This window comes from Prevotella aurantiaca, assembly GCF_015262605.1.
Taxonomy (GTDB): domain Bacteria; phylum Bacteroidota; class Bacteroidia; order Bacteroidales; family Bacteroidaceae; genus Prevotella; species Prevotella aurantiaca.
The window spans coordinates 173,015-219,312 of the sequence record NZ_JABZSJ010000001.1; the positions used below are offsets into that span (position 1 = coordinate 173,015).

The 46,298-nt window shown below is 43.7% G+C and carries 32 protein-coding genes; 20 read left to right on the plus strand and 12 right to left on the minus strand.

Annotation, left to right across the window (positions count from 1 at the left end; all coding sequences use genetic code 11):
* Window positions 1-1,907: 1,907 nt before the first annotated feature.
* A complete protein-coding gene (locus HXN26_RS00635; RefSeq protein WP_024999778.1) occupies window positions 1,908-2,282 on the minus strand; it encodes a RidA family protein in 375 nt (124 codons plus the stop codon).
* A gap of 610 nt (window positions 2,283-2,892) precedes the next feature.
* On the opposite strand from HXN26_RS00635, the gene HXN26_RS00640 reads away from it, so the two are divergent.
* Window positions 2,893-3,204, plus strand: a complete 312-nt coding sequence (locus tag HXN26_RS00640; RefSeq protein ID WP_273158154.1) for a hypothetical protein — start codon at window positions 2,893-2,895, stop codon at window positions 3,202-3,204.
* Between the two features lie 352 nt (window positions 3,205-3,556).
* On the opposite strand, the gene HXN26_RS00645 is transcribed toward HXN26_RS00640, so the two are convergent.
* Window positions 3,557-6,424, minus strand: a complete 2,868-nt coding sequence (locus tag HXN26_RS00645) for a choice-of-anchor J domain-containing protein (RefSeq protein ID WP_273158156.1) — start codon at window positions 6,422-6,424, stop codon at window positions 3,557-3,559.
* Window positions 6,425-8,323: 1,899 nt separating this feature from the next.
* Here HXN26_RS00645 and HXN26_RS00650 point away from each other — a divergent pair.
* The 11 genes from HXN26_RS00650 (at window position 8,324) to HXN26_RS00700 (ending at window position 25,430) form a co-directional block, all read left to right on the plus strand.
* Window positions 8,324-9,145, plus strand: coding sequence for a peptidase (locus tag HXN26_RS00650; protein ID WP_273158158.1), 822 nt, complete (start codon window positions 8,324-8,326; stop codon window positions 9,143-9,145).
* A gap of 279 nt (window positions 9,146-9,424) precedes the next feature.
* Window positions 9,425-9,772 carry a hypothetical protein gene (locus HXN26_RS00655; protein ID WP_273158159.1) on the plus strand — a complete coding sequence of 116 codons (348 nt, stop codon included), beginning with the start codon at window positions 9,425-9,427 and terminating at the stop codon, window positions 9,770-9,772.
* Window positions 9,773-9,837: 65 nt separating this feature from the next.
* Window positions 9,838-10,953, plus strand: a complete 1,116-nt coding sequence (locus HXN26_RS00660) for a leucine-rich repeat domain-containing protein (RefSeq protein WP_273158162.1) — start codon at window positions 9,838-9,840, stop codon at window positions 10,951-10,953.
* 218 nt (window positions 10,954-11,171) lie between these two features.
* On the plus strand, window positions 11,172-13,871 hold the full coding sequence (locus tag HXN26_RS00665; protein WP_273158187.1) for a TonB-dependent receptor: 2,700 nt from the start codon (window positions 11,172-11,174) through the stop codon (window positions 13,869-13,871).
* On the plus strand, window positions 13,868-14,248 hold the full coding sequence (locus HXN26_RS00670) for a hypothetical protein (RefSeq protein ID WP_273158164.1): 381 nt from the start codon (window positions 13,868-13,870) through the stop codon (window positions 14,246-14,248). The genes HXN26_RS00665 and HXN26_RS00670 overlap by 4 nt, the downstream gene beginning before the upstream one ends.
* Window positions 14,248-15,768 carry a DUF6850 family outer membrane beta-barrel protein gene (locus HXN26_RS00675; protein ID WP_273158166.1) on the plus strand — a complete coding sequence of 507 codons (1,521 nt, stop codon included), beginning with the start codon at window positions 14,248-14,250 and terminating at the stop codon, window positions 15,766-15,768. Before HXN26_RS00670 ends, HXN26_RS00675 begins: the two co-directional genes overlap by 1 nt.
* A 37-nt stretch (window positions 15,769-15,805) precedes the next feature.
* Window positions 15,806-17,041, plus strand: a complete 1,236-nt coding sequence (locus tag HXN26_RS00680) for a DUF4876 domain-containing protein (RefSeq protein ID WP_273158167.1) — start codon at window positions 15,806-15,808, stop codon at window positions 17,039-17,041.
* A 13-nt stretch (window positions 17,042-17,054) separates the two neighbouring features.
* Window positions 17,055-19,883, plus strand: a complete 2,829-nt coding sequence (locus HXN26_RS00685; protein ID WP_337954471.1) for a M16 family metallopeptidase — start codon at window positions 17,055-17,057, stop codon at window positions 19,881-19,883.
* A 563-nt stretch (window positions 19,884-20,446) separates the two neighbouring features.
* Window positions 20,447-21,454: a glycosyl transferase family 90 gene (locus HXN26_RS00690; RefSeq protein ID WP_273158189.1), complete on the plus strand. Its 1,008-nt coding sequence runs from the start codon at window positions 20,447-20,449 to the stop codon at window positions 21,452-21,454.
* Between the two features lie 318 nt (window positions 21,455-21,772).
* Window positions 21,773-23,839 carry a choice-of-anchor J domain-containing protein gene (locus tag HXN26_RS00695; RefSeq protein ID WP_273158169.1) on the plus strand — a complete coding sequence of 689 codons (2,067 nt, stop codon included), beginning with the start codon at window positions 21,773-21,775 and terminating at the stop codon, window positions 23,837-23,839.
* A gap of 235 nt (window positions 23,840-24,074) precedes the next feature.
* The gene (locus HXN26_RS00700) at window positions 24,075-25,430 is read left to right on the plus strand and encodes a TIGR00341 family protein (RefSeq protein ID WP_273158190.1); all 1,356 of its coding nucleotides are present in this window, start codon (window positions 24,075-24,077) and stop codon (window positions 25,428-25,430) included.
* Window positions 25,431-25,830: 400 nt separating this feature from the next.
* Here the strand turns inward: HXN26_RS00700 and HXN26_RS00705 are convergent, their stop codons facing one another.
* Window positions 25,831-26,004 (minus strand): hypothetical protein, encoded by a 174-nt coding sequence (locus tag HXN26_RS00705; protein ID WP_273158170.1) that lies wholly within the window; start codon window positions 26,002-26,004, stop codon window positions 25,831-25,833.
* Window positions 26,005-26,038: 34 nt separating this feature from the next.
* On the opposite strand from HXN26_RS00705, the gene HXN26_RS00710 reads away from it, so the two are divergent.
* The gene (locus HXN26_RS00710; protein WP_273158171.1) at window positions 26,039-30,505 is read left to right on the plus strand and encodes a choice-of-anchor J domain-containing protein; all 4,467 of its coding nucleotides are present in this window, start codon (window positions 26,039-26,041) and stop codon (window positions 30,503-30,505) included.
* Between the two features lie 224 nt (window positions 30,506-30,729).
* On the plus strand, window positions 30,730-33,273 hold the full coding sequence (locus HXN26_RS00715; RefSeq protein WP_273158172.1) for a C10 family peptidase: 2,544 nt from the start codon (window positions 30,730-30,732) through the stop codon (window positions 33,271-33,273).
* A 362-nt stretch (window positions 33,274-33,635) separates the two neighbouring features.
* On the opposite strand, the gene HXN26_RS00720 is transcribed toward HXN26_RS00715, so the two are convergent.
* Window positions 33,636-34,349, minus strand: coding sequence for a DUF3307 domain-containing protein (locus HXN26_RS00720; RefSeq protein WP_273158173.1), 714 nt, complete (start codon window positions 34,347-34,349; stop codon window positions 33,636-33,638).
* 3 nt (window positions 34,350-34,352) lie between these two features.
* A complete protein-coding gene (locus tag HXN26_RS00725; RefSeq protein WP_273158174.1) occupies window positions 34,353-34,991 on the minus strand; it encodes a SatD family protein in 639 nt (212 codons plus the stop codon).
* Between the two features lie 449 nt (window positions 34,992-35,440).
* Between HXN26_RS00725 and HXN26_RS00730 the strand changes: the two genes are divergently transcribed.
* From HXN26_RS00730 to HXN26_RS00750, 5 genes are all read left to right on the plus strand, one after another.
* Window positions 35,441-35,992, plus strand: coding sequence for an isochorismatase family protein (locus HXN26_RS00730; protein ID WP_273158175.1), 552 nt, complete (start codon window positions 35,441-35,443; stop codon window positions 35,990-35,992).
* A gap of 606 nt (window positions 35,993-36,598) precedes the next feature.
* Window positions 36,599-37,033: a D-Ala-D-Ala carboxypeptidase family metallohydrolase gene (locus HXN26_RS00735; protein ID WP_273158176.1), complete on the plus strand. Its 435-nt coding sequence runs from the start codon at window positions 36,599-36,601 to the stop codon at window positions 37,031-37,033.
* Window positions 37,034-37,210: 177 nt separating this feature from the next.
* Window positions 37,211-37,699 (plus strand): HU family DNA-binding protein, encoded by a 489-nt coding sequence (locus tag HXN26_RS00740; protein ID WP_024999797.1) that lies wholly within the window; start codon window positions 37,211-37,213, stop codon window positions 37,697-37,699.
* Window positions 37,700-37,809: 110 nt separating this feature from the next.
* Window positions 37,810-37,902, plus strand: coding sequence for a smalltalk protein (locus HXN26_RS00745; protein WP_273158177.1), 93 nt, complete (start codon window positions 37,810-37,812; stop codon window positions 37,900-37,902).
* A 166-nt stretch (window positions 37,903-38,068) separates the two neighbouring features.
* Window positions 38,069-38,236: a hypothetical protein gene (locus HXN26_RS00750; RefSeq protein ID WP_273158178.1), complete on the plus strand. Its 168-nt coding sequence runs from the start codon at window positions 38,069-38,071 to the stop codon at window positions 38,234-38,236.
* A gap of 649 nt (window positions 38,237-38,885) precedes the next feature.
* Here HXN26_RS00750 and HXN26_RS00755 read toward each other — a convergent pair.
* The 4 genes from HXN26_RS00755 to HXN26_RS00770 form a co-directional block, all read right to left on the minus strand.
* Window positions 38,886-39,317: a Fur family transcriptional regulator gene (locus tag HXN26_RS00755; RefSeq protein ID WP_036888741.1), complete on the minus strand. Its 432-nt coding sequence runs from the start codon at window positions 39,315-39,317 to the stop codon at window positions 38,886-38,888.
* A 235-nt stretch (window positions 39,318-39,552) separates the two neighbouring features.
* Entirely contained in the window at window positions 39,553-39,912 is a 360-nt protein-coding gene (locus tag HXN26_RS00760) for a MarR family winged helix-turn-helix transcriptional regulator (protein ID WP_273158179.1), read from the minus strand.
* A gap of 20 nt (window positions 39,913-39,932) precedes the next feature.
* Window positions 39,933-40,418: a thioredoxin gene (gene trxA / locus HXN26_RS00765; RefSeq protein ID WP_273158180.1), complete on the minus strand. Its 486-nt coding sequence runs from the start codon at window positions 40,416-40,418 to the stop codon at window positions 39,933-39,935.
* Window positions 40,419-41,242: 824 nt separating this feature from the next.
* A complete protein-coding gene (locus tag HXN26_RS00770; RefSeq protein WP_273158181.1) occupies window positions 41,243-42,133 on the minus strand; it encodes a hypothetical protein in 891 nt (296 codons plus the stop codon).
* A 227-nt stretch (window positions 42,134-42,360) separates the two neighbouring features.
* Between HXN26_RS00770 and HXN26_RS00775 the strand changes: the two genes are divergently transcribed.
* Window positions 42,361-42,588 (plus strand): hypothetical protein, encoded by a 228-nt coding sequence (locus HXN26_RS00775; protein WP_273158182.1) that lies wholly within the window; start codon window positions 42,361-42,363, stop codon window positions 42,586-42,588.
* Here HXN26_RS00775 and HXN26_RS00780 read toward each other — a convergent pair.
* From HXN26_RS00780 to HXN26_RS00790, 3 genes are all read right to left on the minus strand, one after another.
* Window positions 42,569-42,802 (minus strand): helix-turn-helix transcriptional regulator, encoded by a 234-nt coding sequence (locus HXN26_RS00780; protein WP_024999804.1) that lies wholly within the window; start codon window positions 42,800-42,802, stop codon window positions 42,569-42,571. The genes HXN26_RS00775 and HXN26_RS00780 overlap by 20 nt on opposite strands.
* 760 nt (window positions 42,803-43,562) lie before the next feature.
* Complete coding sequence (locus HXN26_RS00785; RefSeq protein WP_273158183.1) at window positions 43,563-45,530, minus strand: hypothetical protein; 1,968 nt, start codon at window positions 45,528-45,530, stop codon at window positions 43,563-43,565.
* 5 nt (window positions 45,531-45,535) lie between these two features.
* On the minus strand, window positions 45,536-45,718 hold the full coding sequence (locus tag HXN26_RS00790; RefSeq protein ID WP_024999807.1) for a hypothetical protein: 183 nt from the start codon (window positions 45,716-45,718) through the stop codon (window positions 45,536-45,538).
* Between the last annotated feature and the right edge of the window lie 580 nt (window positions 45,719-46,298).

Here is a 46,298-nt window from a genome sequence, read left to right on the forward strand (position 1 = left end):
TTCCTAATATGTCGCGCTTAAAAGCATGGTTTTAGAGCATTAGAAGGGTGGTTTTGGAAGACAAAAGTAGTTTTTTAGACGAGTGAGAGCATATAAGTGAGCGACAAATTAGTAAGATTGGAAGAAACGGTTGCGTTTGTATGGTGCGACAAAAAGGGAAGAATACCTTTTTAATATAAGTGCGACAAATGGGGAGAGAAAACTGAACGGTGTTGGAAAGGTATTTAAAAGGGTGGAGATGGGTGGGAGAAATGGGTGCAAAGATAGAAATTTTGAGCGTGAAAGGGAAATGAGTGTGTGCAGATAAATAGAGAAAATAGTCAATGTATCAGTGGGTTAAGAGAGGAAAAACAGGGCGTAAGAAGCGAATAAGAACGCAAGAGTGGGAATACCCCAACATTAGACTTAAAACGCTTTAAAAGGCAGAAAACGCAATAAATAGGCGCATTAAAAAAGATGAATTAGACCCGGAAATACTTGCAACCAATCTTAGTTGAAACTTCATTGTTGCTTGTATTCAGTGAATTTTGAACTGTTGGAGAACACGAAAGTAAGAGGTTTTAAGGGCAAAAAACTGCAAGATGGGCGTTAAGATTGAGGGTTTTAAACTTAAAACACCGACAAACAGGCTGTTTGCAGAGGGGAAGCAGCATGCAAATAAGAAGCTAACAGCTAAATAAACAGGCACGGAAAGAATAAGTGCAGAAACTGGGCAGTTTAATGTTTGTATATCCTTGAAAAGACGAAACAATTAGTATGAAGTCGTAGTTTGTTCCCATTCTGTCGCTAACAATAGTTTTTTAAGGTTCTAAAGTATATTCCCTTTGTGTCGCGTGATGGCTTTATAGTTTTATATCTTACATGTTTTCAAAGTGTTATAACATTATAAATGTAAAGGTGAAAAGGCAGTTTAGTGCATCATAATACATATCTGAAGGGGTGGGGGAGGGGCAATTTATAAACGAAAAGAGCGATTTAAGAGGGTAAAACTGTTCTTCTTTGGCGTCAAAAAAGTGAAAAATTCCCTTTATGTCGCACCAATTCTCCCTTTATGTCGTGCTATATTGCCTCACACTTACATATTTGTCGCAGGAAGATTACATATATGTCGCAGCGCATTTCCATATTTGTCGCAGCTAACTTACTAATGTGTCGTCGTGTGAAAGCGGGGGAAATTGAGTGTCAGATAGTTAGCGGTTCCTATATAATCTATATATAATGATAGAGAAAATGATACTCTAAGTGAAGCGATAAAGTTCTTGTTTTAATGTAAGAGATATTTCGTTATTGCGCAATGATGATTTTAACTAAGCGTCATTGCGACCCTCCCTTTTTGTCGCAGATAGGGTTTTGCAGTGTATTGGAGGTGGGGTCGGTTGGCGATGATTGTTGGGTGAATAGGGGGACTAGGGAGAATAGGGGTACTAGGTGGGCGGTGAGAAGTGGGAAGAGGGGGCTTTTGGCGTTTTCAGGTGTATGAAATGAGAAGATTATAAAACGGAGGAATTGACATAAATATCCATAGATTGAATGGAAAAGAAGGGGAGTTTGAGTTAATAAATATACAATAAAGTGAAGTGTTTTTTGTATTTTATAGTTGTTTGAGTGGCGGGAAAAATGTTGTGAATCGTTGCTATGTTTTGGTGTTTCTTGTGCTTTTCAGATGTTTCAGTGGCGAAAAAATGGAGCGAAAATGCTATTATGTTTTTATGCTTCCTGCGCTTTACTAACGTATAAAGGGCGAAAAAATGGGGCGAAAGTATTGTTATGTTTTGGTGTTTTCTGTGTTTATTCATCAAGAGAAGGCAGGTTCTAACCCCCGTTTTTGCAGAAAAGTCTGCTCAGACGTATGGTTTTTAGAACCTGCCTTCTTCGTTTTATAGTTTCTTTCTGTGCTGTTCGTCAGCTTATTTTGCTGCGATGCACTCCACTTCTACGAGCGCATTCTTTGGCAAAGTCTTTACAGCGATAGCCGAACGAGCTGGGAATGGTTCGTTGAAGAACTCAGCGTACACCTCGTTCATAGCTGCGAAGTCGTTCATATCCGATAGGAATACAGTAGTTTTCATTACGTTTCCAAGACCGATGCCTGCTTCTTCGAGAATAGCTTTGGCGTTTGTGAGCGACTGACGAGTTTGTTCTTTGATGCCACCAGGTGCGAATTCGCCTGTTGCAGGGTCGATAGGGAGCTGTCCAGATGTGATAACGAGACCGTTAGCTTCGATGGCTTGGCTGTAAGGACCAATAGCTTTAGGAGCTTTGCTTGTGTTTATTACTTTCATAATTTTAGTTTGATAAAATTGTTAAACTTACTATTCTGTTACTCAAAAAGTGCGTTTTCTGGCTACGGCAAATGCTCCAGTCAAGCTGATAGCTACCCTTTTAGCTTTCCGAAAACGTTGGTATCTGCAAATGTACGAACTTTTTTTGAAAACAGGAAATGTGCCGTTCGCTTTTCGTTTTTTTGTCTTCCGTGTCTTCGGTGGTAGGTTATGGGATAGCGATAGGGTTAGTTATATTTAACAAATGTTTTTCTCTGATTGCACATATATTGCATTATTGATCTCTATTTTTGCAGTTGAGACGAGTTAGAAGCGTGAGCACAGACTTGTTTTCGATGTTGTTTATTGTGGTCGCACAGCCGTTTTAGAACGACCTTAGCCAGGTGTGTGCCACCAGAGAATTATTAACCTTAATTACTTTTTCGGGCGAGCGGAGTGTGCGCCGCGTGTGTTTGCTCTGCTTCCCACAAAATTATTATTAAACAAAATGACGCTATTAACAAAAACTCAGGTAGGCGATCGTCGTTGGACGCGCGAAGATGTAGACAGGATTAGGGCTGTGATTGTAGCCGATTTTTCCGAGTTAATGAACCGAGAACCAGACGAAGGGTTGCGCTGGACCAGTACTAAAACCGACCTAATCGAGCTTTCTCACCTTGTGTGGGAATCGGGTTTGCTGCTCGACGAGCGCGGAATGCCGCTCAGTTTCCTTAGTATTGTGAAGAAGGTTTTCAAGGTATTGAATGTTGTTCCGCACCAAAATCCGTCAGGAATGTTCGAGAAGACACGCGAGAGAAAGAACATTCGGGTGCGTCCCGTAGCCGAGCGTTACTTGCTGTTGCACCATCAGCAGCACATCATGCACCCTATGCGATTGGACATAAAGCGCGCCCGTCTGCATCAAATCATGCCGAGCGAATAAGTCGGGGTGTATATCTAAAAAAGTAAAAGCGGTTGTTTTGCGTTGCAAAACAGCCGCTTTTGTCGTGCAATATAGGCTCTTTTACAACGCAAAACAGGCTCTTTTGCAAAGCCATTCGCTATGTATTGATAATCAATAGGTTAGAGAACTGAAAGCGAAAGGATATTTGTAAAGAAATCGCAGGACGGATTTCGCACGTTCCGCCATATATAGATGCAGCGTCCCCCTTATATATATAAGGTGTAAGGGTGTGGCTGGTGGAGGACGAAAAGAAGTGGAGGGGAACAAAAAATGGGTGCACCTAACAGTTGGTGCACCCACGTGAGTTCTATGAAAAAACTGGAATTTTTCGTTATTTTGCGATGTGTTTCTTACCCTTACTGATATAAATACCCTTGTAATCCTTAGAAACACGACGACCAGATACATCGTAACGTGGCGCGTTCTCGTCGTTAGTTTCGGCTGTTGCGTCTACTTCAACGATGCCAGCAGCAGCTGTTACTTCTGCAGAATTAGAGAAACGAGCTTCTCCCTTATCGTAAACGGCTGTTACGTTGTAGATGTGTGCGCCGCCCATTTCGTCGGTAAACGAAGTGCCTGCTACTGGTGCTGCGTTCACTTTCACGCCATCGCGATAGATGTTATAGCCGATGAGTGTAAGCTGTTGAGCTGCCTTTGATGCAGGAAGGAAGCTGATGTCGTCGATAAGTGTTGCGTATCCGTCGGTGCTTGATGCTACGATAGCGAAATACTTGGTGCCTTCTGGCAAGGTGTATTCAGCCTTTGTCCACGATGTTGGTACTACGTGCTTTGCCTTAAGAACTTGGAAATCTTCGCGGTTGAAGCCTGTTGTAGAGTAGCGAACATCGTAAGTTTCGTTGCCTGCGCCGTTGTATGCCTTCTCCCAGAGGCTGATTGACTGTGCAGTAGCAGGGAGTTCAGGCGATACAAGCCAGTTTTCGGTGATGGCATAAGGTGCTCCGAACGAGATAAGAACCTTATCGCCAGTGTGTCCCTTCCAGCCATTGCCGCTGGCAGGAGTAGTTGTTGAGTAGTTGAAAACGGTCCAAGCCTGACGTTCTCCCATGCCTGGGAAGGTGCTTTCGTTAAAGCCATAGGTGGTGTGATTGTCTACATCGTAGAGCAACCATTCGCCAATGTTCTTGTTAGCGAAGTCTGCATAGTCTTCAAAACTTTCTGTTACAACTTCGTTTGTAGCGCGTGGTGCATCTGGAACGGTCCATGTTAGGGTGTTCTTAGCACCTGCAGTAGCTTGCAAGTTTTTCGCTGTTGGATAAACAGGATAGTTCACTGGCAAGGTAATGGTTTCGGTTGTGTTGTTGGTTGCGTCCTCATCTGCAGCTACTTCGAGCTTCGCATAGAGTTTCACTTGGTCGCCAATGTTGCGCTCTGGTGTGAAGGTGATGGTGTTTTCTACTGTCTTTCCAGCTGGTACAGCAACACCATTAACGCTTGTGATAACCTTATTGTCGTTGTAAACCACTACTTTATAGTTGTTAGCATCGCTTGCACCGTTGTTGGTTACGGTAACAACTACCTTCGCAGGATTGTCTACTCGCAAGCGGCCAGGAGCCTCTTTCATCTTGATTGCAAGGTCGTTTGCCTTACGATCGAAGATGTTGATGTTATCGACATAGATGTTACTGTTGTGTGCTATGCCCTTGTAGTCGAAGCCAATCTGTATGAATTTAGAGCCAACAAACTTCTTTAAAGGAAGCTCTACCTTTATCCATTCGCGGATATTTACCTCTTCTAAGTTTACAGTAAGCAGTGTTTCAGGTGTTCCATATTCCTTAGAAACCCAGATTTTGAATATGTCTTCAGAGTTCTGGTGGGTCTTAATGTAGAATGTAAGCATTGGGTCTTTAGCGTTACCGAGGTCGATCAAACCTGTTTCAAGCAACGACCACTCGCCTTCCATCATAGGTGTGAAGCCAGCAAAACCATGGTCGCCGTCTTGAGCATAGCTTGACTCGTCGTGGAATGGAGACCAACGGCTGCGCTTGTCGTAGTCTACCAACCAGAAGTAAGAGAGCTTTCCGTTCGCAAACGATTCCTTAAGTGGAAGAGCGTAAGGCTTACCTGTTACTACAATATTAGAATAGGTGCGTGCGCCTTCGCCTGCTTCGTTGACTGGAGATACCACATAAGCCAATGCTTCTTGCTCGTCTTGAGCTGGTGGTGTATCTTCGTATGTGGTGGCTTTGAGGCCCTTTGCAATTTCAGTAACCTTACCGCGACGGAGTGTATAGGTAATATTGTCTGGGTTTACGTAGGCTCCGTTGGCACCTGTTGTTACCTTATCCCACTTCACATTTGCCTTTCCGTTGTTGTAAGTGAAGCTGATTTTGCCCACTGCAGCAGGAATATCGAAACCTACAAAGGCTTCTAATTCAACTGAAGAACCTTCGCCATCGGCACTGAATGGGGTAATCTTATATGTTGTTTTGCCGTTGGGCACGTTGGTATCGGTAAAGTTCAACGCTGCACCTGGTGTAGGATTGTTGAATGTCTTTACCAATTCTTCGCCACGATATACTTCTATCTTGGTGAGTGCCGACAATGCTGCGCCTGCCTGATTGGTAGCTGGTGCGTTGAACATAATGTCTGCTGAGTTGCCTCCGTTAGGTGCTGGTGTAACCTTAGCGTTGCCTACTGCGGCTGGCACAGCGGCTCCTAACTTCTCTTTTAGTTCTATATTATAGATGTTAAACGAACCTGGCTCGAGCTGCATCTCGGTGTTGAAATGCCAGCCAATATAGTATTCGCCGTCGGCATCTACACTGAATGTTACGGTAACGGCTTGCTTTTCGATAAAGTCGGCAGGTGCTGTTGTCTTGGCAGCGATGGTCTTTGTCATGGCTGCAACAGTCTTGTCCTTACCTATTTTCACCTCGTAGCTTTCGGTAGCGTTTGACGATTCGCCACTAATGGTATAGGTAATTTCGTAGGTTTTGCCTGCTTTTAATGCGATAACAGGACTTACCAACCAGTCGTCAGCGTCTTGCGTACGTACACAAGAGGCAGCCATGGTTGCTTCGTTAAACTTAAATGCCTGGTCGTCTACGTTGGCGTCAAGCACTGTAAAGCGCTCCATCGATTGCTCGTCCATGAAGCTTTGGCTCCAAGGCAGCTTTACATTTTGTGCCTGTAAAGTCAAAGGGCACAGCAATAATGCTAATAAAGTTTTCTTCTTCATAATTAGGTAAAACTTAAAAATAATAGATTTCTCGGCTGCAAAAATAGCTATTATTTTCTGATAAACGTATAAATACATAAGAAAAATTACAATATTGCTTTCTATTTATCGGCAAATTGTTATCGTTTATCGGTAAATTGCTGTAAAAAAGTGTATTTCTTGCAACATTTCGGTGGTCTTTTTATAAGGTAAAAGAGTATTGTTCTGTTAAGGCACACAGCAAAAAAACTTAAAAAAAATGGCAAAAATATTTGACATTATCAAATAAAATATCTATCTTTGCAGTACAAGTAAGAGGCAGCTAAAATATATTTGTTAAATCTATTGTAATTAAAGAAAAAGCCCAAACCTCCTATAAGGTTTATCTTTGACGGGAGTCTGAGATGGAGAGGACGCTATTAACAAAAACTCGAATACATTTAGGAGCTGGGCATTATAGCTGAGCTGCAACGGGGAGACGCTTTTTATGCGCCACCGCAACAACGTCTTACATTATATAATAAGACCTCTGCGTTGCTGACACATGAGTGCCGTTGCAGACTATAAAGCTTAACATTGAAGCCTCAGAGTAGATATTCGTAGGCTGATTTGCCTATGTTGCAGACAACAAAAGGAGAATTTGAAAGGGCTAAAACAGACAAAATGGCAAGCTGAGAAGCGAAAAATTGGAGTCTGAAAAAGCTTATGTTGCAAGACCACTGAGCCAAAAATTGTAGGTCGATTAGCAAATGTTGCAGACAACAAAGCGAAAAACTGAAAGACCAGTGTGCCAAAAACACAGGCTGAAAACTAAAAAAACGTAGGCCGTAAAAACCTGTGCTGCAGGCTGTAAAAGCCAACTTTATAGTTGGATACAGCTGAGGTTACAGACAATGACTGACCGCGTTGCAGCAATGAAATGGTTGCACTGCTGAATTAGAAAGGTTGCGTTGCAGCAATGAAACGATTGCATAGCAGACTAATAAAGACTGCATTGCAGAAGTTTTACAGCAACATTGAGAAATTCAAAGCGTTGCATGGCAGAAATGAAATGGTTGCATAGCAGACTTTCAACCGCAGCATTGAAGGAATGAAACCGCAGCATGGCAGGATTTTTAAGACTGCATGGCAAACTAAAAACGGCAGCAGCCCACTGCAACAATATCTCTGAGACAACTCTGTGCACCGCGTTAGGTGCGCTATTCCCCCCAAAAAGCAAAGCACTCTCTTGCATTGTAGTGGACCACCATCGACGGAAAGCAAAGCATAGATACACTGTGTAGTGTGATGATGCTGGGCAAGATGGCTCGTTCAATAGACAGAAACAAACAATAAACTATAACATAATGCTAAGCAAATAAAGCAAGGCATGGCGGTGAACTCTATCACACCGCGTTTTTTCATTACTAAAATTAATTAACACTGAAAAAACACCGTGGGGGCGCAACTTAGGTTGCGCTCCTTTTTTATGGGTATGCTTTCATAACGGTTTCGAATGTTTCCCACTGCCTTAATGACTTCGGAACACTGCCTTACTAATGCCTTTACACTTTCTTTCAAGTTGAGAAACGCTACATTACGAATGCCTTTACACTTTCTGCCAAGTTTAGAAACGCTACAAGCATACCTCCTACCCACTGCATTTCTTACTTTATCTGCCTTCCATCACTCCGACTTCGAACTTCAATTTTCGCTGTTCCAAGTCGGAACAACAACGCTCCTATTTTCTCCTTTCATCGACATAATTATTGAAAAACATGATAAAATATTTGATAATACAAAACAAATAAACTATTTTTGCATATATTCATAGTGGCAAATAACAACATATAAGCATAGATTGATTAACTTATCAAACGCCCACGCTTTCGATACGGCGTTGCTCTCGTAAGGAGTTTCAATAGGAAAGCAACTTAAACAATGGTTAAAAAAATACTTAAAAGCATGTATGTAGCCACAGCTGCAATGTTCGTTGCAATGTTTGCCATGCCACAAAACACTCTGGCACAAACCGAGTACGCACTGAAAATTGCGGGTACAAAGGTTACTTCTTTAAACTGCCAAGACCTCTCTACCATTGAAGGGGTAAGCGGAACGTTAAGCTACAACCCTGATTCCAAAACCCTAACAATGAAGAATGTTACAATTAAAGGGGCTACGAACGAGGCCATCTACTCGGAAATCGACGGATTGAAGATTAGGGTTCTCGAATCGAACTTCGTTACGGCAGAGTTCGCTGCCATCGCTTTTAGAAAGCCACTGACCATTACAGGCGGAGGAATACTGAATACTGAGAGCGAAAATATGTGCTGTATTTATGCCAACGAAGCTGATCTTACCATTGAAAACTGCACCGTAACGGCTAAGAGTATTATATATGGCATTGCTGGATTTAACGGCAGCAGCGAACATATTACCATCAAAAACGCTAACGTAACGGCCGAAGGAACTGAAAGAGGGTCTATCGTTGACATCGCATCGCTTACGTTGGAGGGTTGCAATATCACCCAACCTTCGGGCGCAACGTTCGATGCTGCAAAGCATTACGTGGCTCTTGATGGTAAAATGGTAACGAGTCCAGTGGTTATTACCAGCTCTACGGGCATCAACTCTACCTCTTCTGACGCTACCACAACTGCAAAAGCCACTTACACGCTCAGCGGTACACGCATGTCGGGCGAGCTGAAAGACCTTCCGAAAGGCATTTACATCGTAAACGGAAAGAAGGTTGTAAAGAAGTAAAACGAATTTGCAGGTGTGCCTAACAGCGCATTCCTGTCTCCTTTTTATATAATGTGGGAACGCTACTTTTGGCGTTCTCACTTTTTTGTCTCATCGGTTCTGCAACGCAGACAAACCTGATTCATCGTCGTTCAACACGCACAACAAAATACGTTCAAACATTATTCATCATCACTTAACACGCACAACAAAACACATTTAAACGTAGTTCATCATCACGAAATACCTACCATAAAACACATTCTGCTGCCATTTCCAAGCCTATAATATGCTGTAAAAATGGCAACAAATATCATCTTCGCACACCCTACGCAACTCTTTGATTATCAACACCTAAGCAATGGCGTTGCAAAAGCGCCTGTTTTGCACGGTAAAAGTGCCTGTTTTGCGCTGCAATATAGGCTCTTTTGCAACGCAAAACAGGCACTTTTGAAAAGCAATATAGAAAACGTAAAGATTATAGATAGTCGGAAGTGGTTTTCATTGCAACCGAAACCAACCATCGCCAGAGCGGAAAACACCCCTCGCCACAACCCTTTTCGCAAAGTTTCCTTGCCGTTAGTAATAGGTATTAGCCGCCTAAGGGCAACAACTTTTTACCTACATTTAAGTATTGTTTATTCATAAACGTGTGCTTACCTTTGCAGTCCAGTTATTAAAAATAAATATTAAAATAAGTTTAAAAACAAAACATGAGAAGATTATACTTAGCACTTACCCTGTGTGTTTTATTCTTTTCTACTTCAGAAATAAAGGCTGAAGTAGGTCAAGGCGTTATCAAATTCAAGACCAACAAGGCGGTTGGGTCTACCATTAGCATGGAAATCTTTGTCTACGATGGCTTAGACGACGACGGCGATGTAAAGGATGCTAACCCCGAAGAGGGCACTAACATCTCGTTCGAGGGTGCCACTAAGAAAGCAATAGTGCAGCAGAAAGTTTATCTAACCGTTACTTCGCCAGAGATAACCATACATGGTGATGTGAACTATTTGACCATTGTTGGGCAGGAAATCAAAGACATTGACGTTAGCGGAGCCAGCAAATTGACCACCTTAAGAGTGAACGAAAACCCTTTAACAACACTCGATTTGTCGAACAATGCAGCCCTTACCGAAGTGTGGGCAACCGCATGTTCCGACCTTACTTCCGTAAAGTTCGCACCTGCTTCTGCCCTCATGACACTCTCGTTGCAAGGCACACAGGTTGCAAACCTGAACCTTTCGCAGGCTCAATTCCTTAGAACCTTGCACGTAGGCGATAACCCTAATCTCACAACCATCGACCTTTCGCAGCTTACAGAGCTGGAAGAACTATGGATAAATGGCAACGGAATAGAAGCACTCGACCTCACAAATAACACCAATCTCACCACTCTCGAATGCAGCAGAAACCTGCTTACAACCCTCAACCTGTCTGGAAAGTCAGACCTTAACTATGTTTCTTGTTGGTGCAACAAGCTCAAAGGCGAAGGCTTAAACGCACTTATTCAGAGCCTAACAAAGGAAACAGAAGGCGAAGAACGCGAACTTTGCGTGTACAACGGTCTGTTTGAAAACGAGCAAAACGAACTTACCGACGAGCAAATTGCAGCCATCAAAGCACGTGGTTGGACCCCTAAGCAGGCAAAAGGCAATAAGGAAATGTTTGCATGGGTAGAGATTACGTCGGCTGTAACAGGCATCGACGCTGTTTCGGTGAAAGCCAACGACACAGACAAATGGTTCGACTTGATGGGTCGCCGCATTGCTAAACCAACAGCAAAGGGCATCTATATCCACAACGGAAAGAAGATACTCCTGAAGTAATCACCCTTATTTCAACTGCCGTTGCACAACGTTCCTGCCTCAAAGGCAGCGAACACAAGGGGCAACAATAGGCTGATGACGATATTACTAAGCCATCGTGGCACACTGAAAAGGTTTTAGTAATATCGTCATAAGCCTTTGCTTGCATCGGCACCAGCACGAAACAGTATGCAACACAGCAGCATATTACAATTGTGAAGAGAACATTATTTACCCTTATGGGGTGCTTATTTCTCCAAATAGCAGTAGCTCAAATACGATGTAAAGTATTGGAGAAAGGCACCAACGAACCTATAATAGGTGCCACCATCATGGCAGAAGGCACCAAAAACATTATTGCCGTAACCGACCAGGACGGCGTTTTCGTCTTGTCCAACGGCTTCAATAAGTCGGTTAGAATATTTTATATCGGCTACAAACCCCTTACGGTGCGTCCCCAAAAAGAGGGCGTTTACCACTTGCAAACCGATGTAAACGAACTGCAAGAGATTGTTGTTACCGCACAAGAAGGGCACGGACTGTCCAGCGCATCGACCATTAGCAAGCAAGCTATGCAGCATTTGCAACCCTCAAGCTTTGCCGATTTGGTGGAACTTCTGCCTGGTGGACGTGCCAACGACCCCCATCTGAACGTGCCTAACACCATCAACCTGCGCGAAACAGGCATCGGAAGCAGTCAGTACAACACCTCTTCGCTCGGCACACGCTTCGTTATTGACGGCGCACCCGTAAGCACTAACGGCAACATGCAATACCTTTCGGGCGCTCTCGACCGCACTTCTGGAAAGCGAAACTTTGCCAATGCGGGGGTTGATATGCGCACCTTGTCTACCGACGACATACAGGAAGTAACCATAATACGTGGTATTCCCTCCGTGCAATATGGCGATTTAACCAGCGGACTCGTAAAGGTGAAACGTCGCAAAGGTGGCAACGACCTTGCAGCACGCTTTAAAGCCGACATGGATACCAAGCTTTTCTATCTTTCGAAAGGCTTCGAATGGAAACCATCGAAGCTGTCGCTCAACCTCAGTGCCGACTATCTCGACAACAAAGCAGAGCCTCGCAACCTGCTCGAAACCTACAAACGTGTTACTCTTTCGGCTCGTCTGAACAAGCAATGGACCACCCAAAAGATGAACTACGGAGCCATGCTCAGCTTCGATTATGGCGGTTCTTTCGACAACGATAAGGTGGATTCGCAATTCAACCATGGCGGAGTAGACAAGTATCGCTCTGCCTATAACCGCTATGCAACGAGTCTTTCGCTCAACATGAACAGCAATATCGACCGCTCGCTCTTCCGCAGTTTAGAGCTGTCGGCATCATTTTCGTACGAGAAAAACATACTGGAACGCACCAAAATGGTACAGCTCAATGGCGACACACCAGCCGCAATGACCATGACAAACGGCGAAAGCGATGCCGTATTGATATCGCCTTACAACTACATAGCCACACATACAGTAGACGGCCGCCCCCTTAGTTTGTATCTAAAGGGCAACGCTTCGTTCAGCATACCCATTCCAGGCGTGTCCAATTCGCTGTTGGTGGGAGCCGATTATCAGATGGACCGCAACGTAGGCGAAGGTCAGATATACGACCGTTTGCACCCTGTTTATACAGGAACGTCGTACCGTCCGCGCAAATATTCAGCCATTCCAGCCTCGCAAATGCTGGCAGGCTACGTGGAAGAACGCATCAGTATGGGCGTCGGCAGCAGCAAACTCGACATCGAAGCAGGTCTTCGTGCCGAAACAATGTTAGGCATCAACAACCAATTTGCCACACATGGAAAGGTGAATATAGACCCCCGAGCCAATGTAGGGTGGACCTTTCCTTCTTTTGTCGTAGGCAAAGACCGAATGACAATCGGCCTTACTGGCGGTATAGGGTGGCACAGTATGTTCCCCACCATCGACCTCTTATACCCCGAACCCGCCTATATGGACATCGTAGAACTGAACTATTACCACCCCAAACCAGAGTTTCGGAGAATGTATTTGCAGACTTACGTCATCGATCCGACCAACTATGAGCTTACAGCAGCACGCAATTTGAAGTGGGAAATAAAGGGAGATGTAGACTGGGCAGGCAACCGTCTTACCATGACATACTTTGTAGAAGACATGAAATCGGGCTTCCGTTCGATGAGCGTTTATGCCCCTTATCAGTACAAAGAGTACGACGCTTCTGGTGTAAATGCCGATGCCTTGACCGCCAAACCCGATGTTTCCACCTTGCCCTATACCCTGCGTAACGTTCTGCGCTCGTATGAACACACGTCTAACGGCAGCCGAACTTATAAGCGAGGCATAGAGTGGATGCTCTCCACCATGCGCTTTCCAGTTGTCAATACACGCCTTACCATCAGTGGAGCATGGTTTAAAACGGAGTATCATAACTCCCTTCCTATCATGTATAAGCCCGTTAAAACGGTGGGCGGAAGGCCCCTCGAGCTGGTCGGAATCTATAAAGACGACGAGGGGTTTATACGCGAAATGGTGAACACAAACTTCACTTTCGACACCGCAATACCCAAGTTAAAGCTCGGCTTCTCGTTGTCTTTCCAATGTGTTTGGTACACCGCCGAACAGTCGATGCACAAGGATAACATGCCCATTCAGTATATGGACGACAGCGGAAACATACATACTTTCACCCCAGCCGATGCAAACGATGTCTATTTACAATACCTCGTGCGCAATTATACAGAGGGTATGTTCGACCGACAAACCGTACCTTTCTATATGGATGTGAACCTAAAGGCAACCAAAAAGCTATTCAAAGACAAACTCATGGTGGCGCTTTTCGTGAACAAACTATGGGACGTGCACCCCGATTATAAACGCAACGACTTCGTAATAAGGCGGTATGTAACACCTTATTTCGGTCTTGAAATGAACATAAAACTATGATGTCGAAACCCTATACACTTCTTCTCGCCCTCTTATTGGCTGTTTTTACCACTGGTTGCGAGCAGATAGAAGACGATTATTATACGCAAGCTGAGGTTACATTGCAGCTCCCCGACAGCATAACACCGCTGAAAGTGCAGGGCACCGTAACGCTGAAAAACCTGTCGAATAGCCGTGTTTATGCATCGTCCGACTTCGATAAAACCACCATTAGGCTCGATGTGATGCGCGGAACCTATATGCTTGATGCCGAAGGAACCATGTTGTGCCGCTATCCCGATGGCAGTGAGAGAGTGAAATACTACCGTTCTTCAAAGGACTACGTAGAGATAATAGACCACCCAACACGCTTTACAGCAACGGTTATATTTATGTAATGATGGGTAAAAGAAAAATAATTTGCACATTGTTGGCAGTCTGTCTGTTGTCAATAGCCACCCAAGCGCAAGACAAAGACACGTTAGCAGCAGCCGAACACCTACACCATTGGAACCAAGTAATGGCTCCGTCGCAACGAAATCCCGCCTTCTTGCAGTCTGCTTTCGCCTCTTCAATAACGCAAGCGGGCCTTAATGCAAGCTATAAGCATGCCAATCAGGCCTTCATAGCGCAGCGAGGAGACGGTCATACACTGTTTTCTGCTGGCGTAAAATCCTACCTTCGCCTCGACGAAAGCAATACAGTGTGGGGCGCAGCAGCCTATCAGACAGGGCGAAAGCGCAATGTCCGCTTCAACTCCACGTCCGATTACGACCTTCTTTATCCCTATGTGATGGCCGATACGTTGGGCGGTAACATGGAGAACGAACGCTACACGTTCAATGGCGGCTATGCTCTGAAACTGAAAAAATGGAGCTTCGGTGCCTTGATAGACTTTAGAGCGGAACACGAATACCGCACCATCGACCCCCGTCCACGCGGTATTGCCACCGATTTGACGCTCCGTTTGGGTGCAAACTATGCATGGAAGAACTATAAAATAGGTGCTGGCATCGGCACAAGAACCTATAAACAAACCAATAACGTAGACTTTTACAACCCTTTAGGCGTTATCCCAGAGTATCACATGACGGGTCTCGGAAGCGATTACGTGCGCTTTGCAGGTGCGGTAAGGTCGGCTTATTATAAAGGAACAGGTATCATTGCCGACTTACAGTGTGCGCCTGACGATGGTAAAACAGGGGCTTATGTTTCGTTAGAAGGGCGTTTCATGCCTTACGAAAACATACTTACCGAACTCAATGCACTGCCTATTACACGATTAGAAACCACTACTTTCAACGCAAGAGTAGGGTGGAAGCACGACAAAAATATAGGTTGGACCGCCTTTTTGGGGCTTGACGGAGAGCGAAGAAACGGCAAAGAACACATCGCAGGCAGCTCTTCCAGCACCGAATATCGCTCGCTTATCACCCTATCCATGTTCTCCGACAACCGCTACGACTACTATTTAGGAGGCATTCTCAACGTCGGAAGCAAGCGAAACCTAACCTTTTCGGCTCGATTCGGGTTCATTGACGACCTCGCAACCTACGTAGATTTAAGGCGAGAAATGGCATATACAAAGTCGTACGGCACACTATCATGGCAATGGATGTGGCATCATGCAAAGTCGTGGTTCGTAGAATGGAGCGGCAACGCAGCCTATTACCACAACCATTCCAAGCGAATTGTAATGCCATACGCACTGATGGACAGTAAGATAACTGAACTCGTGAACTCCACCTATGCGGCTTTAACAGCCCACCAATGGACCTTCGGCACCGCCATACACACCTATTATTATCCTAAAAAGTGGGAAGGCGTGGGCTTATATCTTAACGCTGGCATACAATTCGACCAAAGTTCGACCATTCGCCAAACCCTTCTTAATGCGTCGGTAGGTGTGTCTTTCTAAATAAGATAAAACAAAACGAAATACAATGATATATAAAATGAGAACAAACTACAAGCCAAACCTACTACTGTTGTTGCTGTTTGCCGTTCTGTTAGTATCGTGCAACGAGTATAAAGAGGTAGAAGAGAGAGGGCAATTTGTGGACCACGAGATAAACCTTCAGCTACCCATAGATATCCAAAACGCCCAAATAACAGAGGCAAGAGTAGTGATGACCAACGTAAGCAGCCGACAAGAGTATGCCGTTACCGCCTTCCGTTCCGAGCAAGACAAGTACGTTGCCAACATCACACTGCCTGAAGGAACCTACAACTTAACGGTGAACGGTGTTGTAAAATATCAGCTAAACAAGAAAGAAATAAAGGCAAAGGTGAAGGCAAAGCGCGATAATGTCGTTGTTCAAACCACATCGAAAGCCACCAATATAGGACTAAATGTGTTTGCAGCAGAGGAAGGTTTCGTTATCACAGAGCTATTCTTCACAGGCACAACAACCCCACAAGGCTTCATGTACACCGACGACCAATACATAAAAATAGGCAACAACAGCGACACTATCATGTATGCTGACGGGCTATGCTTCGTCGAAAGCTTCTTCACAAGCGATGATAAGCACGACTATCAGCCCGATATCATGAGCCAAGCCATAACCATTGATGCCATCTATATGGTGCCTGGTACAGGACGAGATCACCCTGTTAAGCCTGGCGAAGAGCTAACAATAGCCCTCACCGCCATCGATCATAGACCCATAAACCCCAACTCTTTCGACCTGAGCCGTGCCGATTTTGAAATCTTTGATAAGACTTCTAACCCAGAAGGCGACCAGGATAACCCGAAGGTAACGAACCTTTTGAACTGGTATGCCAACTTTGAAGGAACCTTTGTAATGCACACTCGTGGCGTAAAAAGCTATGCTTTGGTACGTCCAATGGTGGATATGGCAACCTTTATGAAGGACTATCGCTACAAGTTTGGCTATACTTTTAAGCAGGGAGATTACGTTATTCCGATGGACGAAAACGAGTATTTCATACCCAATTCGTGGGTCGTTGATGCTGTAAATCTGGCTGTTCCGACTGTCCATGAGTGGAATATTATATCGCCAATCCTCGATAAAGGGTTCACTTATTGTGGGCATGTTGATGCCGACGAGCAACGTTATAACAAAGCCGTTGTACGACTAAAGGAGGGCAAGAAGTGGATTGATACCAACAATTCGACCTACGATTTCCAGCCCAACGCAGTGCCTACCTACTTAAAAAATAAATAAAATAAGATATAACATGAACACAATCAGACAATTCCTATTATTGTTTTTTATGCTTGTTCCCACCTTGTTGCCATCTCAAAACAGGGTAATTGAACAAGACAAGACCTTCAGAAAGGGCAAACTTCCGAATGGATTAACCTACTATATACGCCATAACGATAAGACAAAGGGCGTGGCTGACTTCTACATAGCGCAACATGTAGGTTCTATTTTAGAGGAATCGAACCAGCGAGGGCTCGCTCATTTCCTCGAACACATGGCGTTTAACGGAACGAAAAACTTTCCGGGCGACGACCAAAAGCCGGGTATCGTGAAGTGGTGCGAGAGCGTTGGCATTCAGTTTGGCACCAATCTCAACGCTTATACCAGCGTAGACCAAACCGTTTACAACATCTCTGCTGCCCCCATAAAGCGCGAAGGAATTATCGATTCGTGCCTTCTTATCCTCCACGACTGGAGCCATAACCTCTTATTAGCCGATAAAGAGATTGACAAAGAAAGGGGAGTGATAGAAGAAGAGTGGCGCACACGTCGTATGGGACTGGCCATGCAACGCCTTGCCGAAGCCTCTATGCCCGTGATATATGCAGGGTCTAAGTATGCCGATTGTATGCCAATAGGCGATATGAACATTGTTAGAACCTTCCCATATCAGGCCCTTCGCGACTATTATCATAAGTGGTATCGCCCCGATTTGCAAGCCATTATCGTGGTAGGCGATATTGATGAGGACCAGATAGAACGCAAAATTAAAGCCCTTTTTGGTACGATAGAAATGCCGAACAATGCCGCCGAACGCATATTCTACCCAGTGCCCGACAACAAAAAGATGATTCTCTTCACGGCAACCGATAAGGAACAGCCTACAGTAAACTTTACTTTGTACATGAAGAGAGATGTTACACCACGCCAAGAACGAGGTTTCTGGCAGCCGTTTGCCGACAATTATATGACAAGCATCTTACGAATGGCTATCAACGACCGCCTGAACGAACTCTCACGCAAGGCAGATGCGCCCATTATATCGGCCTCTGTGCGTGATGGAAACTTCTTTATGGCTTCCACGAAAGAGTCTTTTGAAGTGTCGGGAGTGCTAAAAGAGAACTCGATAGCCAGCGGAATACAAACCATTATAGGCGAAGTTGAGCGTGCAAGGAGTCTCGGTATCACCGAACAAGAGTTGAAACGTGGCAAGGCAGAGCTGCTTTCGTATGCTGTAAGTGGCTATAACGACCGCTTCAAGCGTAGCAACAGAGAGCTTGTTGAGGCTTGCGTAGAGAATTTTCTGGAGGAAGAGCCGCTTATCGACCCTGCTGTTGAGTTGCAATTGGTGCAGGAACTCGACGCAAAAGTAACCCTTGAGGAAGTTAATAAGTACATGCGCGAAGTCATAACCAATAGCAATCAGGTGGTAACCCTATACGGACCAGAGAAAAAAGGCTTTGCGCTGCCATCTAAAAAAGACATAGAAAAGCTCGTACTTACGGCACAAAAGAAGCGTTATGCGCCTTATAAAGAGAAAGATATGGTTTCGGAACTAACACCAAACCTCCCTGCTGAGGGTCGCATTGTGGCTGAAAAGGAATACAAGTACGGCTATACCGAGTTGCAATTGTCTAACGGTATGCGTGTATATGTACGCCCAACGACCTTCGCCGACGATGAAGTGAGGTTGAAACTCTTCAGTATGGGCGGCAAAAACATGTACGCTGACGACGACATGCCGAACCTTTCGTACCTTATTTCGGGCGCTACGGTAGGCGGAGCAGGCCAGTTTGACGAGCTAAAATTAGAGAAAATGATTGCAGGAAAGCCTATTTCGATTGGTCCATACATCGATGATGAGACCGAAGGAATGGAAGGTAGCTCGAATGTAAAGGACCTTGAGACGCTATTTCAGCTGCTATACCTCTACTTTACACAGCCCAGAAAGGACGTAGAAGCCTTCGAAAACATGATGAGCCAGCAAAAAGAGTTCCTCAAGAATGCCCATGTGAACCCCCTGATTGCCTACAACGACAGCTTGCATAAGGTTGCTTACCAAAGCGATAGACTACATTCGATGAACAGCGAACTGCTAAAGAAGGTGAACTACGACCGCATATTGCAGATATATAAAGAGCGTTTTGCCAATGCAGCCGACTTTAAACTCATACTAACGGGCAACATCGACATGGCACGACTGCGCCCAATGCTCTGCAAATATGTGGCTGTGCTGCCATCGAACAACCACTTTGAAAAGGTGGGAACGCTTGGACCCAACCTCGTTGATGGGCAGGTGAAGAAGCTATTCACCAAAGAACAGAAAACACCATCGACCACAACAACCATCGTTATAAAGGGAAAGATGGACTATAACAATCGCAACGAACTGCTTTTAGATGCTGCCGTGCAACTGCTCCGCTTCGTTTATACCGACAAAGTGCGCGAGGAAAAGGGCGGAACATACGGCGTTTCGGTGTCTGCAACACTGCAAAAACACCCCTACAACGAGGCTGTTTTGCGCATCGCATTCCAAACAGACCCAAGCAAATACGGCTCTCTTATTCCGATAATATACGAACAATTGGAGAAGTTAGCGACTGATGGACCCGCTCAAACCGACCTCGATAAGGTGAAAGCCTACGAACTTAAGGTGTACAAACAGGTGCAGGAACTAAACAATTATTGGGAACTTGTGCTGTACAACGACCTGTACAACGGCACCGATATAGATACAAACTTCGTAGAAATAGTGAATAGAATGACCACAGAGGACGTCAAACTGATACTTAAACAGCTACTCGACCAGAAAAACCGCATAGAGGTTACGATGTCGAGCACCGACTTATCTAACCACTAATTTGTTGTTTCAAGGGGCATAACCCCCATAGCTTATAGGCTGTTTCAGTAAGCAGGCAACTTAAAAATTATGCCGTAGCTTGCTGCAAACAGCCATTTTTTTGTCCCTACTCATGCTTTTCTGCCTACCATTGCCACGCCCCTAAACCTTATATATATAATGTGTAGGCTACGAAAAACCTCCTGCGATTTCTTTACAAATATTCTTTCGCTCTTCGTTTCGTAACACATTGATACACAACACTTATACTCCTACTTTCTAAAAGAGCCTGTTTTGCGATGTAAAAGTGCCTATATTGCACGGCAAAAGCGGCTGTTTTGCAACGCAATATAGGCTGTTTTGCAATGCGAAAGCATATACCCCACTTTTTCTGTCAATATTTCGGAAACGAGAAAAACGCCTGAATGGTGTTCGCAAATAAGTTTTAAGACAATGTTGGTGCAGTTCGCAAATAAGTCATTACCTTTGCATTCAGATTACCAGTCCCAACGGAACAATGCGTTAGCAGAAGGTAACAACCCTACAAAAAGCATTTTACGATAGAATAAAAAGCAATGAACAATATGCTAAGTCGCAAACTCTACTATCTCTTTCATAGTGGAAAAAACTCGAAATTGAAATACTATGTAACGTCCTATCTGTGGATACTTACACCGCATTTCGTGCTTTCGTGGTTGCGAAAGTTCTTGCTATCGGGTGTCGAAAAGCGCAAAGACTGGTCGGAAATCGCCCAGCGCGTAGCGTATTACAACAAGTTGCGCCGTGCAGACATCGACCTTTCGCTGTTTCAGCAAAAGGCTATCAAACTATCGGAACAAAAGAAAACCAGTCAATCGGTCTACTATTTAGACTCTTTCCGCTACGCAAAAGCCTTTCCGCTCGACGCTAAATGGCGTTTAGATCCGGGCGATGTAACATGGGTTTCCGACATCCCTTCCATCGTAAAAAGTAGGCCCATACATGGCAACAATGCCAATTCGGTGTTGCTAAACCTCGACCGTGTGCGCCATTTCCTGTTTGTAAACGACCACACGAAGTATGCCGACAAGCAAGATAAGGTGGTGTTTAGAGGACTGATAGGGCAATACGACTGCAACAATCTAAAGCAAAACAGATACGATTTCGTAAAAAAATTCTTTGGAAATCCGCTGTTCAACATTGGCGTTATCGACAAGAGTTTCAAGGAATGGCATACCGAAAAGATGACCATCGGCGAACATTTGTCGTACAAATTCATCATGGCACTCGAAGGAAACGACGTAGCCAGCAACCTAAAATGGGTGATGTCGTCGAACTCAATCGCCGTTATGCCGCGCCCAACCTACGAAACATGGTTCATGGAAGGCACCCTCATACCCGATTATCACTACATTGAGGTAGCCCCCGACTACTCCGATTTGGAAGCCAAAATCAACCATTACATCAACCACCCCGACGAGGCGCAAGCCATAATCGACCACGCCCACGCCTACGTAGATAGGTTCCGAAATCCTCGCCGCGAGTATATCGTTGCGCAACTCGTGCTGGAAAAGTATTTCAGAGAAACCGCCAAGGAAGACGAAAGAAAGTAGGGGAGGGGTGTAAACAACGCATCTTACAATCCATAACAACTTTCCCGAAAGTTAGAAAACTACTCAATCGTCAGATTTCCAACCCCTTACCCAACAGCAAACCAATTGTAATTACGTTTTTTTCACTATTTGTTTGCATATTTAAAATAATGTTTATACTTTTGCATAGGCTGATGAACCAGTAGCCAGAAGAATCAAAATCGAAGCATATACAGCCTTACACCTTATATAATAGAGAGGCGAGAGGCAAAGAAAAACGGCAGAAACAACCTAAAGAATTAAAACAATCTGAACAACAAACAACTAATATATTGTACGATGAAAAGACTTATTACTACACTATTTGCAGCCATTGCCCTCTTTGTAGCAATGCCTGTAACTGCACAAACAACCGAAACTGAGTACAATTTGTACGGACATCTCGTTGGAACAAAGGAGAATAACGGCATCTATAAGTTTACAACGGCAGCTACTTCATACTTTACCGAAGTGCAAAAAATACCCTATGCACCCGACTACGGCATTGTAAAGGTGAAAGACCGCTACTATTTCTTTGTGAAAGACGATTCCGATTACGGCTCAGATATGTACATGTACATCTACAACGCCAGCGATTTCACCAACATAACACGCCACAAAGTGCCTGCCGACATGGTATCGATAGGTTGTCCGATAGCCTACGACGAAACCACCGACAAGGTATATTCAGTCTACAAAGATGGTTCAACCTATAAGCTCTGCACCCTCGAACTAACCAAACACGAACGCAAAGAGGTGGGCGTATTGGGCAACAACATTCTCGCAATAGCCTTTAACAAAGAAGGAAAACTATACGGAATCAACTCAGCAGGTAGGGTAGGAGAAATCTCAACAACCGATGCTACATTCACAGAGATACTCTCTACGGGCATGAATCCGCTTTATCAGCAGTCAGCAGCCTTCCCCGCAAACGACAATAACACCCTTTATTGGGCGGCAACGCTCGACGATTGGGGCGGAACACCGGGCATTTATAAAATAGACCTAAAGGCTAAAACCAGTACAATGCTACGCGAATTCAAGCACGAAGAGGAATTTGGGTGTCTCTGGGTGGGCGATAAGGTGGTGGCTCCGGGCGCTCCTGCAAAGGCAACCGACCTTGCTGCCCACTATACCAACGGCGAACTGAAGGGCAAAATAAGCTTTACAGCACCCACAAAGACTTACGACGGACAAGCACTTACGGGCGCTTTAACCTTCAAGGTGCTTGTTGATGGCGTGGAAAACACCAGCGGCAACACGCAGGTAGGACAGGCTACCACAGCAGAAGTAACCACAACGCAAGGCCTACACGACTTTGCCGTTATCGTAATCAATGCAGAAGGCAATGGCGACAAGGCCGAAATAAAGAACATTTACGTAGGACACGACACACCAAAGCAGGTGAAGAACGTGAAATTAGCGCAAGGAGAGACCATCGATAAGCTGATATTGACATGGGACGCAGCCACAGAAGGAATGTACAACGGCTACGTAGACCCAACAGAAGTGAAATACCAGGTGCGCAAAATGCCTTCAGGCGAAATCGTAGACAACACAGGCGCATCGCCATACACCTACAACGTTACGCAAGAAAAGGCTGAAAAGTGCTTCTTCGACGTTACTCCTTACATCGACGACGACCACAAAGGCATTCCAACAGCATCGAATAAGATAATGATAGGTAAGCCTTTCGAAGTGCCTTACACCGCCACCTTCGACACCAACGACGAAGTATTGCTCTTCACAACAGAGCATATCGGCGACGGAAATGCCTATTGGGACTGGGACAACGACTACAAATTCATGAAGATATACAGCTCTTCGGCACCTAAAAACGACTGGCTGTTTACACCATTCATAGCCGTAGAGAAAGACATGCGATACGAATTGTCGTTCGATATACGCACCATCGGCACCGAAAAGTACGAAGTGATGTACGGTTTGCAGCCCCAATCCACTGCAATGACCGAACGATTGGTGCCTGAAACACAGGAAGACACCGACAAATTCGCGCCCCGTATCGTAGAATTTACTGCCAAACAGACGGCAGCAATATATATTGGGTTCCATGCTAATACTACTGATGTTGAGAAAGGAATGAACCTTTACCTCGACAATATACGCTTAAAGAAGGTCGGAACAACCGCCATCAGTAGCATATCTGCCCTTGCAGCCGATGTAAGCCTACGCATTGCCGACGGAGGAATCTATATTCTTGGCGTTGATAACTATATCAGCGTAGCGCGCATCGACGGCACTCACCTCTTTAGTGGCGCTGTTAAAGCTGGTCAGCACATCGCCCTCGCAAAGGGAATCTACCTTGTGCGCACCGCTAAAGGCACACAAAAAGTGGTAGTAAAGTAAGGTTTAACCACACAGTAGCTGTATTCTTTTGATGCAGTAACCCAAGTTCGAAGGAGTCTTCACCCCATGGTGAGGCTCCTTTTTTTGCTTGATGACCTTCCTGTTGCCCATAGTTTTCCTATTATTTATGGTCCTTCTAATTTCCATCAATCCCATTGCTACACTGAAAAAAAATGTTATCCTCAATACCATCATATCACAAATAAACATTATCTTTGCACAAAAAACAAAGCGTATGGACCCAAACAACAACCAAACACTGTGGCAAGTAGTTAAGAAATACTTCAATGTCATGCCCGGTAAAGCCTCTGAAGACAACGTAATAGCACAGATAACCGAAGGTGTAAACTTCCAGGGAGCACCCTTATGGATACTTATTCTTGCTATCTTCGTCGCTTCCTTAGGACTCAATGTCAATTCAACGGCAGTCATTATCGGTGCCATGCTCATCTCGCCACTGATGGGACCAATCATCGGAATGGGATTAGCGGTAGGAATAGCCGACCTGAATTTGTTCAGGAAAGCTATCATCAACTACCTCATTACCACCATTCTCAGCGTTGTTACAGCTACCATTTACTTTTTACTTTCGCCTATCACAGAAGCACAATCAGAAATTCTTGCACGTACATCGCCCACACTTTACGATGTGTTGATAGCACTCTGTGGCGGTGCAGCCGGTATTTTGGCAGTAGCTACAAAAGGCAAAAACAACGTGATACCGGGTGTTGCGATTGCTACTGCCCTAATGCCACCACTCTGTACGGCGGGCTACGGACTTGCAATGGGCAACATATCTTACTTCTTGGGTGCCTTTTATCTTTACTTCATCAATACTGTTTTCATCGCTTTCACCACCTGCGTGGGCGTTCGTTTAATGCACTTCCATCGTAAAAAGATGGTCAATCAGGAGAAGTTGAAGCGTGTAAACTACTATATTGCAAGTATTGTTATCATCACAATGATACCTGCTGGCTACATGACATGGCGCATTATTAATCAGAGTGTCATCGAAAATAACGTCGAAAACTTCCTGCGCAACGAAATAAAAGACAATGGAACTTACATTCTTTCGCACACTTTCGACAAAGAAAACAAAACGTTGGATGTTGTAACAATAGGCAATTCTATTTCTAATAGCAACGTTAAGAAGGCACAGGAAGCCCTGTCCGACTATCAGTTAGCCGACTATCGACTTCGCATTATACAAGGTGCTAATGCTGATAGTCTTATGGCTATGCAGCAAAAGAAACGCGGTTTGGTTGCAATAGGAGAAGGAACGTCTTCCGATTGGAAGGAACAAGTGTACAAAAACGATGCCTTACAGAAGCAGTTAGCGGCTTATACACGTTATCCAGAGTTGGCTAAAGAGATGAAACAAGAGCTGAAAGCCATTTGTCCGGAAGCTAAAAGTATAGCCCTTTCGCACACTTCTGAAGCCTTTGTAGATACTGCTCTCACCCAAAAATACGTGCTTGCGGTGGTTAAAACCAGCAAAACACTTCCTGCAAACGACAAGCAACAGCTTTACAAATGGCTTAAGGTGCGCGTAAAAACCGATAGTCTTCAGTTGGTGGTATTGCCCCAATAGGTTGCCACAGAAGCATAACGAGAGCTTCGAAACAACTTTTTTTACCCCCTTACACCCCTTGCGTAAAGATGCAAGGGGTTGTTTTTGATTTGTTATCTCCTAAATATTGAAATCTTAGCGTTTCTATATTGTTAAATAAGTTTACCCCTTCGTCTTCCCCCTTATCGCTCTACCATAACGTCATATCATTGATTTCATTTACCGCTAATTTCCTTTTTTTGTCGCAACAACAGCTTACAAAATGTTGAAAAATATTGAGATTTTTCTTCTTTTTCGTTTGTGTAGTTGAAATAATATATTTATTTTTGCAAAACTTACATAACCTTTGAGAAGAAGAAAGAGAAGTTAAAATCATATTCTGCCGTCCACCTTATTATATATAAGGGCAGCAGAGAAGACGTTACAATCGGCAATCTAATAAACGAAGGGCAATCTTGGGGCAGGCAAGCACAGCCTTCACACACCAGAAAACTGATGCAGAAATAATGCCAATACCACACAGCAGGTGGCTGAAAAGCAAGGTTGTACAACCATATGCAGGCACGAAACGATAGAAAAAAGCTTTCCACAACATCGTGATAGCATATTGAACACTAAATTTATTGCTTATGAAAAAGAAGTCTTACCTTATGTTCGCTGGCATCATAGCCTTTTTGCTATGCTGGTCATCAGCCATGATGGCACAGAACAACAGCCAGCGTGAGAGTTCACTAAGAGACGCCTTGTCGGCAAGACAAGGTGGTATGGCGATGGGTTCAACCCTCAAAATGCCTGTCGCTCAGCGTCCAAGTACAGACAACATGCTATTGCAGACAGTGGCTTCACCCCTGCAAAAGCCACTTGCTGCGCCACTCTTGAAGACTCCTGGAGGCATTGTGCTGTGGGGAAACGTCATTCATCAAGAAGGATGGAAGGTGGGTAACGCTGCCTACGGCATGTATTCGGTAGGCACTACAGTCCCTATTGAAGTGAAACCATTAGGACTTATGAACTATATGGAGGTGAATGCAGGAAGCGGAATAGTCGGCGACGTGTTCCATGCGATGTATTTAGACCTCTTATCATACTCGGAAGGCAGGGTCAAAGTGCATCATTATACTTACGATATAGACACTTGGGAACAGCTTTCTGACGATAATCTCGGAGAAGATGGACTATCGCTGTGCGCCATGGAAACTGCACAAGACCGCAAAACAGGTAAGATTTACGGCGTATTCTGGGACGAAAGCGGTACGAACCTGCAATGGGGAGTGATCGATTATACCAAGATGAAACGCGATTTCATCGGTTGGGCAGAACATCAATACGTTGCTTTGGGTATCAGCAAGGAAGGAACGCTCTACGGAATATCCCTCGATGGCGACCTATATGCCATCAGTACCACCGACGGAAAGGAAACTTTGATCGGTGCAACAGGCGTTACTGTAAAAGATGAGTACGGCAAATACTTCCAACAAAGCGGCGAAATAGACCAGAATACCAATACTTTCTATTGGGCAAGCATAGACAAAGACGGCAAGTCGGTGCTATATAATGTAGACCTTACAACTGGAAAGGCGAACAAAATAGGCGATATGCCTATCGAATCTCAGGTATTGGCGCTTACAATACCTATATCTACGGCATCTGCCGAAGCCCCCGCACGTGTGGAAAACCTAAAGTTTGTATTTGAAAAAGGTAATACCACAGGACGCATTCAATTTACTGCTCCAAGCAAAAAGATAAACGGTGAACCGCTAACAGGCAACCTTACATATTATGTTGTGGCTAATAACGACACTGTAAAGAAGGGTGTTGCTACGGCAGGAGCTAAGGTTGATGACGAAATAACCGTACCTGGTGGCGATACAAAGTTCCTCGTTACCATTGCCAACGCTGCAGGCTCATCGCCTAAAGTAAGATATACTGCATGGGTAGGCTACGACATTCCTGCTGATATAGAGCGTGTTAAGTTCAGCTACGACGGCACAACAGCAGTCGTTACATGGCCTTCCGTAACGCAAGGAAAGCACGGCGGATATGTAGGAGAGGTGATTTACGACGTGAAAAGAATGCCAGATGGAGCTCAAGTGCAAACCAATGTAACAGGAAACAGTCTGTCTGTACCTTTCACAACCACCGAATTAAAGAAGTATAGTTTCGCTATTACACCGAAAGCGGGCAACCGTCAAGGTGAGGAAGTGGCTTCTAACGGAATCGTTATAGGCAAGGCCATCGTGCCACCATTTAAGGAAAGCTTCTATGATGAGGAATCTTTCAACAACTTTACAGCCATAGATGCAAACGACGACGGCCACACTTGGGAGTGGGGATTGGCTGATGACTGGAAAGGAAGGGCTCAATCGGGTTACAATCCTAAGGGAGTAGCTGACGATTGGCTACTATCTCCACCGTTTGAACTAAAGGCAGACCGACTCTATACAGTTTCTTTAGAAGCCTATAATACGCTTGCCGAACAGTTTAAAGAGGTGTTCCAACTTGCTTGTGGCGAAGGTTATAACCCTGAAAACTATGTGAAAGTGGGGCAGCCAGTACTTGTTCCGAAGGCACAAACAAAGTTTTCTTACGAACTGAAAGTACCTAAAGATGGCTCATACCACCTTGCCATTCACGACAAGAGCGGCTTTAACCAATGGCGTTTCTATGTTCGCAACTTCCAATTGGTACCTGGTGCGCTCTTCACAGCGCCTAATGCAGCGACCGATTTCCACGTTATTGTAGACCAAACAGGCGGAGAAAAGGCTACATTATACTTTAAAATGCCTGTGAAAGCAGTCAATGGAGACGCCCTTACTGCCCAGTTAGACTCGGCAGTGATATACCGCGACGATGTGAAACTCGGTGTTTTGAAGAACCTTATGAGCGGTCAGACCATGACATATCAGGACAATCATGTGGCAAAAGGCGCACATATATATAAGGTGGTGGCCTATAATGCATCAGGAGCAGGTCGTGAAGCAGTGGCAAAAGCCTTTGTCGGATTCGATATGCCAGCTACTCCTACAGGTTTGAAGGCGTTAGACAAGAATACAGTGGCAGCCCTTTCATGGGATAAAACGTCTACTGTCGGAGCCAATGGTGGCGTTGTTGTACCAGAAGATGTAACCTATTACGTCATGTCCATGAAGGATTCGAAGGAGCCTACCGACACTTTGGCTTCGTTTAAGAATAAGAACAACTTCGATGTAACGTCTATTGATCTTAGCGATGGCGAGCAACAACGCTTCGTTTATTGGGGTGTTGCAGCACAAAACCAGTTGGGAAGCAGTGGCATTGCTACCACCCGACTCATCGCTGGTAAGGCTTATAACGTGCCATTCAAGGAGAGTTTTGCCAACGCATCGCTTTCTTCGTTGGTTTGGTTGGCCGATACGAAAGGCACATCGTGGAAGATTAGACGTGGCGTAGCATACGATAATGACGGTGGTGCACTCTGTTTTGAACCTGCACACACAGGCGATGAAAGTACGTTAGGTACAGGAAAGATTTCGCTTATCGGCACAACCAATCCGAAATTGATATTCAACTACGGGCGAAAGAACTTCCCTGACACCAAACTTATAGTATTTGTGCAACGTCCAGACGGCACCCGCACCGAACTAAAAACGATAGATTACTCTCTAATAAATAACAATCAGGCATGGTTTAACGAGGTTATTCCATTGAGCGCGTTCGAAAATGAGCGCTTTGTATTTATTGGATTCAAAGCTGTTGGCGGCACTAACCACGAGCCAATCTTCGTCGATAACATTCGTATCATGGAGGTTCAGCGCAACAATTTGGCTGTTACCGTATCTGGAACAGGCAAGATTATCAAGGGACGCAAGGCCAAACTCAACGTAAAAGTGGAGAATATAGGCGAGCGCGAGGCCGAAAACTTCACCATTCGCGTTAAGACTGGCGGCAAAGAAGTAAACTCTTACGTATGGAAAGATGCACTCTCACCATTCAGCAACTGCACGCTTGATTTCGAAGTTCCATCATCTGCCATCATCAAAGACGCAAAAGAGATGAAGGTTATCACAGAAGTTGAATACGATAAGGACTTAGATATCACCGATAACAAAGCAGAACTGACCGTCAGACTCGAAGATTCTGAAAAGCCAAAGGTACAGAATTTGAGCGCAAAAAGGGAACAATCGAATGTATCACTCGTATGGGAAGCGCCCAATACAGCCCCTGAAACCATAACAGAAGACTTCGAACGCTACGACGCATGGTCTACAGAGTTTGGCGATTGGACCCTCATTGATGCCAACAAGGGCTACTCTGGTGGTTTCTTCGACGACCTTTGGTATCCTAATCAGTTCACTCAGTTCGCCTATATCATATTCAATCCGTTTGTATTAGGGGAGAATGTGGCACGCCTTAACCCTTGGTTGAAACCGTTCTCGGGCCAACAATACGCTTCAGTTCCATACGAACTCGATGCCACAGGGCAGGTTTACGTGAACAGCAACAACTGGATTATTAGTCCAAAACTATCAGGACAGGCGCAAACAATATCGTTCTATGTGCATAATATGACGGTAAATGATGTTGCATATATTGAAAATTACGACGTACTTTGTTCTTCATCGGGTAAGGAAATAACCGATTTCACCACAGTTCTTGCCGAAAATCGTCAGGCAGTATCGGGCGAATGGGAGAAGGTAAGCATCAATGTGCCAGCTGGAACAACCTATTTTGCAATCCATCAGAAGACCCCACAAACTGGTCTTATGTTTGGAATAGACGATGTTACCTATACAAAGGAAACGCCTACGCCAATTAGTTACGCTATCTACAAGGCTGGCGAACGCATCAATAAGGTGCCTGTCGGCTTCCACCATTACGTAGATGTAAATGCTGGAGAGAGTGTACAGTATGCCGTTACAGCCATATATGCCGACGGAACAGAGTCTGCTCCAGTGGAAGTAAATGTACCAACAGGTATCGAAAGCGTCATTACCGACGGCCAACCAGTAGATGTTTACACCATCGATGGCAAACTTGTACGTCGCCAGACAACTACTCTTCGTGGTCTACGCAAGGGTACTTATGTTGTTGGAAATAAGAAAATAATTATACAATAAAAGCTCTTTTGTCGGTGTTCGCTCCCGTATCGGGTAGCGGACACCGATTTTTTTTAATATCAATCGTTGCAGACGAGCAACCCTTCGCGAAGTAAAATGCTCAACGACAACCTCGTTAGCGCATCGTCAGAGCGACACAACGCACCTTTCAAGGAAGGCAGAACGAGCAGCAAACGCAGTTCGTTATCAATGCGAGATATTCAACTTTAAAAACATATATCTATATGAACATGAAACAAAACCTATTCGTAGCCTTTGCGCTACTCATGCTTTTGCCAGCTGTAGCATGGGCTAAGCCACGCACAAAAGCTGAAATGAAGAAAACTGCCGCAAGTGCTATCAACCTGCAAACCACGCTAAGTAAGCACAGACTGAACGCTCCGAACCAGAACGGAACACGTAGAACAGCAACACAATTGCGCGAGTTGAAACAAACAAACACGTACACTGTGTTCGGTTATACCAATGGTGGCTTCGCCGTAATATCGGCAGATGACCTCGTACCAGAGGTTCTTGGAGTTTCGGAAGCCGACTTCGTACAGAACGATAACCCTGGTTTCAACTGGTGGTTAAAGGCAATCGACGAGGTCATTACCGATGCAGTAAAGAACAATAAGAAGCTCGGTATCACCAAACCAGACCCTAATAAGTATAAAGCAGAGGTGCCAACGATGGTTACAACCCTCTGGGGACAGCAGTCGCCATACAACAAATTGTTGCCCAATACCAAGAAAGGACACATCATTACAGGCTGTGTGGCAACAGCAACAGCACAGGTTCTCAACTATTTTAAGTATCCATTGCGAGGCGTTGGCTCTCGTACGCTTTACTATCCAGCCAACGATACAAGCGGAGATGCCATTGTTGCCGACTTCGGAAATACCACTTACGACTGGGCAAACATGAAAGATGACTACAGCGGAACCTACACTGAGGCTGAAGCAAACGCTGTTGCAACCCTTATGTTGCATTGTGGTGTAGCATCAAACATGGAGTATGGCACTGCAAATGTGGGCAGTAGTGCTTTCATGAACGATTGCGCCGAAGGTTTGCGCAACTACTTTGGCTTTGCTGAAGCCGAGCATGTATCGCGTGTAGACTACAATACTGCACAGTGGATGGACATCGTTTTCACCGAACTTTCTAACGGACACCCACTCATTTATGGTGGTGTTAGTCCTGGTTCTATGGGTGTTGACGCTGGCCACGCCTTTGTTATCGATGGTTATAACAAGGATGGCTTGGTGAGTGTGAACTGGGGTTGGAACGGAGATGTGAATGGATACTACAACATCGACCTGCTGAATCCAGGCAATATGTACTCGTTTACGCACTACCAAGATATTGTTAGAGGTATCCACGGTAAGGCGAAAGAACTCGTGAAGCGCACCATCAACTTGCCAAAAGCAGGTGTTTTGGCAGATAGTATTCCTGCCAGCATGCGCGAAAACATTGGCGAACTCACACTCAAAGGCGATATTAACGGTTCCGACTTCCGCGTTATTCGCGAGATGACAGGTAGCGATTACGAAGGAAAATTCACTCAAGGATCACTCTATATGCTCGATATTAAGGACGCAAGGATAGTAAGTGGCGGCGAAGCATACCTTAAAGAAGGACAGCTAAAGACATCTAACGACAACCTTCCAGAGCGTGTTTTCTATGGTTGCAATAGCTTACGACAGATCGTTCTGCCTTCTGGAATGAAGACTATCGCCGATGGCGCATTCGCATTCTGCCGCGCTCTCGCTGCAATCGACAATATTCCAGCGGCTGGCGGTGACAATTTCGTTTACGATGGTGGCGTTTTCTATACAAAAGACTGCAAGGAAATTATCAGCGTTATACCTTCTATGCAAAACGAACTCGTTGTTGCTGACGGCATAACAAGTCTGCACAGTTATGCACTTGCTGGCTGTATCGCTATCAAGCGTCTTGTTTTGCCAACATCAGTAACCTACTTAGGCGACGAGAGTTTGGCTGGTTGCAGCACGCTTAGCGAGATTAAAATCTTCTCAACAAAGCCTCCAAAGTTGGGTAAAAACCCACTTCTCAGCAGCCGTGTCAATGGTATTCTCTTGCGAGTGCCTATCGATACCAAGAAGGATTATAGAGGTTGGGGCGGTATTCCAGTCAAGAACATCAAGGAATTTGGTAGCATCGTAACCGTAAGAAATACCATTCGCGAATACGGCGACGCCAATCCTAAGTTCGGATATACCATCAGAGGAGAGTATTTCGAAGGTCGTCCTGAAATCACTTGCCAGGCTGATAAGACTTCGCCAGTGGGCAAATACGATATTCATATCGACTACGGCACCATCAAAGACAAGACCATTAAGCTCGTGGGCGGTATCCTTACAATCGACAAGGCAACCCTTACTGTAAGCACCGACGATGTTACTCGTCAGGCAGGCGCAGCCAATCCAGAGTTCGTACTCCATTATAGAGGTTTCGTAAACAGCGAAAACGAATCTGTGCTCACCGCTCGTCCTACCGCTACAACTACTGCAAACGAAAGCAGTCCTGTGGGCGAATACGACATCATCATCAGTGGTGGAGAGGCTCAAAACTACAAGTTCAATTACAAGAAGGGCAAGCTAACGGTTGCTGCTTCAACAGGAATAGCACACACCGATGCTGCCGATACTACCGAACCACAGCCAGTTTACACCGTATCTGGTACGAAGGTAGGCACCACCGCAACCCTTTCTAAACTTCCTGCAGGTGTTTACATCGTGAACAAAAAGAAGGTTGTAGTGAAGTAAACAACAGACAATATCCCTCAATAGGTGTTGCTTTTCAGCGCAACCTATTGGGGACGATATAGCGAAAACACCCCTCGCAGCTTGTTTTATAGCTGTGAATGCCAATTTATCTGAAAGTTATATTGGTGTCGGCAAGCTCTTTTTGTAGGCACCAATATTCTTTTTTAAGTCAAAACGGTCGTTAGATTCTTAGCTGACAAAGCTGTTACAATCTAACGACCGTTATGCTTTTCACACCACAGCCACCCCTCTTTGTTGCCTTATTTCGGCTCGCAACAAAGATAAAAATACGTTCGTTTGAATCAGAAAAAGAAGGATATAAAAGGCAAGGCGATGGTTTGTCCCCTCTGTTCGCCTTACGTTCAGATGGCAGCAAAGTGCATAACGGCATATCCAACAAGTATGGCGATGGTGAAACTGATAAGCGTTCCTATCATCACATACTCTGTAATCTTGATATCTTTCGCCTTGTTCAAGTCGCCAAAGCGGAATACCGACTTTGCAGCCAATAGGAAACCAACGCCTTCAAGGTTGCCCGTTAAGATGAAAGTAAGTATCAATATGCGCTCCAAATAGCCTATCCACTTGCCCGCATGAGGCAGTCCTAACGATGTCAGAGCCGTTAAGTCCCACCGATTTAGCAGCAAGTTCATCACGATTGACGTAGGTTTCAGCACCAACGCATAGCCAATAGCATAGATAATCAACTTGTTGCTGTTGAATAGGTCAGGCATAACAGCTTCGCAAATCGTTCCGCCTGTCAATTGGAAAGCTACAAACAGAATCACCGAAATATGGGCTATCTGGTCCATAACAAACGCTGCCACCGACTTGCTACGTATGCTTGTTTTTATCGTATCAATGATAAAGTGCGATAAAAAGATAATTGCAGGAACGGAAAAGTTGGTCCATTGCGCCACAAAAATGTAAGTTGCAACGGCGTGCGTGAAGCTATGAAGCAATAAGAATAACCATTTGCGCCCGTCCGCAGCATTCTTTCCAGAGTTCATCTTGTCCGTTTGCAGAAAGAAATCAGCCACGATGTGTGCCAAAAGAAGGCGAAATAAGATATTCATAAATTACCTTTTATAGTGTGTTATAAGTTGATGGTATCTGTTAATATACTGTCTGATAAGCTTTTCCTTCGCCAAAAGCGAAATCTTACTTATGTTTTGCGCCGACTGTTCCTGTGCTTCTGCTATTTCCTTCTGACTCTTCTCAAAGGCCAACGACTCGAAAACCACGAACGATTGTGCAGGAGTCCAGTTCGAAATAATATCGTCTGCAAACATCGTACTCACCTTTAGTTCCTCGTTGATAGGCTCCGATTCGGTTTTAACAACGAGGTTTTGCTTGCCCAATTCGTCGAAAGCACGTCCCGAAAGTTGGAAAGCTTCGCCGTCGGAAGCCACAATCTGGTCGGCAACAAATTCAACATTGCCAACGCCAACAGCTACTCTTGCGTCCCAAATCAGCTTCGAATTCTTCGGAGTATTCATTCTTAACCCTGCCCGAACCAACACTGCCACCAGCAGCGCATATTCAGTTTGGTCTACTAAAATCTGAAAACTATCACCCCGAAACACCTCGTATTTCATCGAACACAAGTGTTTCAAGTCCGATACTATATTATCCAGCGCCTGCAACAACTGCGGTCTTTGCTCGATAGGTATAGCCGTTGAGTTAATAATATCGCCAGTAATAACTGCCTTCATCATTGTTTTAATCGTCTTTTTGCAAAGATATAAAGAAAAGTTTGAGTAGCAAAGCAAACCCAGTTGTTTTTAAATAACAACCTATTCAGCTTGTTTCTGTAAAAACAACCCATATAAGTTGTTTCTTAAAAAACAACCTATTTAAGTTGTTTTTCTCCTCCTTCGTCCCCCCTTTTCGTCCCAATCGCCCAGTCTCGGTCGCAACCTTTCCCATCAAACCCACCTCTTTCTATTTCCTCTATAATCCATCGAGTGCCAACAATCCCCCTCGTTTTTTCTGCAAAACCATAGTTTTCTGGTTTTTTCAACGCCCCCAACCGAACTTATTCGACAAAGATGGCATTATGTCGGAGCAAATAAGTATATTTGCAAGTGTATATTTTTTAAGTACAAAAATGTGGTTCGGGCGCATCGTTGAGGCTCGAAAGTTTAATATTTAAGGCATAAAACAGATGAGTAAGATATTGTTGATAGTAGACCCGCAGGTCGATTTTGTAAATGGTTCGCTCCCTGTTACAGGGGCGGCAGAGGCTATGGACGCACTGGCAGCGTATGTGAAGGAACATGGCAACGAGTATGTGGCACGGCTGGTTACGGCCGATTGGCACCCTTACCACCATTGTTCGTTTGCCGATGAGGGCGGTATGTGGCCACGACATTGCGTGCAACACTCGGCTGGAGCTGCCATTTGGCAGTCGTTGCTCGAGGCATTGAACCAGACACGGGGCGGTTTCACCTTATTATATAAGGGCAACAACATTAAGAAAGAAGAATATTCGATTATGCAAAACGAAGAATCGGCAAGCGTAATCTGTCGGTTGGTCGAAGCAATGAAGATTGAACAACTCGATGTTTGCGGTTTGGCGGGCAACATTTGTGTGCTGGATACGGCGAAAGACCTCAAGAAAATGCTGCCCAATACCAAGCTGAACATCTTGGAAGAATATGCGCCTTCGCTCGACGATGGGTCGATGTTGAAGGACTTTATTAACGGTTTAATTTAAAATTTTGACAACGGGCAATGCACACAACAAGCGGCATTGCCCTTTCTTTTTACCGAAAGTGCAACACATTTTATAGCACTGGGCAATAGACTTTCGGTGCCTTCATTTCCCTTTATTCCTCCTCTTATTTTGTAAAGAAAGTACATGTGAAAAGCGAACCAAATTGTTTCGCTTTGCAAAAGTGCCTGTTTTGCGCTGCAATATAGGCTCTTTTGGCGTGCAAAATAGGCACTTTTACAACGCAAAACAATGGGTATTGCAAAGCGTTGTAGGTCAGATGGTTACGAGAGTATATTTATTTTACAAATTCTTTGCATTTTTGTGGCGTTAGAAAGGGGCGTATAGGGTGGGTGGTGCAAATGGCTTTGGCGCTCTTTCAGCCTATCTACCGACTTTTAAAACAAAGCAAATAACACTACCCAACATACTACCCAACGATTACTTGATATGGCTTTTCAGATGTTGTATCTTTGCAAATGTAAACGAACAAGGGGTGTAGGACGGTACGAAAGTGCCAAGAACGCTACACATTATTTATATATATAGATAGATAAACCTTTGAGAACGTAAAAACAAATATATAAAAACATATAATACGACAAAAATATGAAATTAACGTTTGAGCAACATTTGTCGCCTCATTTCACGGTGGGCGAGTTCTTTCGGTCGGGTACTGCCATTCGATTGGGCATCGTAAACAAGCCTGATGCACACCCAGAAGAAGGACTAACCAACGAGGAGGTGGTGGAAAACCTGCGGAAACTGTGTACCGAAGTGCTGGAGCCGCTGCGCAAAAGGGTGGGGCGAGTGATAATAACGAGTGGGTATCGCTGTCAGGAACTGAACAAAGCGGTGGGCGGAGTGCCTCATTCGCAACATTTAAGGGGCGAAGCTGCCGACATATATGTGCCGAATCAGGCAACAGCCCTGCGCTACGAACACATTCTCGAGGCCCATTCTGCCGTGCAACAACTGTTGTTGGAACCGCTCGGAACTGCCAATAAACGATGGCTACACGTCAGTTTCAGACAGCAAAAGTAGTGCTGTTAGCGACAAAAAGGGAAGAAATTTTGGAGCCGAAACGATGTGGACACATTAGCTCTGGCATGGCATTGTCGAGCCACCATACCACTGAGAAAATAGAAAAAGAAGGGTTTTAAGAAACCTTATTATATTATTAACCAATCAATTTTATTAACCTTTTAAATTTTAAGTATTATGTCTATCAAGTACAAATTGTATCAATTAAAGAACAAAACCAGTCAACGAAACGGTTATTGGTATGCCCGTGCCGCCTACATCGGTACTGTTGGCACCAAGCAACTGGCTACACGCATCAGCGAACGCTGTACCGTTACCGAGCCAGACATCTTGGCTGTGATTAGCGCATTGGTGAGTGAGATGTCTCATAACCTGCAAAATGGTATGCGAGTGAAGCTCAACGACTTTGGAACCTTTAAGCTTTCCATCTCGTCAGAGGGTGTAAAGGAGTTGAAAGACTTCTCTGCTGTGAAGCATATCAAGCGCCCTCACGTTCTTTTTCAGCCTGAAACGCATGTCGGAGCCGACAAAGTGCGCATCAAAAACTTTATTTCGGGCGTGAAAGTAGAGGAGCTTGAGAGCTACGAAGGTACTCCGAAGTCGAAGAAGAACGGCAAGAAACCAAGCGGCGGAGGCGCTGAAGGTGGTCATCAACCCCACCCATAAGCAGGGTAGGCGAAGGCCTATTGCAGGGGACGGAGCGCGCTTCGTTCCCCTGCTCTCACCACTATCGATGAGCGAACACCTAATTATTAACCTTTTAAAACTACAAAATTATGAAGAAAGAAAAATGGAAATTCATCATGCAGATCGTGCTTTCGGTCCTCTCAGCCATTGCTACCACGTTGGGAATGGGCTCGTGCAAGTAAGTCGGAGAGCGAGTAGTTCATAGAAAGAAAGTCGGTATAGCCCAACCGAAACACCTATCGGAGGGACTTAGACAATCATTGTTAATCTATAGTACCGATTATTTAAGACCGTGCAACAGTCTGATGCGTAACACTTTACAAACGCAATGGCCGACAAAATAGTAGGTTGCAGCCGACAATAACGGAGGTAGTAGCCGACAAAAGAGTAGGTTTGATGCGACAGGAAGGGAATGATTATCAGATAGTTGCGACATATTGGGAAGTCGGCAGCGACCGAAAGGGAAAGTGTTTGTTTGGCAATCGTCTTTTCATCGCACTTTCGGTAGTTTCTTAAGGCAGCGTTGCAGCTGTTTCAGAGAGGAACAACGCTGACCGACTTTCCTTTGTTTTATGCTGTTGTCGTGCGTATATTGCATAACAAACTGATTACTAATGTATTGCAATATAGCGGCAACAAAAAGGGAATATGTTTAGAAACGAATAACAAAACAACCGCGACAAATAAGGAATATCCGTTGGAATGCCCTGCTTATACGAGTGTTTAAGCCTGCATTTAACATATTTTTTCACTTATTTGTCGCGGTTTATATATTTATATAGATAGGCAAGCATTAACCCATTTGATAGTTAATACCTGCCTATTTTGTTTTAGTTTGTAGATAAGTTTACCCCAGTGGGGTACTCTCAGAATCTGTTCTGTCCCATATAGTTCTCTCTCTTTCACTTAGATTCTGGGAATAGTCGTGGATGTTTCAGTATTAAGGGACTTCTAATATGCTTTTTTCTGTTATCTTTACAAGGAAGTTTTATGCCGTAACAATGTACAAGCAATTTTGTCATTGCTCGTAAGTTTTAGCAGAATAAAACTTCTCTTGTTATCTTAAGAAAGTGCGTTTCTTCGCTATTTCTATATATTAACTGGTATGAATTTGCTTTTTTTCTATTAGCGAAAACGTCCCTTTTCCTCAGATGTTACCCTTCTCTTATGAGACTTTCTCGGCCTTTTTCTCTAAGCAGTGTGCGCAGATTCCTTTGTAGTAGAGCTGTGCGTCGTCTACGCGGAAACCATTAACAACCATGCTTTGTGGTACTGGAGGCTGCATATCGGGCATGTCAAACACGTGTCCACACTCCTTACAGCAGAAGTGAGCATGCGGTGTTGTATTGCCATCGTAGCATACGTGATGCTCGTCAATGGTAATCATGAGTGCCCCGCCCCTCTCAGAGAACATCCTGAGGGTGTTATATATGGTGGTGCGACTAACGGTTGGGATGTGTTTTTTGAGTTCGTTGAATATCTCATCGATGGTCGGATGAGTGTGATGCGTCTGTAAATAACGCATAATTTCAATACGCTGCAGTGATGGACGAATGCCGCAATCAAGCAGTTTTTGATAAGCTGGATCTATATACATAACTGTTTTGCATTTTAATTATTTCGGCAAAGGTATGCAAAACAATACAATTCTCCAAGAAAAATTTGGAAAAATGTCAACTTATTACCTAAAAATAAGAATTACACAGGGTATAAATGGTTCCTTTTTCAAACTTTTTACACTTTCCTGTATCGTCAAAATTATTTTACATTGTTATATATTCGACCTTTCTTTTGTATTTATTACATGCAGCGTCATAGCATATTTTTCAGTCTTATTCCTCTATGTAGGCTGCGAGATTGGGAGGTGGTGGGAACGAATCGCAGTTGATATGTTCCATCTGTTCTAATCCTTCTTGGGTGATAGAGCATCGTTGGCATCGGCTGTCGTTCTTACAAGTGTGACGTTCCAGATACCCTTTTCGTTCGAGAGCGGCTATCACTTTCGATGCATTCGAACGAGAAAGGCCCATCTCGTTGGCTATTTCGCCAGCGAGAAGGCTTTCGTTATTAGCGAGCATACAGAGCAACATGAGTTCGTTTATATTCATTTCGAACTTGGTTTCCAATGCTCTTTCAAATTCTACTACTGCTCTAAAGATGTTATGCACCTTGTGTATGCAGTTGTTATCCATACCTTTTATGTTTGTTGTTCTTACTTCAAGAGCGTTTCTTTAATCATCTTTTCCAATTCAACTTTCGAGTGCGCACCTACCGACATAGTGGGTTTGCCCGTCTTTGGAATGAACAATAATGATGGGATAGAGCGTATATTGAAGATTGCTGATAGCTTTTCGTTCTTATCAACGTCTACTTTATATATGTCAATCTTGCCATCGTACTCTTGTGCAAGCTCTTCAAGAATAGGTGCTGTAGCCTTACATGGTCCACACCAAGTAGCATAAAAGTCGATGATGGCAGGCTTATCGCCCTTAAATTTCCATGCATCTGTTGCAGCACCGAGGTTCATTACCTTTTCATTGAACATTGTTTCGTTCATTTCAATTGTCTTCATCTTGTTATCCTTTTTAGTTTGTGCAGTTGCCTGCTCCTTGTTTTCTGGTTTACTTTTAGCCGATGTATTGCAGCTACTGAGCGTAAATGCCAGTGTAGCAACGGCTATGAATATATTTATTTTCATCGCTTTTCTTATATTTTAGTTTAACTTTTGTTTTCTTCTCTCTGTTCCTTTCTTTTCTAATACCTTATATTTTATTTCTCCAGATGTTTATTTTTGAGTTCTATTCTTATTTCTCAGAGGGTGTGTTATCGTGTCAGCGAACTTATTAAATATGTCCAGCTATGTTCTTCCGACTTTCTTATTACTGCCTCTCTCCGTACTTCTTAAAATGCAATTGTTATGTTTCCGTTGGAAAGTATTGCAAAAATAAGCTTTATTTTCCAATGGAACAAATTTCCAATGGAAATAATATCACGGTATAACATAGTTTAACAGATAATGCAAGAATATGCGTAAAACAGAACACTTATACGACTTTTATACCACAAAAGTAATGAAGTGTAGAAATCAAATGAGTGTTGTGGCGTCCTGTTCGTTGCTTTTCGTTTCTGTGATAGGTAGCATGAAACGGCACATTTTCGTTTGTTTAGGGTGTTATATTATATATATAAGGTGTGTTGTTGTACTGGAATAGCGTTTATGAGTAGTTCAAAACGTGGCGAGCCATAGTCGATTTTGTTTCTTCAGAAGCATACTTTCTTGTGGATTTTGTCTGATTCCATTGAAGCAAAATGATGGAGTGGAGCGGATAGAACCCCATTTGCGACAGACAGAAAACAGCCCCTACGCCTTATGGAAGAGGAGTAGGGGCCATGTGTTTTTAACGAAATAGTTGAGTGCTTACAGTCTTTTAATCATGTGTTTGACATGTAAAATAAGCACGTTAGTTCTTTCTACGTGTTGCTTTTTCAATATTGTAGAAATAAATTAGCCGTATTGGCGCATTATTTTTTAACCACTTTTTTACCATTTACGATGTATAAACCCTTTGGTAAATCCTTTATTTCTTTAGACAAGCGCATGCCGCCGATGTTGTAAATGCCATTGGTAGCCGTGTTTGTAGTCGTAATATTGTCGATTCCAGCAGGGTCTCCCGAAGTGATAGTAACCCATCCTGTAACCACTTTCTTGTCTGCTCCGTAGAGCGAATAGTATGTGTAGTTGCCCTCTTTGTACTCCTTCCACTCCGTACTCGTAGGCGAAGCAACGTAGCAATCAATAAGATAAGGCTCTTCGTCCCATAGCCAGCAGATGCTACCGAAGTGCTCATCGCCCTCGTCGCCATTCCCTTTAGCACGCACTGTGCAGTTTTCGAACTTCCAAAGACCGCTATACAGTCCTGCCGCACCCCCTACAGCTTCCACTGTACATTCCTTAATTGTGATGCGTCCCCAGTTTCCGATGCCAATCATTGCATCTAATCCGTCCGACTCTTCCGCCCCTTTTACCGAAAGCGTGCCACCTTTTCCAGTGATGGTAATGTCGCCACTGTACTGGTTGGTAAGTCCCGACCGTTGTTTAGAGATAATGGTATTGTTACCTATCAGCACTATTTTCATGGTTGCGTTGGTAATCATTCCAGGGAATTCGTTGGTTTCTATGGTAGCGTTTTCCAGTGTAAGAGTTTTAGTTCCAGGTTCGTACGTAATGTTTCCGCTAACTCCTGCAATCTTCGAAAGGTCTTTGTAGTTGTCTGAAGTAACCTTTGTGTCTGCGATTTGGAAGTTGTAACTGGTTTGCGCCTTGATGGTTGTAGGTTGTGCAAACAATGTGATGACCATTGCAGCAGTAGCTGCGTACGTGTTTCTGAGTAGGTTAATATTCATTGTAATCATAGCCTCCCTGTTGCAACTCAATCAGAGCAACGCCGTTTCAGAGGCGTGGGCGTTTTGTGGATATATTAGATTTTTCTCTCGTTTTTATATGAAATGTGATGAATGAGTGCAAATATAACGTTTTTATTTTATATTGTCAAGTTTTTTATAGGGTTTTCTTTGCTTTATTAAATAAATGTAGTTGGGGCGTAGAGATAAGCCGAACAGATTGTGGTAGTGGTACGAGCGTGAAGTCTAAAAACGACTTCCATTTTGCAAAGAAAGTGCATACCGAAAGCGAACCAAATTGTTTGGTTTTGAAAAACAAGGACTATTGCAAAATGGTAGGAGTAGGGTGGTACTTCAGTAGCTATTTTAGTAGAAGAACCTTCTGCCGTGTTATTGACTTAACAGACTATAAAACGCCAGAAACTTTTACCTCTACTTGTGCTTGTCTCATAGCTCTTCCGTCTTAATTTTTTGTTCTTTGGTAATCCGAATGGGGCCCAGTTCCATGTTAAAAAGTTCGAGAACCTGGTTCACTTTGTCCATTCTTAATGTGGGTTTGCCCTGTTCCATTTCTCTGACAAAGCGAAGACCGACACCCGACTTGAAGGCTAATTCCTCTTGTGTTAGGTGGTATTCCTTTCTCAGTTGTTTGATAGTAGACGATAATTTGCTTACTTCCATACCTTTTATACCTTTTCGGGTACAAATATAAAGAATATCTTTGTAAATAGAAACAAATACTCCTTATCGGGTATAGATTTACAATTATTTAACCATATTATACCCTAACGGGGCTAAAACGGATATTTTAAAAGTCAAATCATGGTTCTTTTACATTCCGCAAATAGGTTCAGTAGTAGCTGAAAGCATTACAAAACGCAGTTGTGCGTGCGCATCTTATGGAGTTTTTCGTATCATGTAAAAGTGTTGGGACGTATTTTATCATGTTGCTAACAATCCATCAGACAAGGAGAAAGTAGGCAGAAAGCAGGGGAGTAGAAGTCCGACCGTGAAGCCTAAAAACGACTTCCATTTTGTAAAGAAAGTACATCCCGAAAGAGAACCAAATTGTTTCGTTTTGCAAAAGAGCCTATTTTGCGCTGCAATATAGGCGCTTTTGCCGAGCAAAACAGGCTCTTTTGCAATGCAAAACAAGGGGTATTGAAAAGTGCTGATAGTCAGGTGTTAAGGCGATTGATATAACTTTACAAATTTATCCCACCTTTTCAGTGTTCGAATCGCATATTTCCAAACTTGCGCTCGTGAAGTTGCCGCCTTGAGAGAGTGTTTTTTAGACACAATAAAAAAAGTGCAGAAAGTGTTAAGTTCAAACATCTTTCTGCACTGAGTGGTGGTGTTTGGAAAAGCTAATTAAGTTTTTCCTAATTCAGAAGTGCACCCCTTTGTAGGGTAACTCCTCTGCTATGTGGTTCTAAGTACCTTAATAAAATCTTGCGTTTGGCTTAATAATATGCTGGAACGGTTCGAAGTTTGCAGCATCAACAGGTTTGCCCTCAACGTCTTCGCCGATATATATAGGGCGGATAGGGCAGGCTTCAAACTTCTGTGGGTCGTTCAAGACATGAGCAAATGAGCCAAGTTTAAGTCCTCTTGTGGTTGTTATAGCCGTTGCATAATCTGAAAGATAAAGAGCATAAAACTCGCTTCCTTTGCCCATATAGCGGAAGATTACAATAGAAACATTGTCATCTCTATGTCCTGTGATAGGTAAGAACAAGCCTTTATTCGCCAAAACAAGTCCTGTAACATCTTGAAACTTCCATAGTTTTCTACCCGTAGGGAACTTATATTTAGCCCCATGAAACTCTAAATCGCTAAAGTATGCACCATAAATCTTATTGCCTTTATCAGTATAACAATAGCCAGGCATGAATGTTTTGCTCTTTTCTATGAGAGTTTTGAGGTCTTTTACAGTTGGATAAGCATAATGGTAATTCTTCAATCCATCGTTAGTCCAATACGTAACAATATCTCCATACTTTGCTAAGCTCCTATTAGAAGTCTTTGTATTGCCTCTATCTAAATAGTAAGACCCGCTAATTGTTATTGCTGTGCCTAACTTATAGGCTTGTGTTTTGTCTAATTCCAAAGCGTTTTCAATATCTCCCCATCGGAAAAGATCTAAGTCATTAGAATGCTGTATGTACTTACCTTCATTCGTGTTAATATACCAAAACTGCGAACCAGGAGTGTTTTCATCATTGTTAACCATATTTCCATTAACACTATTTGCCAAAGTAGGTTTATCTGCATAGTTGCTTATCCACCATTGAGCAGGTGCTATTCCCCAGTATTCTTTGTTTCCTGTCTTGTAGTGAATGAAGTTTCCAGTTGCCCATTTCACATTATTCACCACCACATACGGCTGTGGTGTAATCTTTTCCATCGTTATATTAGAACGATAATCATAGTCGGTGAGGAACGTTTTCTTTGCCGTTTTAGTGTAAATACCGTCTGGTGTGTACACCGTAATGGTGAAATTGGTTTCTGCATTGGCTGCTAAGAAAGCAACCCACACATAGTCTTGTTGTAGCTGAATAGGCGAATTGTCTTTGTTCGCAACGTCAATGATGTATTCCTTTTCGTCATCTGTGCCTACAAAAGTACCATTGCTAAGGTCCAAAATATCGTACGACCGCAAGCCGTTTATCTTTACTTGGTTGATGTTGTTGATGATATTGCCTTGCGAATCTTTGAATTTCATACCCCAGAAGGTTACTTTACGCTCCAAAGAAACGTTTAGTTTTGTTATCGTACCTTCTGTTCCGTTGTTTGAAATCTTCTCTGGCGAAGCAGCAGCCCAGTTGTAATCAAACTTCTTATCGATAGTATTCAGTGTTCCGTCTTGCTGTTTCATGTCGAGCGAGACCTGGCTTGTAATCGTATTAGAAGCATCATGATAAACTCTTGATACTCCTTTTTCAGTTTCTGTAATCTTATTTGGATTGACCAACCCCACTGTTTTATCTCCTTCTAACGCTTCGGCAGGATAGAAGAACGCCAGTTTGTCGGTGGTTTTCATTTCTTTTTTGCTTGTAATAGTACCCTTGAATGTTGCCTTTTTCCCACCTTCGGCTTGTGTAGACAGCGTACTATACGCAGTGGCAGTACTTGTGTTATTATCTGAAAGGTTATAGGCGAAAATCTTATCGCCCTTTGCCCAGTTAGAAACAACGTTTTTGTCGTTGTCGAGTCCGAGTGTGCGCGAGATGGCTTTTGCCGAGTTGTTGTTGCCATCAGCGCTATTTCCGACCACCGTTAGTTCTATTTGGTAGGTGTAACTTTGTGGTTCTGTTTCTCCACCATTCATGTTCTCGTTGTCGCTGCACGCCCCTAATGCCAAGAGCAACATAGCCATCGTTGTGGTCTTTAGTATGTTCCTTTTCATCAGTTTTAGTTGTTTTCTAATCTTGTAGTTTCATAGTCAAAGTCCCAGACCTGGTCGTTAGGTTTAGCAAGATTGTCCTCTCCACCATGATTTGGGTCAGGTTTCTCTAATGTATTTCCGAGGAAAGGCTCCTCATCTACACACTGAATGACTTTACATTCAGGTTTAATGTAAGATTTTTGTTTCATTTTTAAAGGTAAGTTAAAGTTATTTTCTTAGTTGTTAATTACTTTCTTTCAGCTCTGTTATCGTGTCAATAGCGTTTTAATTGGCTCTTTATCCTATTCATTTCTTACAGAGTAGTTGCAAAATTACAATATTATTTAAAATTATACAAGTTTATATTGAAAAATTTAAATATCTCTTCTAAAACACACAATAAACTGCAAAAAGATAAAATATTTGCTTATTTATGTTCTATTTGTGGTATTATGATTTTGTAAAGGAAGTACATGCTGTAAGTGAACCAAATTGTTTGGTTTTGCAAAAGAGCCTGTTTTGCGCTGCAATATAGGCGCTTTTACCGAGCAAAACAGGCTCTTTTGCGTTGTAAAACAATGGGTATTGTAAAACGTTGAAAGTCAGATGGTAATGCGAATGTATTTTCTTTACAAAATATTTACACCTATTGTGTGTTTACAAGGTATATTTTCTTATTTGTTTCCCCGATGTTGTCGCCCTGTGTGTGAGTGTTTTAGATAGAATAAAAAAAGTGGGCGTAATGGACATTTGGTAGGCTGAAAAGCTCACGGATTTTAGTAATGGACA

Coding starts and splice junctions, on each gene's coding strand:
- HXN26_RS00660 (WP_273158162.1), top strand. CDS start 9,838: ATGAGAAGATTATACTTAGCACTTACCCTGTGTGTTTTATTCTTTTCT.
- HXN26_RS00700 (WP_273158190.1), top strand. CDS start 24,075: ATGGACCCAAACAACAACCAAACACTGTGGCAAGTAGTTAAGAAATAC.
- HXN26_RS00745 (WP_273158177.1), top strand. CDS start 37,810: ATGAAGAAAGAAAAATGGAAATTCATCATGCAGATCGTGCTTTCGGTC.
- HXN26_RS00715 (WP_273158172.1), top strand. CDS start 30,730: ATGAACATGAAACAAAACCTATTCGTAGCCTTTGCGCTACTCATGCTT.
- HXN26_RS00655 (WP_273158159.1), top strand. CDS start 9,425: ATGGCAACAAATATCATCTTCGCACACCCTACGCAACTCTTTGATTAT.
- HXN26_RS00725 (WP_273158174.1), bottom strand. CDS start 34,991: ATGATGAAGGCAGTTATTACTGGCGATATTATTAACTCAACGGCTATA.
- HXN26_RS00735 (WP_273158176.1), top strand. CDS start 36,599: ATGAAATTAACGTTTGAGCAACATTTGTCGCCTCATTTCACGGTGGGC.
- HXN26_RS00690 (WP_273158189.1), top strand. CDS start 20,447: ATGCTAAGTCGCAAACTCTACTATCTCTTTCATAGTGGAAAAAACTCG.
- HXN26_RS00740 (WP_024999797.1), top strand. CDS start 37,211: ATGTCTATCAAGTACAAATTGTATCAATTAAAGAACAAAACCAGTCAA.
- HXN26_RS00790 (WP_024999807.1), bottom strand. CDS start 45,718: ATGAAACAAAAATCTTACATTAAACCTGAATGTAAAGTCATTCAGTGT.
- HXN26_RS00730 (WP_273158175.1), top strand. CDS start 35,441: ATGAGTAAGATATTGTTGATAGTAGACCCGCAGGTCGATTTTGTAAAT.
- HXN26_RS00695 (WP_273158169.1), top strand. CDS start 21,773: ATGAAAAGACTTATTACTACACTATTTGCAGCCATTGCCCTCTTTGTA.
- HXN26_RS00635 (WP_024999778.1), bottom strand. CDS start 2,282: ATGAAAGTAATAAACACAAGCAAAGCTCCTAAAGCTATTGGTCCTTAC.
- HXN26_RS00780 (WP_024999804.1), bottom strand. CDS start 42,802: ATGGAAGTAAGCAAATTATCGTCTACTATCAAACAACTGAGAAAGGAA.
- trxA (WP_273158180.1), bottom strand. CDS start 40,418: ATGAAAATAAATATATTCATAGCCGTTGCTACACTGGCATTTACGCTC.
- HXN26_RS00705 (WP_273158170.1), bottom strand. CDS start 26,004: ATGTTGTGGAAAGCTTTTTTCTATCGTTTCGTGCCTGCATATGGTTGT.
- HXN26_RS00665 (WP_273158187.1), top strand. CDS start 11,172: ATGGGGTGCTTATTTCTCCAAATAGCAGTAGCTCAAATACGATGTAAA.
- HXN26_RS00675 (WP_273158166.1), top strand. CDS start 14,248: ATGATGGGTAAAAGAAAAATAATTTGCACATTGTTGGCAGTCTGTCTG.
- HXN26_RS00680 (WP_273158167.1), top strand. CDS start 15,806: ATGAGAACAAACTACAAGCCAAACCTACTACTGTTGTTGCTGTTTGCC.
- HXN26_RS00785 (WP_273158183.1), bottom strand. CDS start 45,530: ATGAAAAGGAACATACTAAAGACCACAACGATGGCTATGTTGCTCTTG.
- HXN26_RS00670 (WP_273158164.1), top strand. CDS start 13,868: ATGATGTCGAAACCCTATACACTTCTTCTCGCCCTCTTATTGGCTGTT.
- HXN26_RS00770 (WP_273158181.1), bottom strand. CDS start 42,133: ATGATTACAATGAATATTAACCTACTCAGAAACACGTACGCAGCTACT.
- HXN26_RS00720 (WP_273158173.1), bottom strand. CDS start 34,349: ATGAATATCTTATTTCGCCTTCTTTTGGCACACATCGTGGCTGATTTC.
- HXN26_RS00685 (WP_337954471.1), top strand. CDS start 17,055: ATGAACACAATCAGACAATTCCTATTATTGTTTTTTATGCTTGTTCCC.
- HXN26_RS00650 (WP_273158158.1), top strand. CDS start 8,324: ATGGTTAAAAAAATACTTAAAAGCATGTATGTAGCCACAGCTGCAATG.
- HXN26_RS00645 (WP_273158156.1), bottom strand. CDS start 6,424: ATGAAGAAGAAAACTTTATTAGCATTATTGCTGTGCCCTTTGACTTTA.
- HXN26_RS00760 (WP_273158179.1), bottom strand. CDS start 39,912: ATGGATAACAACTGCATACACAAGGTGCATAACATCTTTAGAGCAGTA.
- HXN26_RS00710 (WP_273158171.1), top strand. CDS start 26,039: ATGAAAAAGAAGTCTTACCTTATGTTCGCTGGCATCATAGCCTTTTTG.
- HXN26_RS00755 (WP_036888741.1), bottom strand. CDS start 39,317: ATGTATATAGATCCAGCTTATCAAAAACTGCTTGATTGCGGCATTCGT.